51 protein-coding genes (2 of these 51 only partly in view) are annotated in these 57671 nt (G+C 43.6%); 22 read left to right on the top strand and 29 right to left on the bottom strand.

The window, feature by feature from the left end; translation table 11 throughout:
* On the bottom strand, positions 1-2510 hold the 5' portion of the coding sequence (locus MKY19_RS08950; RefSeq protein ID WP_339804241.1) for a DNA polymerase III subunit alpha. 1129 nt of this gene lie to the left of the window's left edge; the window shows 2510 of its 3639 coding nt (coding positions 1-2510); its start codon is at positions 2508-2510; its stop codon lies off the left edge, out of view.
* 323 nt (positions 2511-2833) lie between these two features.
* On the opposite strand from MKY19_RS08950, the gene MKY19_RS08945 reads away from it, so the two are divergent.
* From MKY19_RS08945 to MKY19_RS08935, 3 genes are all read left to right on the top strand, one after another.
* Positions 2834-3157 (top strand): YtrH family sporulation protein, encoded by a 324-nt coding sequence (locus MKY19_RS08945; RefSeq protein ID WP_042186502.1) that lies wholly within the window; start codon positions 2834-2836, stop codon positions 3155-3157.
* Positions 3158-3162: 5 nt separating this feature from the next.
* A complete protein-coding gene (locus tag MKY19_RS08940; RefSeq protein ID WP_283911060.1) occupies positions 3163-3669 on the top strand; it encodes a hypothetical protein in 507 nt (168 codons plus the stop codon).
* An 87-nt stretch (positions 3670-3756) separates the two neighbouring features.
* A complete protein-coding gene (locus MKY19_RS08935) occupies positions 3757-4077 on the top strand; it encodes a YtpI family protein (protein WP_339802075.1) in 321 nt (106 codons plus the stop codon).
* A 95-nt stretch (positions 4078-4172) separates the two neighbouring features.
* Here the strand turns inward: MKY19_RS08935 and MKY19_RS08930 are convergent, their stop codons facing one another.
* Positions 4173-5507, bottom strand: a complete 1335-nt coding sequence (locus tag MKY19_RS08930) for a DRTGG domain-containing protein (protein WP_076283325.1) — start codon at positions 5505-5507, stop codon at positions 4173-4175.
* A gap of 177 nt (positions 5508-5684) precedes the next feature.
* Between MKY19_RS08930 and MKY19_RS08925 the strand changes: the two genes are divergently transcribed.
* Entirely contained in the window at positions 5685-6518 is an 834-nt protein-coding gene (locus tag MKY19_RS08925; RefSeq protein WP_339802071.1) for a hypothetical protein, read from the top strand.
* Between the two features lie 104 nt (positions 6519-6622).
* Positions 6623-6763, top strand: a complete 141-nt coding sequence (locus MKY19_RS08920; RefSeq protein ID WP_179085720.1) for a hypothetical protein — start codon at positions 6623-6625, stop codon at positions 6761-6763.
* Positions 6764-7327: 564 nt separating this feature from the next.
* Here MKY19_RS08920 and MKY19_RS08915 read toward each other — a convergent pair.
* Positions 7328-7612, bottom strand: a complete 285-nt coding sequence (locus MKY19_RS08915; RefSeq protein WP_042186490.1) for a hypothetical protein — start codon at positions 7610-7612, stop codon at positions 7328-7330.
* A 192-nt stretch (positions 7613-7804) separates the two neighbouring features.
* Between MKY19_RS08915 and MKY19_RS08910 the strand changes: the two genes are divergently transcribed.
* A complete protein-coding gene (locus MKY19_RS08910; protein ID WP_042186488.1) occupies positions 7805-8380 on the top strand; it encodes a hypothetical protein in 576 nt (191 codons plus the stop codon).
* A 126-nt stretch (positions 8381-8506) separates the two neighbouring features.
* Here the strand turns inward: MKY19_RS08910 and MKY19_RS08905 are convergent, their stop codons facing one another.
* Positions 8507-8845, bottom strand: a complete 339-nt coding sequence (locus tag MKY19_RS08905) for a YlbF family regulator (RefSeq protein WP_042186485.1) — start codon at positions 8843-8845, stop codon at positions 8507-8509.
* 330 nt (positions 8846-9175) lie between these two features.
* Here MKY19_RS08905 and MKY19_RS08900 point away from each other — a divergent pair, with 330 nt between their 5' ends.
* The 6 genes from MKY19_RS08900 to MKY19_RS08875 are packed head-to-tail and all read left to right on the top strand — an operon-like array spanning position 9176 to position 15871.
* Positions 9176-10543 carry a YheC/YheD family protein gene (locus tag MKY19_RS08900; RefSeq protein ID WP_339802068.1) on the top strand — a complete coding sequence of 456 codons (1368 nt, stop codon included), beginning with the start codon at positions 9176-9178 and terminating at the stop codon, positions 10541-10543.
* 10 nt (positions 10544-10553) lie between these two features.
* Complete coding sequence (locus tag MKY19_RS08895) at positions 10554-11732, top strand: YheC/YheD family protein (RefSeq protein ID WP_052404216.1); 1179 nt, start codon at positions 10554-10556, stop codon at positions 11730-11732.
* Complete coding sequence (locus MKY19_RS08890) at positions 11733-13106, top strand: YheC/YheD family protein (RefSeq protein WP_042186478.1); 1374 nt, start codon at positions 11733-11735, stop codon at positions 13104-13106.
* On the top strand, positions 13103-14215 hold the full coding sequence (locus MKY19_RS08885) for a YheC/YheD family protein (protein ID WP_339269949.1): 1113 nt from the start codon (positions 13103-13105) through the stop codon (positions 14213-14215). The genes MKY19_RS08890 and MKY19_RS08885 overlap by 4 nt, the downstream gene beginning before the upstream one ends.
* A gap of 25 nt (positions 14216-14240) precedes the next feature.
* The gene (locus tag MKY19_RS08880) at positions 14241-14759 is read left to right on the top strand and encodes an N-acetyltransferase (protein WP_339802062.1); all 519 of its coding nucleotides are present in this window, start codon (positions 14241-14243) and stop codon (positions 14757-14759) included.
* A complete protein-coding gene (locus tag MKY19_RS08875) occupies positions 14741-15871 on the top strand; it encodes a YheC/YheD family protein (protein ID WP_339802060.1) in 1131 nt (376 codons plus the stop codon). Before MKY19_RS08880 ends, MKY19_RS08875 begins: the two co-directional genes overlap by 19 nt.
* A gap of 120 nt (positions 15872-15991) precedes the next feature.
* On the opposite strand, the gene MKY19_RS08870 is transcribed toward MKY19_RS08875, so the two are convergent.
* Both MKY19_RS08870 and MKY19_RS08865 read right to left on the bottom strand, forming a co-directional pair.
* The gene (locus tag MKY19_RS08870; protein WP_042186467.1) at positions 15992-16267 is read right to left on the bottom strand and encodes a hypothetical protein; all 276 of its coding nucleotides are present in this window, start codon (positions 16265-16267) and stop codon (positions 15992-15994) included.
* A 217-nt stretch (positions 16268-16484) separates the two neighbouring features.
* Positions 16485-17210 (bottom strand): HAD family hydrolase, encoded by a 726-nt coding sequence (locus MKY19_RS08865; RefSeq protein ID WP_339802058.1) that lies wholly within the window; start codon positions 17208-17210, stop codon positions 16485-16487.
* A 194-nt stretch (positions 17211-17404) separates the two neighbouring features.
* On the opposite strand from MKY19_RS08865, the gene MKY19_RS08860 reads away from it, so the two are divergent.
* Both MKY19_RS08860 and MKY19_RS08855 read left to right on the top strand, forming a co-directional pair.
* A complete protein-coding gene (locus MKY19_RS08860; protein WP_339802055.1) occupies positions 17405-18568 on the top strand; it encodes an ABC transporter permease in 1164 nt (387 codons plus the stop codon).
* A 96-nt stretch (positions 18569-18664) separates the two neighbouring features.
* Positions 18665-19174 (top strand): PadR family transcriptional regulator, encoded by a 510-nt coding sequence (locus MKY19_RS08855; RefSeq protein ID WP_339802053.1) that lies wholly within the window; start codon positions 18665-18667, stop codon positions 19172-19174.
* A 143-nt stretch (positions 19175-19317) separates the two neighbouring features.
* Here MKY19_RS08855 and MKY19_RS08850 read toward each other — a convergent pair whose 3' ends face one another.
* From MKY19_RS08850 to MKY19_RS08825, 6 genes are all read right to left on the bottom strand, one after another.
* On the bottom strand, positions 19318-19575 hold the full coding sequence (locus tag MKY19_RS08850) for an AbrB/MazE/SpoVT family DNA-binding domain-containing protein (RefSeq protein WP_042125931.1): 258 nt from the start codon (positions 19573-19575) through the stop codon (positions 19318-19320).
* A gap of 540 nt (positions 19576-20115) precedes the next feature.
* Positions 20116-21168 (bottom strand): CapA family protein, encoded by a 1053-nt coding sequence (locus MKY19_RS08845; RefSeq protein ID WP_339802050.1) that lies wholly within the window; start codon positions 21166-21168, stop codon positions 20116-20118.
* Between the two features lie 94 nt (positions 21169-21262).
* Entirely contained in the window at positions 21263-21922 is a 660-nt protein-coding gene (locus tag MKY19_RS08840; RefSeq protein ID WP_339802047.1) for a class I SAM-dependent methyltransferase, read from the bottom strand.
* Between the two features lie 153 nt (positions 21923-22075).
* Positions 22076-23098, bottom strand: a complete 1023-nt coding sequence (locus tag MKY19_RS08835; RefSeq protein ID WP_339802044.1) for an SDR family oxidoreductase — start codon at positions 23096-23098, stop codon at positions 22076-22078.
* An 82-nt stretch (positions 23099-23180) separates the two neighbouring features.
* Entirely contained in the window at positions 23181-24029 is an 849-nt protein-coding gene (locus MKY19_RS08830) for an NAD(P)-dependent oxidoreductase (RefSeq protein WP_339802040.1), read from the bottom strand.
* A 30-nt stretch (positions 24030-24059) separates the two neighbouring features.
* Positions 24060-24992: an aldo/keto reductase family protein gene (locus MKY19_RS08825; RefSeq protein WP_339802038.1), complete on the bottom strand. Its 933-nt coding sequence runs from the start codon at positions 24990-24992 to the stop codon at positions 24060-24062.
* A gap of 174 nt (positions 24993-25166) precedes the next feature.
* Here MKY19_RS08825 and MKY19_RS08820 point away from each other — a divergent pair, with 174 nt between their 5' ends.
* Entirely contained in the window at positions 25167-25511 is a 345-nt protein-coding gene (locus MKY19_RS08820) for a helix-turn-helix domain-containing protein (RefSeq protein ID WP_042186450.1), read from the top strand.
* Positions 25512-25668: 157 nt separating this feature from the next.
* Here MKY19_RS08820 and MKY19_RS08815 read toward each other — a convergent pair whose 3' ends face one another.
* The 6 genes from MKY19_RS08815 to MKY19_RS08790 form a co-directional block, all read right to left on the bottom strand.
* The gene (locus MKY19_RS08815) at positions 25669-26670 is read right to left on the bottom strand and encodes an anti-sigma factor (RefSeq protein ID WP_339802034.1); all 1002 of its coding nucleotides are present in this window, start codon (positions 26668-26670) and stop codon (positions 25669-25671) included.
* Positions 26667-27158, bottom strand: coding sequence for an RNA polymerase sigma factor (locus MKY19_RS08810; RefSeq protein ID WP_339802031.1), 492 nt, complete (start codon positions 27156-27158; stop codon positions 26667-26669). Before MKY19_RS08810 ends, MKY19_RS08815 begins: the two co-directional genes overlap by 4 nt.
* A gap of 179 nt (positions 27159-27337) precedes the next feature.
* Positions 27338-35065 carry an Ig-like domain-containing protein gene (locus MKY19_RS08805; protein WP_339802028.1) on the bottom strand — a complete coding sequence of 2576 codons (7728 nt, stop codon included), beginning with the start codon at positions 35063-35065 and terminating at the stop codon, positions 27338-27340.
* Between the two features lie 157 nt (positions 35066-35222).
* Positions 35223-36335: a response regulator gene (locus MKY19_RS08800; RefSeq protein WP_339802025.1), complete on the bottom strand. Its 1113-nt coding sequence runs from the start codon at positions 36333-36335 to the stop codon at positions 35223-35225.
* Positions 36332-39418, bottom strand: a complete 3087-nt coding sequence (locus MKY19_RS08795; RefSeq protein ID WP_339804238.1) for an ATP-binding protein — start codon at positions 39416-39418, stop codon at positions 36332-36334. Before MKY19_RS08795 ends, MKY19_RS08800 begins: the two co-directional genes overlap by 4 nt.
* A 110-nt stretch (positions 39419-39528) precedes the next feature.
* Entirely contained in the window at positions 39529-40386 is an 858-nt protein-coding gene (locus MKY19_RS08790; protein ID WP_339802022.1) for a LysR family transcriptional regulator, read from the bottom strand.
* A gap of 124 nt (positions 40387-40510) precedes the next feature.
* Here MKY19_RS08790 and MKY19_RS08785 point away from each other — a divergent pair, with 124 nt between their 5' ends.
* The 4 genes from MKY19_RS08785 to MKY19_RS08770 all read left to right on the top strand — a co-directional run bounded on the left by MKY19_RS08785 (position 40511) and on the right by MKY19_RS08770 (position 44298).
* Positions 40511-41020: a GNAT family N-acetyltransferase gene (locus MKY19_RS08785; RefSeq protein WP_339802020.1), complete on the top strand. Its 510-nt coding sequence runs from the start codon at positions 40511-40513 to the stop codon at positions 41018-41020.
* A 363-nt stretch (positions 41021-41383) separates the two neighbouring features.
* A complete protein-coding gene (locus tag MKY19_RS08780) occupies positions 41384-42340 on the top strand; it encodes an ROK family protein (protein WP_339804235.1) in 957 nt (318 codons plus the stop codon).
* A 74-nt stretch (positions 42341-42414) separates the two neighbouring features.
* Positions 42415-43032, top strand: coding sequence for a sugar O-acetyltransferase (locus MKY19_RS08775; RefSeq protein WP_339802017.1), 618 nt, complete (start codon positions 42415-42417; stop codon positions 43030-43032).
* 66 nt (positions 43033-43098) lie between these two features.
* Positions 43099-44298: an MFS transporter gene (locus tag MKY19_RS08770; RefSeq protein WP_339804232.1), complete on the top strand. Its 1200-nt coding sequence runs from the start codon at positions 43099-43101 to the stop codon at positions 44296-44298.
* A 156-nt stretch (positions 44299-44454) separates the two neighbouring features.
* On the opposite strand, the gene MKY19_RS08765 is transcribed toward MKY19_RS08770, so the two are convergent.
* The gene (locus MKY19_RS08765) at positions 44455-45207 is read right to left on the bottom strand and encodes an HAD family hydrolase (RefSeq protein ID WP_339802014.1); all 753 of its coding nucleotides are present in this window, start codon (positions 45205-45207) and stop codon (positions 44455-44457) included.
* A gap of 80 nt (positions 45208-45287) precedes the next feature.
* On the opposite strand from MKY19_RS08765, the gene MKY19_RS08760 reads away from it, so the two are divergent.
* Positions 45288-45977: a Crp/Fnr family transcriptional regulator gene (locus MKY19_RS08760; RefSeq protein ID WP_339802011.1), complete on the top strand. Its 690-nt coding sequence runs from the start codon at positions 45288-45290 to the stop codon at positions 45975-45977.
* 16 nt (positions 45978-45993) lie between these two features.
* Here MKY19_RS08760 and MKY19_RS08755 read toward each other — a convergent pair whose 3' ends face one another.
* The 3 genes from MKY19_RS08755 to MKY19_RS08745 all read right to left on the bottom strand — a co-directional run bounded on the left by MKY19_RS08755 (position 45994) and on the right by MKY19_RS08745 (position 47625).
* A complete protein-coding gene (locus tag MKY19_RS08755; protein WP_339802008.1) occupies positions 45994-46332 on the bottom strand; it encodes a hypothetical protein in 339 nt (112 codons plus the stop codon).
* Entirely contained in the window at positions 46333-46716 is a 384-nt protein-coding gene (locus MKY19_RS08750) for a cupin domain-containing protein (protein ID WP_339269910.1), read from the bottom strand. It lies immediately after the preceding gene.
* Positions 46717-46875: 159 nt separating this feature from the next.
* Positions 46876-47625, bottom strand: coding sequence for an AraC family transcriptional regulator (locus tag MKY19_RS08745; protein WP_076301038.1), 750 nt, complete (start codon positions 47623-47625; stop codon positions 46876-46878).
* 110 nt (positions 47626-47735) lie between these two features.
* On the opposite strand from MKY19_RS08745, the gene MKY19_RS08740 reads away from it, so the two are divergent.
* Positions 47736-50024, top strand: coding sequence for a glycosyl hydrolase family 65 protein (locus tag MKY19_RS08740; RefSeq protein WP_339802005.1), 2289 nt, complete (start codon positions 47736-47738; stop codon positions 50022-50024).
* Positions 50025-50043: 19 nt separating this feature from the next.
* Entirely contained in the window at positions 50044-50736 is a 693-nt protein-coding gene (gene pgmB, locus MKY19_RS08735) for a beta-phosphoglucomutase (RefSeq protein ID WP_339269906.1), read from the top strand.
* 122 nt (positions 50737-50858) lie between these two features.
* On the opposite strand, the gene MKY19_RS08730 is transcribed toward pgmB, so the two are convergent.
* The 7 genes from MKY19_RS08730 to MKY19_RS08700 form a co-directional block, all read right to left on the bottom strand.
* On the bottom strand, positions 50859-52643 hold the full coding sequence (locus tag MKY19_RS08730) for an ABC transporter ATP-binding protein (protein WP_339802002.1): 1785 nt from the start codon (positions 52641-52643) through the stop codon (positions 50859-50861).
* Between the two features lie 3 nt (positions 52644-52646).
* Positions 52647-54449 carry an ABC transporter ATP-binding protein gene (locus tag MKY19_RS08725; protein ID WP_339801999.1) on the bottom strand — a complete coding sequence of 601 codons (1803 nt, stop codon included), beginning with the start codon at positions 54447-54449 and terminating at the stop codon, positions 52647-52649.
* A gap of 229 nt (positions 54450-54678) precedes the next feature.
* Positions 54679-56058 carry an MATE family efflux transporter gene (locus MKY19_RS08720; protein ID WP_339269901.1) on the bottom strand — a complete coding sequence of 460 codons (1380 nt, stop codon included), beginning with the start codon at positions 56056-56058 and terminating at the stop codon, positions 54679-54681.
* Positions 56055-56417, bottom strand: a complete 363-nt coding sequence (locus MKY19_RS08715; RefSeq protein WP_339801995.1) for an MmcQ/YjbR family DNA-binding protein — start codon at positions 56415-56417, stop codon at positions 56055-56057. The genes MKY19_RS08720 and MKY19_RS08715 overlap by 4 nt, the downstream gene beginning before the upstream one ends.
* A gap of 183 nt (positions 56418-56600) precedes the next feature.
* Positions 56601-57170, bottom strand: coding sequence for a manganese catalase family protein (locus tag MKY19_RS08710; RefSeq protein WP_149645896.1), 570 nt, complete (start codon positions 57168-57170; stop codon positions 56601-56603).
* A gap of 50 nt (positions 57171-57220) precedes the next feature.
* On the bottom strand, positions 57221-57487 hold the full coding sequence (locus tag MKY19_RS08705; protein WP_042186389.1) for a spore coat protein CotJB: 267 nt from the start codon (positions 57485-57487) through the stop codon (positions 57221-57223).
* 3 nt (positions 57488-57490) lie between these two features.
* Positions 57491-57671: the 3' portion of a spore coat associated protein CotJA gene (locus tag MKY19_RS08700; protein WP_042186387.1), read on the bottom strand. It continues 38 nt past the right edge of the window; the window shows 181 of its 219 coding nt (coding positions 39-219); its start codon lies off the right edge, out of view; the stop codon is at positions 57491-57493.

Genomic DNA, 57671 nt, shown 5'->3' with positions numbered 1-57671 from the left:
TTCTTAATCGCTGCGAGCCCAAAGCGGATATGCCCTGTTCCCGTTTTCTCTCCTGGAACAGGGGTAAACAGTACGCCGCTCTCATTCACATCCGGCGGTAATACGCCGATGCCCGTCCGGCGGCAGTCCAGTACATATTCCGCCACCTTACGGTGGGTTCCCATCACAGCGGTCAGCATAGATGCCATAAACTGTACCGGATAATGCGCCTTAAGATAAGCCGTCTGAAAAGCCAGCACACCATAAGCCGCCGCATGCGCACGCGGGAAGCCGTAATCGGCAAACCGTACGATCATATCATAAACAGCATTCGCATCCGTTTCGTTATATCCTTGCTGCAAGCTCCCCTGTACAAAATGGCTGCGTTCCTTATCCAACGTCTCGCGCTTCTTCTTAGAAACCGCTCGACGGAGCAGATCCGCTTCACCAAGCGAGAATCCAGCCATAAGCGAAGCAATCTGCATGATCTGTTCCTGATACACAATTATCCCATAGGTATCCGCTAATATAGATTTCAAATCAGGATGCGGATACTCTACTTCGATCTGACCGTGCTTACCTGCTATATATTTCGGGATAAACTCCATCGGACCCGGACGATATAGCGCTAGAACGGATACGATATCTTCAAAGCCATTTGGCTTCAAATCCTTAAGCACACGTCTTACACCCGCCGACTCCAACTGAAAGACCCCAGTCGTCTCACCAGCACCTAGCATTTCATAGGTGAGCGGATCATGATCTGGTATGATTTTAAAATCTGGAACATTGCCACTCATTTCTTTAATCGAATTCATACAGCGTTCGATAATCGACAAAGTACGCAGGCCCAGAAAATCCATCTTCAGCAGCCCAACACTTTCCAAATGCTCCATAGAGTACTGAGTTAACGCTGTACTTTCGTTGCCCTCTTGAAGGGGTACAGCATCAGTTAACGGACCTTTGGAAATAACAACCCCGGCAGCATGTGTCGAAGCATGACGAGGCATACCTTCCACTTTCATTGCCATATCCAGCAAACCTTTGATCTTCGGATTACTATCATACAGCGCTTTAAGGTCTGGAGTAGTCTCTAGTGCTCTAGCAAGGCTGATACCTAGTTGTCCTGGGATGAGCTTGGCAGCCTTATCTACCTCGTTATAAGGTAAATTCAGTACCCTGCCCACATCACGAACTGCAGCCCGTGCAGCCATGGTTCCGAACGTAATGATCTGTGCCACATGTTCTTTGCCGTATTTCTCCACCACATAAGCAATAACCTCATCACGACGCTCATCACTAAAATCGATATCAATATCCGGCATCGTGATCCGTTCTGGATTTAAGAAACGTTCAAAGAGCAAGTTATACTTAAGCGGATCTACATCCGTGATTCGTAGGGAATAAGCGGTAAGACTCCCCGCGGAAGAACCCCGGCCCGGACCAGTAGCAATCCCCTGACGATGACAATAAGCGATAAAATCCCACACAATTAGAAAATAATCACTAAAACCCATATTCTCGATGACGCCAAGCTCATAGGCAAGACGCTTCTCAGCGGTTTCTCTTTGCTCAGTTGATGCCCAAAGCGGTGTGTCTATATACCGTTCTTCAAGCCCTTTAAAGCACAACTCTCGCAAATATGCAGCGGAGTCCTTACCTTCTGGAATTGGTGAATAGGCAGGCAGAATATGTTGACCGAAGGTAAGCTCCAAATTACATTTTTCTGCGATCAATAGCGTGTTACTGATAGCTTCAGGCACATGCGGGAACAACGCCGCCATCTGATCACTGCTTTTGAGAAACAGCTGATCTGTTCCGATCTTGAGCCGTTCCTCATCATCCACAGTTTTACCTGTTCCAATACAGATCAGAACATCCTGTACCTCTGCATCTTCCTTGGCCAAATAATGGACGTCATTCGTAGCTACAAGTGGGATCTCACAGGCCTTGGCAAGTGCGATCAGCTTCGGATTTACTCGCTTTTGCTCGGAAATTCCGTGATCTTGAAGCTCCAGGTAGAAGTCTTCGCCAAAAATCTCCTTATATCGCAGCGCAGCTTTTCGAGCCTCGTCATCTCTTCCATGCAACAAATGCTGCGGCACTTCGCCGCCAAGACAGGCACTGAGGCATATGATCCCCTCCGAATGAGCGGCCAAAACCTCCATATCAATACGAGGTTTATAGTGATGACCTTCCAGATGACCGATAGAGATCAGCTTCATCAGGTTCTTGTAGCCGGTTTCATTCTTGACGAGCAGAATCAGGTGATAAATCGGTTGATCTTTACGACTGCCTCGCTCACGGCGAGAGCCCGCGGTTAAATAAGCTTCACAGCCGATAATCGGCTTGATTCCATTCTCTTTACACGCTTTATAAAAGGGGATCGCCCCATACATCACTCCATGATCCGTAAGCGCCAGCGACTTCATGCCGTATTCGCCGGCCCGGCGCACGAGATCGGTAATGCGCGCCGCCCCGTCCAGTAAACTGTATTCGCTGTGCACATGCAAATGCACGAAAGGGCTCATCATCCCACTTCCTTCCTACTACATAAATCAAACATAAATAGTTGTTCAACAAGTCCGCTTTTGATCACGAAGTAACCCAAGAAGCTTACTCGACATCGAAGATTGAATTCAGGCGAAACTTCCGGTGCTCACGTAGCTTCCACTACGCTCCACTCCTCATTTTCTACCTTCTTTCAATCTTCTCGGTGCTGAAAACCGTACTTTTTGAACTCGCACTATAAGATGAAACTATTTTATCATATTAAAGGGGGACCCGCCCATAGAATGGATTAAGAGCACATGGACAGGCAACGTTTTGATGCCTCGTCCGGGAAGGGGCCTTTATGAGCATATTTATGAGCAAAGCCATCCTCGATTTCTTTATCGCCTTCGGCATCGTACTTGGCGGAGCTATGGTGGGCGGAATCGGCGCCGTAGTATCCCTGCAACCACCGACGCAAACGATGCTAGATGTAGCAGACCGGATTAAAATATGGGCACTTGCCGCCGCTGTAGGGGGTACTATGGACCCTTTACGGGTCATTGAAAGCAATGTGATTGGAGGTAACCTCTCCCCCGCCATCAAGCAAATCATGTATATTGCCTTCGCTTTTCTCGGAGCTCATATGGGCAGCGAGCTAGTAAAATGGGTGTGCGGCAGGGGGTAACGCCAGTGAGAGTTCCACCATTCAGTCGTTTTCGTAGATTCACCCAAATTTCCGCTATATTCATGCTGGGGATCGTCGTAGGAGCTGTCATATACAATGCTATATACCATGTTGGATTTAACGTGTTATGGCTGAATAATGCAGACCTGCGTGCACAGATCGAGCAATATCAAGAGGATATTAAAACACTCAAAAAATACAATAATACCTCTACGGTAATCAGAGAAATCAAAATTCGATCAGAGGAAAGCAAAGCCCAAGCAGAAGGCTCACCCTCAGTTGACCCCGTAACTTTAAAATTAATACTTAGTGAAATACGATCAGATCTGGAGCCGATGCGTGGCCGCAGCATGTTCGATATTGACACAGACAGTAAACTGGTTAGACTGCTGCTGGATGGAAAACTTTACATTGTGCGGGATAAAGAATACTCTGTCAAAATCCGGACGATGCTCGTCATGGAAGGTGTTCTGCAAATCTGGGTGGAAATCAGTCCTTTTAAGCGCAACTAACAACAATCGTGTGATACAATAATGGACAGACCAAAGTGGAAATTACTTCAAGGCTTTTGCATGACATGATAAAGGAGCTGGCTGTCCATGGTTTTATTTATCAAATACTTATTGTTTGTCCTGCTGGTGATCTTTGTAATCGGTGCCGCAGTGTTCAGCTTATCCTCCCGCCGTGCCTTAAACCCTCAAGATAAGGGGCTAAAACGCTCCGTCATGAATGTGATGCTGGGCGCAATGCTCGTAACGCTCTCTCTGATTTCCATGTTTCTGTTTCGCGGCTCCACCGTTAATATCATTGTTGAAGCTGCCTTTCTTCTGATAGGTGTGTTTAACATCTTCTCAGGACTACGCAGCTATAGTTATTACAGCCGTAGTCGCAACCAAGAACAACATCAGTCGAAAGCCTAGACTATCCCTCTGATAGGATTACAAGAATAAAATAGACTACCCTCACTATCATCGTTGAGGGCAGTCTATTTAGCATGTTTATGATTCATTATCTATTAGCCGTGATCAATGGATTGCAGCATCAGGACAGCTTTCGCTACCAGGGTATCCGAATAGCTGATCTCTATTTCAAGCTTACATGTACGGCGACTAATTTCGAGCAGTCTCGGCATTACAATAATCGCGTGTTCGATCTGTACCGGCCGGATAAAATAGGTGGACATATTATCTAATACATAGTCATTTCCTGTAATATCCTTAGCTGCCTTAAACGCAGAGAGCGTCATTAGCGTAGACAATACACCTTCAGAAATGGTACCAAGGTCTGTGGCCATCTGAGGCGTAATAAAGCCGTGAAAAAACAATCGTCCCTCTTCATCCCGCTCATCCGCAAAACCGTTCCAGATGAGATGATCGAAGGTCTCCCCAAGCTGTGGAGTGTTACGGACATCTCGCAGACTTTGCAGCACTTCTTTACGGGTTAGGGAGCCCACCAATTTGCGGTTACGGTCTACAATGGGGAGAAAATCGACACCTTCCCACATCATGATCTGCGCAGCTGAAGCTAGTGAGGTATGCAGCGCAGCGGTAACCGGACTCCGAACCATAGCCTTTTCAATACTTTGCCCTTCTGCCAGGTCCTCTACTTCGCGTCGGCCGATAATCCCAATCACTCGGTTCCATTCATCTGTAACGGGAAAACGTTGCTCTCCAGTTTCCTCAGAAATCTGTCGTAGCTCACCTACAGTGCTTGAAATTTTTAACGTAATCATACGCGGTTTGCTGTCGACAATATCTTCTACCAGCATAATTTTTTTCTTAATCAATCTATCAAAAATCGCTCGGTTAATCATTGATGCCACGGTAAACGTGTCATGTCTTGATGAAATGATGGGGAGATCCAGTTCGTCGGCTAATGCCTTCACTTCACGACTCGTCCCGAAACCACCTGTAACCAGAACTCCGGCACCCTGCTCTAGCGCCAAGGAGTGAACATCATCGCGGTTACCCACAATAAGCAGACTGTCTGCGTCTATATAACGAATCATCGCGTCGACCTTCATCGCACCGATTACATATTTATGTAGATGTTTACTCAGTCCGCTAGCCCCACCGAGAACATGACCTTCCACAATATCAACCACGTCACCAAACGTCAGCTGTTCAGAAATGTTACGAGGCTTCTTTTCTACACGTACTGTACCAATCCGTTCCTTCGTAATGACAATTCCAAGATTCTCAGCTTCCTTAACGGCACGATAAGCCGTTCCCTCACTGACCAACATTTCTTTTGCAAGCTTACGAACAGATATTTTGGAGCCTACCTTAAGACTTTCAATATGCTGCAGCAGTTGCTCGTGTTTAGTAATTGCATCGCCTTGACCTTCCAACTGTTACACCCCCGTACTCCGATCTGTACTATACTGTACTCATTATACACGGAGAGAATGGCACAGTACAACCGATTCATAAGCATCGAATTCGAATTTAATTGCCCGTTATTTAGCAACCTTTTCCTCTTTTTTATAGTCTGAGAGTTAAAGAAAGAGGAAAGGAGCATTGTGGATATGAACAAGACCACGTTAATAATATTTACCATTACTTTGCTTTTCATAGGACTGATCGGCTGTGGAAATACGAGAACCGAAGTAAAACAATCAAGCCAAATAGAGCTGGATGCACAAAATATAGTTTCTATTAACTTAATAGAAGAAGACCAACCGGTGACGACTATTTCTGAAGCATCATCCTTGGAACATTTCGTTCAAGCCATAACTGCTGCTGAATATGATAAAGCACAACTAGATATTGCTCCAAGCGATTACAGAACCACCGTAAACATGAAGGACGGTATAAGTTATGAGTTCTCTTTTTGGATCGTCGGAAGCAACAGTGGGTTACTCATTAAATCGGGCCAAATGGGTCACTATCGCCTGTCAGATATCAGCAAAAAAGATCTGTTGGACTTGTTTCAAGCGGCTTTTGAAAAAGATAAGAATTCTCCAGAAGACACTGCTAAAGCACAGCCCCCTAGCGTCCAAGTTACTGTTGGCGGTGAACAGTTTGATCTCATTCAAGGCTCTTATTGCTGGAACGACAATGGCAAAGGCGTCTGTGTAGATATGGCTTCTTACGATCAATTGGTTTCCAAACAGAAGGTACATCCCAAAGCCACCAGCCGAGATCAGGTAGAACTCAAATTCTCATCTGCACCCACGGAGTTAGAGGTTGTGGCTTCATTTCCTGGTGAGGAACGTCCGGACGAAGCTCTTTCCGTAGAAAATAACAGTTTTCAACTCGCAGCAGGTAGCGGAAAACATCTGTATATAATCCAAGCAAGATGGCCTCAGGGGAGCGCCAGTTATGTATTTGAAGTAGAATGCTCTGTCAGTAAAGAGTAACCCGTTTTTTAGACAAACGGGGTAGTGGGTAGGCGAATAGAGAATAGTCCCTTAAGAAAAAAGGAAAAATATGTTATGATGGATAGGTGAAAGGGGATGACTTTATGCAATTTCTTTTTATACTCGCGATTCTCGTTCCTGCGGTGTGGTACTACGCGGCTCTAGGTAAACGGATATCTGCAGAAGAAAAGAAAGCTGGAAAAGATCTCTCGGATGAGATCAATCCTTTTACAGGTGCAAGATAACTTTAATCCCCCTGCTTTGCGGGGCAATTTTAAAGCCCACTGGCTTAAGCTAGTGGGCTTTTCTGTGAATCTAGGGGATTTATACCCCTCTTTCAGCTAATTCTGCGCTTCTCACGGGAATTTAGGGGATTTATACCCCTCTTTCAGCTAATTCGGCGCTTTTCACGATAATCTAGGGGATTTATACCCTTCTTTTCGCCAATTCGGTGCTTTTCACGGCAATCTAGGGGATTTATACCCTTCTTTTCGCCATTTCAGCGCTTTTGTCGGGAATCTAGGGGATTTATACCCCTCTTTTTGCTAATTCTGCGCTTCTCACGGGAATCTAGGGGATTTATACCCCTCTTTCAGCTAATTCGGCGCTTTTCACGATAATCTAGGGGATTTATACCCCTCTTTTCGCCAATTCGGTGCTTTTCACGGGAATCTAGGGGATTTATACCCCTCTTTCTGCTAATTCGGCGCTTTTCACGGGAATTTAGGGGATTTATACCCCCCTTTTAGCTAATTCAGCACTTTTCACGGGAATATCAAATCAAGTTACTTAAGGAAGCTACCCCAATTCTATGATCTTTGTGTAACTCTAGTTTCTTCTTTCCATTTGGACTGCCATTGCTCCAATTTTGCTTTTCGCACAGCTTCCAAACGCTTGGTCTTCTCCTCATCAACACCGATAATAAAATGCAGATGTGCCGCAATGACCATAAAGGCAAAAAGTGACCAGACCACCCCAAAACCAAATACCCAGCTAGGCCCATTCGCAAGCGATAACTTCGGCAGAGCATACAAAAGCATGGCCAACGCCAGCAACAGATAGACACCATGTTTAAACTTGTTTCTTTTTCTCATTACTAACAGCTCCTCGTAGACAAGATATTCGATTGAATCTATATCTCTACTCTATGAACATGAAGCCCGTAATATGAGACAAGTCCATAAAAATATACTTCTACTCAAAAAATTATATAAAATAGTATGCATTTATGTAGCTAGCAAAGCTTATATATGAGATGATTATTTCATTTAGGGGGCGATTTAGAATTGAATGCAACTTATACTCATACCGAATACATAATTCGAAAAAAGGTATTTTCGATCATGGGTGCGAAACTTCATATTTATGATAACGCCGAGCAGCTTGTACTCTATTCACAAATGAAAGCATTCAAGTTGAAAGAGGATATTGCACTGTACACGGATGAGTCTATGCAAAAGGAGCTTCTGCGTATAAAAGCCCGCAATGCCATCGACTTTAGTGCTGTTTATGATGTACATGATTCGGAGACTGGCGAACACGTTGGTGCTCTTCGGCGTAAGGGACTCAAATCGATTTTGAAAGATGAATGGACGATTCTCGATCATCATGATCAGGAAATCGGAAAAATCAAGGAAGATAGCACCGCGATGGCTATACTCCGCCGCTTCATCTCTATTATCCCTCAAAAATATAATATCGAGATGAATGATACAACGATCCCGACTTTCAAACAAAATTTTAATCCATTCGTTACTAAAATCATCGCTGACTTCTCTGAGGATCCCAAGGGAATGCTTGATCGCCGCCTAGGTTTGGCTGCTGGTATTCTTCTCTGCGCAATCGAAGGAAAACAAGATTAGCGAGTTTACTCATGTGCTAGTCACAAGAATAAATAGGGTGTTCCCAATGCCAACCGGCTTCGGGAACACCCTATTTAGATTGCACTGATCAAACTTTTCAGGTGAATACCCGCTTACTAAAAGCGTTTATTCGCCATACAATTGCGACAAGCTCTCGGTAATGATCTTGTTTACATCCTCAATTACAACACTCAGACGGCGTTCTGCATCGAACAGACGGCGAATCCCAAGATTCATGTTAAGCACCTCGAATAATTTCTCCATCTTCTCCATTTCTTCCTGTGGAGGCATATCTCCGCTCATCATCCGTTGTTGAAGCTCCAATTGACCATTGCGGAAGTTGTCGAGCATTGCCTTGGCTTCAGGATCTGTTTCTACCAGTTTCATCGCGTTGGTGATATCCGCTACCTCAGTGCTTTCTTTAATGGCTTTCGCCAGTTCATGTGCTTTGTCGTGAATACTCATTATGATTCCTCCTAAAAGTTTTGTAAGTCACTACTTCTCGATTCGTCTTCGTACAAAACTCACTTCGAAAGCGTTACTTAAGTTTTGTTAGCGTTCGCTTCCTAGAGTTACTTCGTACAAAACTCACTTCGGAAGCACTGCTTAAGTTTCCAAATATTGATTCATCCCATGCTTGTTTCGCTTCTTGGGTCAGACTTATGAAATGATGCGGCAAGGTTTTTAAAGAGTAGGTCAATCACCAAGGGTCATATGTCTCCATATGATGAATGATATGTAACCCTTAGCTACCAAATTGCCGGCATCATGCTGCCTACCGGAAGGAGATCCACGATGTCCCAATTCAAGATCCCGGTCCATACGGTCCACACGGGCATCCTGCAGGAAAACGCTATAATGCTTGGCGAACGATCCATGAAAAGACTCAAAATCCCGGCTCACGGAACGCTCCAGCTGGCTTTCGGCTCTTTCCGGCAGGAGGTTACCATTATCCCGGCTCCCAAATCCGAAAGCCTGCGTGTAAGCGAAGGACTGGCGCGGCGGACCGGATGGAAACATCGGCAAACCCTCAACGCCTCATACAGCTCCGTAAGTCGTACCTTGCGACTTGGACCGTTGATCGGTGTACTCGTCAGCCGTGACCATCCAGATAATCTCGACAGGCTGTTTGGACCCATTACCATGTTCTGTCGAGAATTAACAAATGCCTGCCACTCACAAGGCGCCTATGTATATTTCTTTACCCCGGAAGCGCTGGAAACAAGCAGCTCTTCCATCCAGGGCTGGGTATACAACGAGGGTTGGAGGAAAATGAGTCTGCCCATAGCCGATGTAATCAACAATCGGCTAACGACGCGAAAGGTGGAGAATAAACCTAGCGTACAGCATTTTTTGGCGGATGTAAAATCACGGTATGGAACGCATTTCTTCAACGAAAAATTTCTTGACAAGACAGAAGTATTTGAAGCTTTAGCGCAAGACCCTTCATTGAAGCGGTATTTACCGGAATCGCATGCTTTAAACGGTTTTGCCATTGTAAAGAAGATGTGCAGCCAATATCCAAGTGTGTTTCTAAAGCCTGTACGAGGCAGTCTCGGCAAAGGCATTCTCCGAATCTCCAAAGATGAAGGCGGAGGATACCGTTTGTTATCTACTACCTCAATAGGTACACGCAAGCAAAGCTACCCGACTTTAGCTAAACTGTACCAGTCCATTGCTCCCAAGATGAAGACAACGCGCTACCAGATTCAACAAGGATTACCTTTGATGGAGCTCGGTAAGCGTCCTGTAGATTTCCGAGCACTTGTACAGAAGAATGGTACCGGAAAATGGGGCGTTACCTCCATTGTCGCTCGCACCGCTGGTAGCAATCATTTCGTCTCCAATCTAGCAAGAGGTGGCAGTCTCAGTACTGTCCGTGAAGCCGTTAGCAAGAGCAGCCTTCCTCCAGGTACCAAGGATAGCGTACAGCTTCAGCTTCCAAGAGCAGCACTTGCCATTGCAAGAGGAGTAGAAACCTTTATCCCTGCTCATTTCGGAGAGCTCGGAATCGATCTGGCACTGGATCAATCCGGACGAATATGGCTCTTGGAGGTTAATTCCAAACCTTCCAAGAACGATAATACACCGCTAAACGATCAAAAAATCAGACCGTCCGTCAAGCAAATGATTCTGTATTGCCGCTATTTGGCCGGTTTATAAGGAGGACACAATGACTGAAACAGCTATGGGGTTCCTCGGCATTATGACGGGCCGTCGCCATGGGAATCCTCCGATTGCCGAGCCAGAATTTTGCAGTCATTTATGCCGTGCAGCTCCGCGATACAACCTTAAAGTCCTCGTTTTTCATCCGGACGGAGTAGCGGCAGACGGGTCATCTATAACCGGTTATACATGGAAAGACGGAAGCTGGCACAATACGACCTCTACACCACCAGATATCATTTATAATCGTTGTTTTTACAATAGTCCGAAAGAAAGAAAAGAAGCCTCGTCTGCACTCTCTTTCCTTCACCGCTCACTACCTTGGTCAAGAGGTTTACCTGATAAATGGGGCGTATACGAGATCTTGAAGCGCAACCGAAGAGCCGCTATTTTACTGCCGGAAACTGTTCTCTATACCGGTACACGCAAGTTAAGCAATATGCTCGCTGAAAGAGAATACGGGGTCTTCCTAAAACCCAAAGCAGGCTCTCATGGCAAACGTACATTGCATGCCATACTGCAGAACAGACGCTCTGGAGGAGGCATAAGAGTACGAGGGCGTGATGGGACAAATACACCCTTTCAATATGTATTCAGCTCGCAGGATGAAGGACTGAACTGGATTCATGAATTTATCGGCACACGCCGCTATATTATACAGCCTTATCTGCACCTAACTAATCGTAAGGGGCAACCGTTCGATGTGCGTGTATTGATGCAAAAGAATGGCCTCGGTCGCTGGGATCTTACTGGCATGGCCGTTCGGCTGGGTAATCATGGTTCACTGACTTCGAACCTGCATGGCGGTGGAACTGCGGTTCCTCCTTTGCCCTTTTTGCTTGCAGAATATGGTCAGGACGGAAAAGACATCATGCAGGAGCTTGCTGCAGAAGCTGCATACTTGCCTCCTCTTCTGGAGGCCGCATGCGGTAGGCTTGGAGAACTCGGCCTAGATTTCGGTATTGATTCGAGCGGTCGGATTCATTTACTTGAAGCAAATTCCAAGCCAGGGCGCACGGTATTCCGGCTGACGGGCGACCGCCGGGCTGCTAAGCTCGCCGCCGAGAATCCACTGTCTTATGCGCGCCATCTGCTACTCACACAGCGACGGATACCATCCCTATCTACGGACAGCTCCGTTATAAACGGGAGAATGATAACAATGGTTCCTAAGGAGGATTCATAAATGAGTCTCACTTTTTGCAATGTGCATTTTACTAAGCAGCCCCAAAGAGTTGTATATGTATCAGGTGCACTGATGAAAAGCTTGAAATTAACCGGGAAGAAGAACATTCGCCTTAGACTCGGTAAAGATGCCATCCCGACCATGATCAAGCCCATCAAGCGCGCCGGAAATCATCTATTCCTCGCCACTGGTGTAAAGAGTGCTATCAAGGTTCCGAAATCTGGTGGTATCTATTTACGCAATCTGCAAAACGACGAGGTACAGCTTGGACCTTTGGTCGGTGTTTTGACCGATGGACCAGCATCTTCAAATCAACCCTTCGGTTCTCGCACTGGCTTTATAAAGCAATTACTGCGGGAAGGCAGTAACAAATGTTATATATTTGCCTTTATGCCGCGTGATATCAACTGGCAACAGGAGCAGGTCTATGGTTATTTCTTAACCGCAGGCGGCAAATTCGAACGTAAAATGGTTCCTCTGCCTGATGTCGTCTACAATCGGCTCCCCAGTCGGAGAGCGGAGACTTCACCTTATATCAACCAGCTTCGCGAACGCTTTATGCGCAAGAAAATCCCTTACTTCAACTGGAGCTTTTTCAATAAGTCCGATATTTATCGGTTGCTAGAGAATGACGGAGCTGCAAACCGTTACGTACCTGAGACACACAGCAATCCCTCCTCCGAAAAAATGAGAGAAATGCTGGATCACCACCATTTTGTATATTACAAACCTTCCGCAGGCAGCCTGGGTCACGGGATTTACCGACTTACCTATCTGCCGAAAAAAGGATATTTTGCCCGCTACCGCAAAGGTGGAAAAAACGTACTTCTGCGCTTCACTACCTTTGAAAGCCTCATGCGTATGCTTCGGTCACGACACGGTCAAGGCCTGCAAAATTATATCGTCCAACAAGGAATACGTTTGATTGAAATTGATGGCTGCCCCATTGACTTCCGATTCCATATGCATAAAAACGGCAGTAATCAATGGATCGTAGTCGGTATAGGCGCTAAGAAAGCCGGCCGGGGCAGTGTCACCACTCACCTCAAAAACGGGGGGGCATTGCTTACACCTGGGCAGGCGCTCGGGCGTGTATTCGGCAGCCGAGCAGATGAAGTATTACAGCGTGCGAAGAGTACAGCCATTAAGCTGGCAGAATCCTTAGAAATCCAGCATCGTCATTTGCTCGGTGAAATTGGCTTTGATCTCGGCATTGATCAGGATGAAGACATCTGGATGTTCGAGGCCAACGCCAAACCAGGACGTTCCATCTTCCGTCATCCTTCCCTGCGCGCTGAGGGCAAAGCTTCCATCGAGCACATTCTGGAGCATTGTCTATACCTCAGCAAATTCCGCAGGAGGGATGAGATGTGAACACCCATATTCCGGATGAAACAAAACCCGTTATTGCCATACTGACAACCAGCGATAAAGTAAGGCACTTTAATGGCAACCGTAATAATTTCCGGGACATCATTCGCACAGGCAAGGAACTGGGATTTCTTGTCTACGTCGTCACTGTCCGTGACTTGAAGCTCGAGGAACGGATGGTGAACGGTTATGTCCCATCATCCAGCGGAAGAATATGGTACAGCATTCCGGTACCTCTTCCACAAATCATATATAACCGAATTCCTACCCGTGAGGATGAGGAAAAACCTGCTGTCGTACGCAAAATAGCTCAATGCCTGGAACATCCAGGCATTAAGCTATATAATCCATATTTTTTCAATAAATGGAGTCTATTTGAATGGTTGAAAGGCTCGTATGCTACCTCGAAGCATGTTCCAAAAACCAGACGTTTACGCAGTGCAAACACGCTTATTGCCATGCTAAATAATCATACCAGTCTCTACCTAAAACCTGAGAATGGCAAAGCAGGTAAAGGAATTATGCGTTTAAAATACCGTGCAGATACCACATTACCCTATCGGCTGCAAATTCAAAGCGGCAAAAAAAATGTGACCTACAAAGCTGCCTCAGTAGAACGCCTCTGGGCACGGATAGGCAAAGAAAAGGGGAACTCGCGCTACATCGTACAGCAAGCTATTGAACTAGCGACTCACCGAGGACGACCATTTGATCTACGTGTACTTCTGCAGAAAAACGGCAGAGGCGGCTGGGCAATGACTGGCATAGGTGCGCGTCTAGCTGGTGCCCGCAGCATCACTACGCATGTACCTCGTGGCGGAAGTATCGAGGAGCCCTCCACCATGCTGGAAAGCACATTTGGAACCGAAAGAGCAGCCTCAATCTTAAAAAGTGTACCTACAACTGCTCTGTTAATTGCCAGACAAATTGAAAGAGCCTCTGATTCTATGCTCGGGGAGATGTCGATGGATCTCGGTGTCGATGAGAACGGTGGACTCTGGTTCTTTGAAGCAAACTCTCGGCCGATGAAATTTGATGAGCCTGCGATTCGCAAGCTTTCTTTGGAGCGAATCTTTCAATATGGCCAGCACTTAGCACGCCATATCAAGTAGAATTCATTAAAGGATGTGACACAGCATGCAGATATCCTCTATCTACGACACTGATGCTAAAAAGTGGAAATCGCGGCTAACCGGACTGCTTGAGTTTATAAGAGAGTATGGGGAGCGTCGGATTACAAACCAAGCTTGCAAGGTAATGGCCCGATTAACTCCAGAACAGTTGTCAGAGCCGGGTGTCTCGCTGCTTGTCGCCACCGTACGCGGTCAGAATGGGCGCCAGCTAGCAGGAGTAAGCTTCGTATCCGGTTTCGGTGAAGAGGCTTGTCTCGTTGCCGTGCATCCCTTATACCGAAATAGGCATACCGGCACCGCCCTTATGGCCGCCCAGTTAAAGCGTTTAGGCCGTCTGGAATGCAGTGTTGCCAGCGATAATACGGCCAGTCTGAAAATGTGTTTCAATGTTGGTCTTGCCGCAGTAGCGCTTACTAGTGGCCCTACTGGCAAGCCAACTTTATTGATCCGGTCACTACAGAATACCGTCAGTACTACAAACTCTCCACAAGAAGGTGAACTCCTGTGCCAGAGCCCGTCTTAGGCATTCTTACTTTGTATATAAATGAAGCCAAGCAGCTTGAAGAAAAGGCCGTGTACCGGAGAATGATCATTGAGGGCAATCGAATGGGCTTGGATGTTTTTGTGTTTACCCCCATGGATGTCCATCCCAGCAAGGAGCAGATCCACGCCCTTGTCTTTGATCCAAAGAGCGGGAAATGGTCACGCAAATGGCGTTCCTTCCCGAACATGATTTATGACCGTTGCCGTATCCAGCGCAGCACGCGCTTTCAACAATTGCTTCGTTTCCGTGAACGCTATAAACATCTGCTGTTTCTGAATCGTCCACTGCGCAACAAATGGACCATACACCAAACATTCTCACAAAAGAGTCGCTTCCGGCAGCATATGCCAGAAACATTACTGTATCATTCCTCTGCCGATCTGCACCGAATGTTGAAGCAGAGCCCGGTACTCTATATCAAGCCAGCAAACGGCACAGGTGGACGCGGTATCCTTAGAATTGAGCGGGTAAAGGGCAGTAAAGGGGGATTTGATATTCAAGGCCGTCGCCAAGATCGCCGGATTATTCCACCCCGAAAGGTCTCTGCCTCCCGATTGGATTCCATCGTTCGACAATGGTGTATTGGTGGACGTTTCCTCGTCCAACAGGGGATTCCACTACGCCTGCCTGGTGGACGTTTCCATGATTATCGCATGCTCGTTCAAAAGAATGGGCAAGGCGTCTGGGAACTGACAGGTATGGCAGCAAGGGTCGGTGCGGCGCGAAGCGTAACCTCCAATCTTCATGGCGGTGGGCACGCCGTTCGAGCTGAAACGCTCCTGAAGGAATGGCTGGGTAGTCAAGATAAAACCGATAAGGTTATGAAAACTGCCGAAAGGTTAGGTCTTGATGCCGCTGCCTTCTTGGAAGAAAGTTTCGGGGCCTTATGTGAACTTGCACTGGATCTTGCCATTGATCGAGAAGGAAAAATCTATGTGCTGGAGGTTAATCCAAAGCCTGCACGTGAAGTGTTTGCCCGATCAGGGGACGGCAACACCTATCGCAAAGCACTAGTGCGACCTTTAGAATATGCGTTATGGCTATATAATAACAAAGGTGCCCCAACCACAGCTAAGACTACTGAGGAATAAATTGATACTCAACAACAAAACGACCGCCTCTCTGCAATATGCAGAAAGTGCGGTTGTTGTATGACTTCTGATGTTCTGAGGAACTTATATTAGAAAAAATCGTTGTATTGAAGATTTTAATTAGCTGAGCCAAGGCGTTAGAAAAAAGAAGAGCATAGTTGTACCCACACAAATATGGAGCAAGAGCTGTAAGTCCTTCTCTAATAGATGTTTTATAAACAAAAGATAGCTCACGATACACAACAAAAAAACAGCAATATAAAAAAATAAGGAATCATAATGAGTAACTATAAATAAGTCTCCGCCACCAATAGAAAAGACTATACCTATTACTAAAAACCACATGCCCACTCCAAGTGCAGCGCTTAAAGCAATAAAAAGGAAGCTCATTATCATTTTTTATACTCCTTTAACATGCTTCTCTATTCCTTATCATCACATAGGAATAACCCCTTTCCATGATCTATCGGATCATCCCCTTTGTTTATGTATATCTTTTTAGCTTTGAGCTATTCCTGCATCTGCATTTAGAACCTTAACATTAAAAAAGGCAACCCTCTGCTTAGATGAGGTTTGCCTTTTATTCGTTTACCAAATACAAATCGCGATATTCCTATTCGCTAACCAATGAGTTGTCGTACAAGTCTATCAACTCATCGAAGGAAGTGATAATTACATCGGAGCCCTTCAGCTCATCCTGACGTCCAAAACCTGCATACGCACAGCCGATGACGGTTTGAGCATTTCCCTTACCTGCCTCCACATCGGACGAGCGATCGCCTACCATCCAGGCACTCTTGATTCCATGATTGTCCAGCAAAATGCGTAGCAATTCTGTCTTCGTCGCAGTGCCTTGACCACCGGCACTATACAATCCTTCAAATAACTCTTTAAGCTCATGCACCACAACTATACTGTGAATGTATTCCTCCAGCCCATTACTAGCCACAAACAACCGTACTCCACGCTCTTTTAGGGCAGTCAGTGTTTCGACCACCTGAGGATACAGTAACGTCCCACCTGCTTCAAGTCCTTCGACCTCAAGCTGCAATAGCAGCTCATCTGCACGGCGGTGCACCGCCTCATCGGCGTCAGGCATAACCTTCTTCCAAATATCTGCCAGCAGCATCCCTAAGCCGCTTAGAATAAGCTCTTCCGGCGGTGTTGGTCCTGAGTATAATCCCTCTTCCCGCAAAATATCGAACATTTTATGATATGCAGGTAATAAAAGACTTTCAGTCTGGAACAATGTTCCATCCATATCAAAAACAATCGCTTCCGGCTTGTTCAACTCCGAGTGAACCGCGTTCAGTTCTGTTCCTTGTACCTCTTTACTCATCTGTTGTTCCTCCCCATTCTCTTTTGCTTCAGGTAAGCACATTCATCTGCACGAAATTTCCAGTACAAGCCCTATGATATATGATATCACTTCGGAATGTCCATGCTCTCCACTTTTCTTGTTGCAGTTTATATTTCAACATGTTATATTACAACCTGTAATATAACATGTTGAAATATAAAGGAGAGATAACCATGTCACGTCCATTAATCATGCGCTTCCTCAAGCAGCCTGCTACCATCGTCGGGATTATAACTGCACTGTTGTTCCAAGTCTTTTTCAGCTTAATCTGGATTACAGGGTATGACCATGTAACTGATCGGGTAGATCGGTTGCCCATTGCTATTGTGAATGAGGATGGTGCGAATGCTCAGCCTGTAGTCGATGGCATTACCCAGTCCCTTCAGTTCGTTACCAGACAGGACCTTCCACTAAAAGCTGCCAAGGAAGCCCTTGAGCATAGAGAAATCCGCATGATTATCAATATTCCACAAGGGTTCACCGGAGCGATTAGTAATCCATCCGGAAAGACTGAACTCCGTTACCTCATAAATGAATCTAATCCGCAAATGGTTAGCAATGTTATGCAGACTGTAGCCCTTAAAGTCACGGCTGCCATGAACACACAAAGCAGTAATACAGCACTAAACCAAACCCTCGAAGCTATGAAGCTGCCACAAGCACAAGCAGAGATCATCAAAAGTGCGGCAAGCAGCCGAATCTCCGCAAACGTTGAAGTCATCCATCCCACAACTAATTTTGCACAAACTATGGTTCCGTTAATGATTGTTACTGCCTCCTTTACCGGAGCTATGCTACTCGCCATGAATCTGCAAAAAGCTTCTTCCAACTTATCGGGTCAATTTGGTAAATGGGATCGCTTTGGAGCCCGGTTTGCCATTATGGGTGCAACGGCTGTACTAACCTCTCTAGTGGGGACTATCATGGTTAACTCACTCGGGATCCACTCCAGCCATGGCTTTCTGCTCATGTGGCTGTTCGAATTCACTGTGATTCTCTCCTGCATGATTCTTGCACAGTTCAGTCTGCTGTTACTCGGCGACGCTGGCGCCTGGCTAAATATCGCGCTTCTTTCCATACAAATGTTAGCTTCCGGAGCAACAATTCCTCGCGATGTGCTTTCTCCTTTTTATAGCTGGATCGGTCCCATCTCACCTGCTTACTACGCGGTAAATGGCATGCTCGACCTGGTTATCGGAGGCAATGGTATATGGAAAGATATGTTCTATCTACTCTGCATTGGTGCAGCAATAGCTGGATTAAGCATTATCCTAACCTTCATTCGTAAGGAAACTCAGTTATCACAAGAACAAGAGCCCGTACCAGCAAATGCATAATTATTTAGTTTGCCTCCTTGGTTATGCCCTTTCAAATTGAGAGCGAAATGCAGTTGTGATATGGTAGGAGGTGAAAGAGAGGAGCGACAACGATTCATGAATATACAAGATGTCATTCTAGGGATATTAAGTGAAAAACCTCATTCGGGTTATGAGATAAAACGGCATTTCGAGGAATACTTTTCTTTTTTCTTTGATGCCAGCTACGGCACCATCTACCCCACCCTGAGCAAGATGGAGAAGCTGGACCTAATCACCAAAGAATCCATACGGCAGGAAGGCAAACCTGACAAAAATGTATTTACCATTACCCGTGCCGGCTTGGATCAGTTCCATGCTTACTTGCGAACACCGGCTGAAAAGGAAGTTCTGCGATCAGACTTTTTTATGCATCTTTATTTCGGAGATAAGACCGATAAAGAGAACATAGATAATCTACTTCGGCAAGCATTGATAGAAAAGCAGGCAATGTACGACGATCTTGATCAGAAATTAAAGCAACTAGATTGCAAACTGTCCCCTTACCAGAAGCTGTGTATGGAATTGGGCCTAGTGCAATATGAAGCCTTTATCAAAAAGATTCAAAGTGTGCTGGAGTCTGAATAAGGATCGTGTGGGCAGTAGATTTCCTATTATTCTAGGGGATTTGCTGCTTTTTTTGTTGTGCTATCATAAAAAAGAACCGGCAGCATGCACAAATTGTGCTTGCTGTACCGGTTCTTTTTTAGCAAAAATGTGTAATCTATCGACTACACTCTGTCAAAGCTGGAAATCAGCTCATCGAGAACATCTTTGCTTACCATTTTACCTTTGAAATTGATGAGGTTCTCTGCGCTTCCGGAGAAGATACAAGTTGGCTCGTATTTTCTAAGAATGATTTTCTCTCCATCTACAAAAATCTCGAGCGGGTCTTTTATGTCAATTCCCATCGTTCTACGTAGTTCAATAGGAATTACGATACGTCCCAATTCATCTACTTTTCTTACTATGCCTGTCGCTTTCATCATCGTACATCCTCCCTTGAATTCACATTAATAATCATTTTTGCTAAAAGCTATGTAGGCTTCTAAGTGATAGTAATGATTACGCTATACTCTAATATTAAAGTGCTATTCATTCCCTGTCAATTTTATTTCTACAAAATATGATATTTATCGACAATTATTCGACAAAAATATGTACACTTTCGACAAAATGCTGTAAAGCGATCCAAATTATTTCTCTTGAAATTAATAAATATCCAACATTGCGATTACAAATCAGCTTGCAGAGTATCCCAATTGATACCCTCATTTACCCAATACATCAAGTCTGGAAACACTCCGACGTATATCAGAGCAAAGAAACGTTTAGTAGAGTTAATACAGACTATTTATGCTTTATGCATCTACTTTTTTCGACAATCCAGCTTTCTACTATGTACTGATTTAATATAAGTATTACATATTATTAATAGAAAGATCAAATATTGGATAAATTTAGTATAATTAATTGAATTTAATTACAAAAAAAACCGACCAGTGATCTCTGGTCGATCTATTCTATCGTTATAATGGCTTCTCCGTAACCCTGCCATTCGCATCAATAATTGCATTATAAGATAGGCTATTCATTAGCTTGATCGTCTTCTTATTATAAGAATCGTCCATGAAGTTCGGCTGTCCACCAATAATTTTGACTGGCGTAATCTTACTAGTCACCTTGGCCTCATTAATCTCAAAATTCACCAGCATCGAGTGAAGCGTCTTTTCTCCACCACGTGTTGAACGATTAAACACAAAGTTTCCAAGTGAATAATAGATCGGTTTATTTTTGTAGTATTCGATGCCCATCAGGCAATGGCTGTGTGCGCCGAGTATGATATCTGCACCACTATCAATCATCTGTTTGGCTAGCGTGCGGGCGTATTGTTCAGGATAATCCTTAAACTCTTCATTCCAGTGAATGTACACAATCGTGTAATCATTCTCCTTAGACATCTTCTGAATAGCCGTAAGCATAGGCTGCGAGGTGTACGCTGAGGCAGCTCCCGGTTTATTGTTGCCGGCATACCAAGAAGGGCCTGAAAGCACTCGACTTACACCTAAGATAGCGATCTTCTTCCCCTTTACCGTCCTTGTATACGGTTTGAACGCTTCCTCTACATTTTTGCCAGCTCCTGTATGGCCAATCTTGTTTCGATCCAGATGCACCAATGTATCGAGCATAGCGTCTGTTCCGAAATCTAAAATGTGATTATTAGCCAAAGAAACGCCGTCAATCCCAGCATAGGTTAAGCCACTAAGCACTGCTGGTTTGGACCTAAAGGCAAAGGTTTTCTCTGCTGCCTTCCCTCGAATAGACACTGGCGTTTCCAGATTCGCGAAGGCGATATCTGCCTTTTGCAAGGTAGGTGCGACTTTCACAAACGGAAAGTTCACTCCGTATTTCGCGATCTGATCACCCACAAAACCGTCCAAGAGAATATCACCAGCAAAAGCAAGTCTGATAGGTTCTGAAGATGGCGAAGCTGCACTAGATGCAATCGTCGAAGGGAGAATCAGTGATAATAGAAGTGTAGTAAGTAGCATGTTGCGAAGTACATTCGACCCTAATCTCAAAAAATACAGCCTCCTATCCTCATTATGGAATCTATAATAGCTATTATTCTAGCTTACTGGAAATAGATTACTAATTTAAGGGTAAGAAGACCTGTTATCCCTTTGATTTTTTCAAAACAGCCCGGAAGCATTGTAACCCACCCCACAAATCTGTGGACACAGCATCTGCAGGCAACTCAAAATCCGTCTCCCCCCAATATTGAAATCCAGCTTGCAGCAGCAAATCATTCATGAGATTTAAGTTTACCGTTGGGTAATCAAACGTTAGCACGAGCAGCCCTTCTTCGTTCAACGTTCGGTGAAATTCCCGTAAAGTGCCGACCGTATCCTCTAAGGTCAAATGCTCCAGCACTGATATGCAAAAAATAGTGTCAAAGCTCTCATCCTCATATGGAAGAGCCGCAAGATTGGCCTGAGCAAGATGCAAGTTGTTCGTTCTTCTAGCTATAACCTGCTTTGCCGCTTTTTCCCCGATCTCATCAGTAATCGCATCTAGGATGTCCTCCCGGTAAATAACCCTGCTGTCCATATCGCAAGCATGAACCTCTGCACATACCCCAGCTAAATAAAATTTCAAGGGATGAGGAATTCCACAAGCAGCATCCAGCACCACACCATGTGGAGAAATAAAGTTAATACACCACTCGTATTCAAAGGGACGGCTCCACCAGGATTCTGGCAAATCATAAATTAACTTCTCACGGCTTGCATCTGAGTTTACAAAAAAACGCGAGACAAAGGGATGTGTTGGCATGGCCAGGACTCCTTTTTAACGGAATTTAAGGTAGTGAGAGTATATTCATGATTTGCTGATTCATTCCATAACCTTACATTGAGCTAGACAAACCCAAAAAAAACGGCTGCTCCCTTAGGAACAGACCGTCTTTAAATATTAACCGTACAAATCTTATGAGTAAAAGGATAGAGGCTTGGCCTCAACTCCATGTTTCTCGATCAAATGATCTAGTAAAGCAGACCATTCCGCATCAACCGTGCATTGATCTGGATGAGCCTCGAACCAAGCAATTGACTGCTTTATCCCTTCAGAGAAAGGAACGGCAGCCTGGAAGTCAGGCACGAGACGTTTGATTTTACGATTGTCAAAAACACTGCTGACCGCTTGATCGCCGATCAAGCCATCCGCCGTCCCTGGAGGGGAGAAGGCTGTGATAAAGTCTGTAGCGATATGAACCACTTTCGGCTCCACACCTGCCGCTTGCCCAATGGCCGCATAGATCTGATTCCAGTTCAACACCTCATCAGAAGTAATATGAATGGCCTCCCCAATCGCTTCCGGATGCCCAAGCAATCCGACGAACCCTTTGGCAAAATCTGAGTTATGCGTCAGTGTCCACAAAGATGTTCCATCTCCATGGATGACTAAAGGCAAGCCACGACGGATACGATCAATCAAGGACCAAGGATGCTGTCCGCTCGTGAGTGCCGCAGGGATAGCAGTATTTCCGTAAGTATGGGAAGGACGAACAATTGTAACCGGGAATCCGATGCTCTTGTGTGCCTCCATCAATAATTGCTCGCAGGCAATTTTATTTCTCGAGTACTCCCAATAAGGATTCTCCAGAGGTGTCTCTTCTGTGATTATATAATTACGCTGTGGCTTCTGATAAGCCGAGGCCGAGCTGATAAAAATGTACTGCTTCGTTTTACCTGTAAACAGGTCAATATCTCTCTGCACATGTTCTGGTGTAAAAGCAATCCAGTCTACCACTACGTCAAATTCATAATCTCGCAATACTTCGGCAGCCTCCGCCGGATTACGAATGTCACCTTGAATCACCTTCGCCCCATCCGGAACGAATTCGCCTCTTTGTCCTCTGTTGAACAAATACAGCTCTATTCCTTGTTCTACGGCAATCGGGGATACAGCCTGACTAATCAGTCCCGTACCTCCGATAAATAATACCTTCATTTCACACGCTCCTTATAGAGGTTGTTCAAAAACCGTACTTTTTGAACTCTCATTTATAGTAAAAGTAAACCTGGATCGTCATTTATTCTTTAACGTAATCACGCCATAAGTGCTTTGGCTGCCAATTCAGCAGCTTCTTCGCCTTCGCATTGCTGAGTAACGACTCATGGCCTTCCAGCGGCTGGCGGAAATCCGTCACCTCTGGATAACGTGCTGCCATTAACTCTCTGCTAGGAACAGCCATACTGGTCTCATCTGCGCATATATTAAGAGCAACTGCGCCCAATCCGTCCGTTTCAATCGCCAATTGGCAAGCTGTCGCTACATCCCGTGTATCAATATAACTCCACAGAATCCGATCACGCTGCGCGGGATCATGAATGAAGGAAGGGAAACGTTCATACGTCGATGGGTCAATGACATTTCCGATTCTTAGGGAAACGACTTGTATGCCCGTTCTGCGCTGGAACATCTCTGCTGTCTTTTCATTCACAACTTTAGATAGACCGTAACTGTCCTCAGGTAATTGTGGATGCTCTTCATCCATAGGCACGTACTGCGGACCCAATGGGTTAACCGCAAAACAGATGCCATAAGAGGATTCACTGGAAGCAATAACTGCTTTGCGAATGCCTAGTCCAGCAGCAGCCTCCAGAATGTTATAGGTGGATACTACATTATTTTGAAAGGTGACTTCACTCGTCTTTATATTTGCAGCTGGGATCGCAGCCAGATGCACAACTGCATCAGCGCCTGCAAGTACGCCGTACACTTCACCTAAATTATTCAAATCAGCAATGATCGTTTGGCACAAGGAATCTGGAGATTTTTGCGTATCCACATTCACAACCTCATACCCTTGCTCAACAAAATGCCGGACCACCCATCTGCCGAGCATCCCGCTTCCGCCAGTAACAACTACTTTCGCCATGATTATATCTCCTTTTTTATGAATCTATCTCTAGTTAAGAATCTCTTCAATTTCCTTCAAAATATCCTCGGAAAGCTCTATTCCTGAAGCCTTAACATTCTCTTCAACTTGCTGTGGATTGCTGGCGCCTACTAGCGCACTAGACACATTAGGCTGACGCAAAATCCAAGCCAAAGCCAGATTTCCCACAGTAATATTTAGCTCCGCAGCTACCCCGCTTAGTTGGCGAACCTTTTCAATCTTCACTTCTGTAATCGCCTTTTTCAATCGATCCAGCTTAGCCGCACGGCTATCTTCAGGGATGTCCGCGTTATACTTCCCTGTTAAAAGCCCTTGAGCCAGTGGAGAGAAAACAACCTGTCCAATGCCACGTCGCTCGCCGAGCGGAATAATTTCTTTCTCAATATAACGTTCAAACATATTATAAATCGGTTGGTTAACCACGATATGATCCAGTAAATAACGGTCTGCTACAGCTAGCGCATCTGTCATTTGCGCCGCTGTCCACTCACTTACACCGACATAATATACCTTACCTTGACGAACCAGATCATCCAGCGCACGTAAGGTCTCTTCAATTGGAGTTTCCGTATCGAAACGATGGCAATACATAATATCCACGTATTCTACGCCGAGACGCTGCAAGCTTGCGTGACATTGTTCCGTAATATGCTTGCGGGATAGACCACGATCGTTCGGCCCCGTCCCCATTTCGCCAAATACTTTAGTGGCCAGCACATAGGATTCTCTCGGATAGTTCCGCAAGGTCTCGCCTAGCACCTTCTCAGCAGCACCCTTTTCGTAAACATTTGCCGTATCAAAAAAATTCACGCCTAGGTCGTAAGCGGTTTCAATGGCTTTAACAGCATTATCTCTTTCTACATATCCTCCGTATGTCAGCCAGCTTCCCAGACTAATCTCGCTAACTTTTAGGCCTGTTCCACCTAATCTACGATATTTCATAATAACTGCTCCTTTCCATAGTTCCGTGTTATGATTTCGGCAGGTTGCCTAACGCACATATTCATTCTAGAATAGTTTGTATATAATAGGAAGAAGTGAAATTTAGTTTACTATATGATCTCTAGAGTAGTTACTATACAAGAGTATAGTGGCACCAAAACAGGAGGAGATTCCTTGACAACAGCTAAATCTAGCAATAATTATATCCCTAAAACCCCACTTACTATTGAATGTAATGTAGAAAAAACACTTGAGGTATTGGGCGGAAAATGGGCTTTTCTCGTACTAAGAGAGTTATTCGACGGTACCCAACGCTTTGGAGCGCTTCAACGAAAAATCACTAATGTCAGCCCTCGTGCTTTGACCAGTACTCTGCGCCATTTAGAGGAACACGGTGTACTAGAACGTCATGTTTTTCCTACCGTACCGGTAACAGTGGAATATTCTTTAACTCCAAAAGGTGAGGATTTGCATCAAATTTTGAAGGAAATGAAGCTGTGGTCAGCCAAATGGACGTAGGTTTGGTAGGGTAGGTTGCGTTGTGCGCTAGAGAGTAATTAGTTATGATGGACTCAGAATGCTTGGGCAACGCAGAGCAGCGATCCTCCAATAACAGGAGAATCGCTGCTCTGTTGAACACTTATGGGACAACCTCTTCAGTATTTTTTCTATAAGCTTAATATTTATCCACAACCGCGCCGAGTACTGCCGTATTTACATAAGGTTTTCCTCTAAGGCTTTGCAGCTCCTTAGCAGTGCCTGTAACAACAACTCCCAATAGCTGTACGTCACTGGCATCCGGTGCCGCTTTATCCTTTTTCAAATAGTTCGAGATTCGCTCAAATTCTCCATAATACTTGCCCTCTTTCTGAAGCCCATATGCTAGTGATTGTAAAAAATCCTCTGGTTTCGGTTTAAATAACCCTTCCCAATTGACACCGTAACCGTATACTTGTCTCGCTGATTCCGGTAATGCATATTTATTCGGGCTGCTATCATTCGTAATAAACTCAAGCTTCTTTTTATTGTCATACGTATCTACCCAATACCACTTCTGTGTCAGCTCTGTTGGCAGCATCTTCTCTACTTCTGCTTGTGTATAGCTTTTATCAAACGAAACTGCCATTTCTACCAGCTTACCAGGTTCCATTTGTTCAAGTGCAGGTAGGTCATTCAACACCTTACCGTTATAATTCACCCCAGGTACATAGAACATCATTTCCCGCTGTCCATTTTGACTGTTATATCCTCGGTAATATTCATAATTTTGGCTGGTCATTACTGGATCAGGAACATTTATACTAGAGTAACCCCTATTAAGCAGAGAAAAGCGGCTGCTCATACTGAATTCCAGCTTTTTAGTATCCCACACGACAGGTACACCCTCAACAACCTTGTACGTACTCAATTCAACTTCGCCCGATAAAAAGCCTAAATCCAGCTCAGTTCTCAGCTCATGAAGATTAGGACTGCTAATTTCCATCATAATCCTCTCCTCATCCAGACCACGCATCGCTAACCAGCTTGTCAGTTGAGTGATACCGAGCATGCCGCTAAGCAATACAATAATGGTCACGATCAGAGAAATGACCGTATTACGGATCATTGTTTTTCGTTTTGCTTTCTTAATTATTTTTGAAAGGTTTTGATCATCCTTTTGTTCCCATGGAGCCGTCATTCCGCTTCACCTCTGTATTTTTTTTGAAATTGCTTGCGGGCACGAAACAATGCCGATTTGACCGTATCCGTTGTGATCCCAAGGAGCTCAGCTATCTCCTGATAGGACAGCTCCAGCTCGTACTTCATAATAATGAGCTGTTTTTGGAGAGGAAGAAGCTCATCTAGTACACGTTCGATGTCCTCTCGTTTCTCTTTTAACAGCACATGATCCTCCGGCAGTTCCATGTCTGGAACATCCACATAATCAATAGGAATGACTATCCGTTTGCTGCGGCGGCACAGATCATAATAACGATTAATCGCTACTTTATATAGCCATGCACTGAATTTGTTCTCATCAATAGAATCGATATACAAAAGTGCCTTATATACCGTATCTTGTACGATATCCTCCGCGTCGGCTGCAGGTGCCCCGAGACGAATCAAGTATTTTTGGATTTCTAACATTTTCGGTTGAAGTATCTGATGTAGCTGCCCGGGCTTCATCCTGCACCTCCCTTCGTATGTATAACGGTTAAGTTCTCGAAATGTTAGCTGATAGTAGAAAAAACTTATAAAAGAAAAGTTTCGCAAAAAAATCCCCTTACCGCTAACAGTATATAGATACCGTATAGCGTAAGGGGTTCTCTTTAAAAAAAATATTTATTCACTTATAAAAGATTCATTTATTTTACCTCAGGAATGTATTGCTCTCCACCAATTTGCTGTCTCTCAAAGGAATGGTTCATACTAGCTTCCTGAATGTGTCCGTACGCCCAGTGTTTATCGCTGACGTCTTTCCACTTCTGCTGTGCTCCATGCAATGGTCCTCTGCCCAAAAGTCTGTTAATCATCACAACGGCTTCTGCACGAGTTAATGTCTGATTCGGACGGAATGTTCCATCCAAATATCCGTTGATAATACCAGCTACTTTGGCCCCATCAATCGCATTTTTTGCCCAATGTCCACTATTAATGTCTTTAAAGCTGCTGGTCCCACTTTGTGCATTATCCAGCAAGCGCTCTACAATGATAGCCATTTCTGCACGAGTAATTAGCTGATTCGGCTTAAAGCTGCCATCTTCATACCCCTTCATTAATCCTTGTGCTGTAACTATACTAATAGACTGCAAAGCCCAATAAGTTGTATCTACATCTTTATAAGATGAGGAAACTTGTGCTTCATTCTTACCCCATAACCGTGCCAAAATCGTTGCCATTTCTGCACGGGTAATCATTCGTTCCGGGTTGAAGCTGCCATCCGCATAGCCTAAAATATATCCTTTATGCGATTCATGGACTACATTTGGATTGTTAGGTTGTTCCTTGTCCGTGCCACTATTTTTAGTAGGATTAGTGATTGTAGTGCCACCGGAAGTGTTCGTTCCTTCCGAATTATTCTCTTTATTCGGCTGAGCGGAGAAACTCACGATTTGAAAACGACTGAACTTCGAAATCTCAAATTGGATCCCTTTTGCTACGCCGTTCTCATATTGAATAGTTCCTGATACCAACTCTGTCGTGCCATCCGTATGTTCGATGAACACCTTTAAAGCGTCTAGGAAAGCTTGTCTATTCTCAGTTGGAATAGTAATTCCACTTAATGGGAGAACAACCTTTGTGGTAAATCCACCAAAGTTTGTTTCAATCTTTCTTGGCAGACCCAGTAAGTTAATCTGATTCCCAGCAGCGGCTAAAGTAACCTTAGAGTCAGTATTCACTGCTTTTTTAGCCTCACTATCCTCTTGTGCGTTCTTAATCGGTACAATTCGGAAATAAAGATCTGTCCCCTTAGCTGCTGCGTCTTTTAAAGCTTCCTGACTCAACTTTACAGAACCTTCATCGGTAAAGATATTCATACCCGCATTTCTGTCAGCCAGTGCCGAAACCGCTGCAGCCGGAATCTCTACGGCAATCTCATCTGCCTTATCATCTGCTTGCTGCTTAATCTCAACAGTTAGCGTCCGGTTATTAATATCTTCATCCTGAGGATTAAAAGAATTCGTCAGACTTTCCACTTTTGACGGATCAACGATAACAGTATCAATCTTAACCTGATTGCTGAGCGTTGTTCTGAGTATGTTCAGACTCTCCGTGTGAATCGTGTCATTTGCGTTTGCCTTTACATCAGCCGTTCTTCCGCTCTCTTGGCGTGTATTTTCTTTTTCCTTCACTATGCTCTTGTTAGTAACAACCAGAAGGAAACTCTTTGTGATGTTGGCGGTACCCTTAGAGATCGTAGCGGTAACAATTACATTCTTATCACCAACTTCAGGTCTGTTCACGGTACCCTGTTCCTCACCATCTTTGCTGGATAGCTTAAGAACATCGATATTGGTCGAGGTCCATGTAATCTTCGTTCCGTGTTTTCCTGTACCAAGCAACAAGAATTCATTTGTAACTGACTCCCAAGTATCTCCATCTGAGAATTTAAAAGCCTTATCTACCCCTAATGCTTTAGCAGCATCTCTAACAGCATCCTCATCTGACATTCTGACAATGGTCACTTTAAATGTCTTTGTACGCTTTTCACCAGTCTCTTTGTCAAGAATCGTTGCAGTTAAAGTGACTTCGATATCCCTTTCATCAGGTCCAGGCTGAACTACTTTACCCGTTGCACTAACGACATCCGGTTTACTTGATTCCCAAGTGATTGATGTTTTTCCTGAAGAACCTTTTTCAGTCAAATATAACGTTTTGGTCACATGCTTCGCATGATCCCCTGCACCATAGATAATATCCAACTTATTGTAATCATTTATTAAATGACTTAAGGATGGCTTCGTCGCATCCGTTGGGAACGGATCATCCTTATCATTGATTCCATCGTGATCTGTATCGGGATGCTTCGGATTGGTGCCGTTAATGAGTTCTTCTGTATCCGGAATACCATCGTTATCATCATCTGGATCTAGACTGTCCGGAATTCCGTCGCCATCCGTATCCAACTCACCATTTACTGTCCCTGGTTTCGCTGCATCCGTTGGGAATGGATCTTCCTTATCATTGATTCCGTCATGATCTGTATCTGGATGCTTCGGATTAGTTCCGTTAATGAGTTCCTGTTCATCGCTCAGGCCATCATTATCATCATCTGGATCTAAAATGTCTGGAATGCCGTCTCCGTCTGTATCCAGCTCAACACCGACTTTTCCCGGTTTCGTTGCATCCGTTGGGAATGGATCATCCTTATCGTTGATTCCGTCTCCATCCGTATCCGCCTTCTTAGGATCTGTGCCGAGCACGATTTCCTGCTCATCGGTCAGACCATCGTTATCATCATCTGGATCTAGGCTATCTGGAATACCATCTCCGTCTGTATCCAGTTCGCCACCGTTACCTGGCTTCGTCGGGTCGGTTGGGAATGGATCATCCTTATCATTGATTCCGTCATGATCTGTATCTGGATGCTTCGGATTAGTTCCGTTAATGAGTTCCTGTTCATCGCTCAGGCCATCATTATCATCATCTGGATCTAGACTGTCCGGAATACCATCTCCGTCTGTATCCAGCTCATCACCGACTTTTCCCGGTTTCGTTGCATCCGTCGGGAATGGATCATCCTTATCGTTGATTCCATCGCCATCCGTATCTGCCTTCTTAGGATCTGTGCCGAGCACGATTTCCTGCTCATCGGTCAGACCATCGTTATCATCATCTGGATCTAGGCTGTCCGGAATACCATCGCCGTCTGTATCCAGCTCACCACCACCGTTACCTGGCTTTGTCGGATCCGTTGGGAATGGATCATCCTTATCATTGATTCCGTCATGATCTGTATCTGGATGCTTCGGATTAGTTCCGTTAATGAGTTCCTGTTCATCGCTCAGGCCATCATTATCATCATCTGGATCTAGACTGTCCGGAATACCATCTCCGTCTGTATCCAGCTCATCACCGACTTTTCCCGGTTTCGTTGCATCCGTCGGGAATGGATCATCCTTATCGTTGATTCCGTCTCCATCCGTATCCGCCTTCTTAGGATCTGTGCCGAGCACGATTTCCTGTTCATCCGTCAGGCCATCGTTATCATCATCTGGATCTAGGCTATCTGGAATACCATCTCCGTCGGTATCCAGCTCACCACCACCGTTACCTGGCTTTGTCGGATCCGTTGGGAACGGATCTTCCTTATCATTGATTCCGTCATGATCTGTATCTGGATGCTTCGGATTAGTTCCGTTAATGAGTTCCTGTTCATCGCTCAGGCCATCATTATCATCATCTGGATCTAAAATGTCTGGAATGCCGTCTCCGTCTGTATCCAGCTCAACACCGACTTTTCCCGGTTTCGTTGCATCCGTTGGGAATGGATCATCCTTATCGTTGATTCCGTCTCCATCCGTATCCGCCTTCTTAGGATCTGTGCCGAGCACGATTTCCTGCTCATCGGTCAGACCATCGTTATCATCATCTGGATCTAGGCTATCTGGAATACCATCTCCGTCGGTATCCAGTTCACCACCACCGTTACCTGGCTTTGTCGGATCCGTTGGGAACGGATCATCCTTATCATTGATTCCGTCATGATCTGTATCTGGATGCTTCGGATTAGTTCCGTTAATGAGTTCCTGTTCATCGCTCAGGCCATCATTATCATCATCTGGATCTAAAATGTCTGGAATGCCGTCTCCGTCTGTATCCAGCTCATCACCGACTTTTCCCGGTTTCGTTGCATCCGTCGGGAATGGATCATCCTTATCGTTGATTCCATCGCCATCCGTATCTGCCTTCTTCGGATCTGTTCCGAGCACGATTTCCTGCTCATCTGTCAGACCGTCGTTATCATCATCTGGATCTAGTCTATCTGGAATACCATCTCCGTCTGTATCCAGTTCACCACCGTTACCTGGCTTTGTCGGGTCGGTTGGGAATGGATCTAAGCTATCTGGAATACCGTCCCCATCCGTATCTGGTTCAGTCGTAAACGTCCAAGTTGCTTTATCCGTAATTCCAGCGTACTTGTTACCCGCAGCATCCTTAAACGCTCCAGCCGCAACAAGGACATAATATTCTGTACTTGGTTGTAAATAACCCACTTTCACACCGTTACCAGGGGTTACAAGCATTGGATTAAAGGTTACGCTGTTACCCGATAAGTTGACGCCCATAGCACCTGTTTCGAAGCTGTAGACAACACTATCGTCAGATTTCTTGCGAATTTCAATTTTTTTACCCCACACATCTTGAACAGCTGAGCTGAATGTCAGCTTCAAATTTGTATCCGCTGCTACATTCGTAGCCCCTTTTACTGGCGAATAAGCTGTAGCTGTAAGATCCGTCTTTACTGGAGCTAATCCTGTCGTGAAGTTCCAAGTGGTCTTATCCGTAATTCCTGCAAAAGCGTTACCTTTCGCATCCTTTATTGCTCCGGCATCAACCTGTACATAATATTTCGTATTATAGTCCATATATTTTCCGTCATGATCTGACAGCATCAAATAAGGATTGATCGTCACTGTTTTGCCCGATACGCTAACACGGGTTATATCGCCCATATCGAATGTATAAATCACGCTGTTATCTAGCTCTTTTTTGAGTACTACCTTTTTGCCCGCTACTCCTTGTACATCTTTACTAAATGTAAGCTTCAAACTGGAGTCCACCCCAACATTTGTTGCCTCATCAGCAGGCGATAGTGTCGTTACAGTTGGTAGTGCGGTATCCGGTTTGGCTACCATTTCAAAGACCCATGTATTTTCTGCTACTTCCTTACCTACCGCAGGTGACCCTGAGAAATATCTATATTCCACAAAACCGTATAGTCCTTCGTAGCTGTTTCCTGCTAAATCTACCAAAGCACCTTGATCAATGGTTACATAGTATTCTCGACCATAATCCAATTTGGTCTGTTTGATCGTTACTACGTTGCCTGTGATTGTTACTTTATTAGTATCATCAATAGCAATCAATTCTACCTCTTCAGGGGGTTGAGATTCATAAAAATTCTCAGAATAAGAAGCACTACCCGGCGACATGATTCTGATATATTTTTCTTCTCCCGCTACTGCCTTCACTTTCTCGCTGAACGTGACAGTGAGTTCCGTGTTCAGAGGTACTTTTGTTGCATTAATAGCGGGTGCCAGTGAGGTCACTATTGGAGCAGTTTCATCTGGCGCAACGGTTGTGAAGTTCCATTTCGTCTTGTCACTAATACCCGCATAGCTATTACCTGCGATATCTTGAACGGCTCCAGCTTCAATCTGCACGTAGTACCCAGTACCATACGCCAAATCTGTAGCAGGCTTAATCGTTATTTTGCTTCCAGATACCGTAACTTTCGTAGCATCACTCGCTGTTATCGTCTCTATAACACTGTCGTCTGCCTTGTTAAGAATCTTGATCGTTTTACCAGTCACCTTGACATTTTCACTGAACGCCAATACGAGGTTGGTATTCACCGGAACATCCTTGGCATCATTCGCAGGAGTCAATCCCAATACCGTTGGCGCGACTAGATCAGCTGGGGCTCCGGTTTTGAAATACCACGGAGCTGTGCCCATCTCCATTAGTACATTATTAATATACTGTACCGAAGTGGCAATCCCAACATAATCATTATTGAAGGTATCTTGGAAAGCTCCACTATCCATGGTTACATAATAATATTTATTATTTGCCATGTTTTTTGCTGGATTGATCGTAACTTTATTGCCTGAAATCGTCACTTTTGTAGTATCACTCGTGGAAATCCGTTCGAACTCGACTGCCTCAGTATAATTGTTAGATGATCCATCCGAGAACATTGTTCCCGGTACCATAATCCTTATAAATTTCCCCCTGCCCGCTCGTACGTTTTCACTAAAAGTTAGAGTCAAATTAGCATCTGTTGCTACATTCAATTCTTTCTTCGCAGGAGAGAACTCTGTTGCTATAGGTACAGTGGTATCATTACCGGCGCCTGTTTTGAAATCCCATACCTCAGCACCCGTGAAGCCATCCGGCACATGGACTTGGCCATCAAGAATCTCTATCTCTCCATTCAATCCATCATAGAGATTACCTGCTGAATCCTTAAACGCTGCCGGGTCGATCTTCACGAAATAATTCGTTTTATAATCTAGGTCAGCAGCTGGGTTGATCTTTACAACATTGTTCGAAATCGTCACTTTACTTGTATCATCAGCGGCGATCGTCTCTATTTTGGTTGAGTTTGCAAGCACCTCCGGATATTCGGAACCACTGGCGTTAGAAGTAACTTGTGGTTTCCAAATCGATATATTTTTACCCGAAACGGCCTTTACACCTTCATTAAAGGTCAACGTAAGGTCTGAGTCGACCTTTACATTCTGCGCATTTTTCTCAGGGGTATATGTCGATACTATCGGCGCATCTTTATCCTCTGGACCACCACTATTCCCGGGGTCTGTATTAACAGCTACAGCTACAGGAACCATGAAGGTACCTACCATAAAAGGTCCTGGGCTGAGTGGTATCGTCTTAATAACTGAGTTCGTAGTTGTATCAATTACGCTCATATTATCCGAAGTATAATTAACTGTGTACGCTTGAAGACCATCTTTGGAAATACCAATAACGTATGGATTACCACCAACAGAAATTGTGGATTCCACTTCAAGAGTGGCCGTATTGATCACCGACAACGTATTGTCATATGTATTTACGGCATACACTTTACTGCCATCTGGACTCACTTCTGTTGCAGAGGTTTCCTTACCAAGCGTTACATCGGCTTCTTTAACCCCGGTTGCCGTATCGATAATAGACACTGATCCAGGTTGTTGTTCAGGTCCCATATTAGCTACATAAATCTTGGTGCCTGCGGCATTTACTGAAAGTCCAAATGGACGCTGCCCTACAGGAATCTCCGAAATTACTGAATCGCTTAGCATATCTACTACAGAAACCATACCCGCTTTATGCCTTGTTACATAAAGCATATCTCCAATTATAACCATTGCAATTGGCTCACCTGGCGCTGTTATTACATTAACGACCTCAAGTGTTCTCGTATTAATAACCGAAAGTGTACCATCAAATTTATTTGCCACATAGGCTTTGCTCCCATCCCGATTAAAGGCAACCCCATTTGGATCCTTCCCAACTGCAAGTGTTTTGCTAACGCTATCCGTTGTCGGGTCAATAACTGAAACGGTATTATCTAACCGGTTCGTTACAAATACCTGTGTTTTATCCGGATTTATAGCAGCACTATTGGGTGTCCTTCCCACTTTAATCTTCGCCTTTTCCACCGTCAAATCTAACAGATTTACAACATCAACGGTGCCATTAGAAAAGCTAGTAATGTACGCTTTATTGAATACCTGAACTGAGCTATTTTCAGCCGCATATACACGCCCTCCTTCCCTAATAAATAGGGACGAGCTTATGTTGACCAGTAATACAACTAACAGAATGCTGATTGCCTTCTTGGACCTGACTAATCGAAGCACACTCTCAACTTCTTTCCTATGTATTTTGTTACTCCCATGTTTAGGAAAATCATATCAACCACAACTCACCAAATTCTCACAAATTGTCGGTTAATGCCGAACAAAAGAAAAAAACAGAGAGATTTCTCTCTCTGCTGTAACTTTTTTCATATAAATACTAGGCCAGATATGCAGCTACACGTTCTTTAAACTCTGATGAAGGAAACATGCCCAGCTCCGAACGATAAACAATCTCGAATTTCTCATAGAGCCGTGCAATCTTTTCTTTATTTCCAAGTTTGGCATAAATATCAATCATTTGCTGGTTCATTTCTTCATGCAGCGGATATAAGCTTATGAACTTTTCTAATCGTTGCTCCGCTTTATGCCAGTCCTGAGTAGCACAATCACTGTCCACTAGCAATCGAGTCCAGGTTGTAAAATACTTGCAGTAAGCTTCCTCCAGCGAAATCTTCCATAGATAAGGCTTCCCATCCAGCAGGGGCCCCTGATATAAGAAACAAAGCCGCTCCATTTGAGTAGTGTTTTGTTTCCCTTCAGCCATTTCTAAATGAAACCTTTGATAATCAAGAGCATCATAACTTTCATTTCCGGTCTCCAGCATATAACCATCATTCATTTTACGGATTTCCATGCCGAAGCCCTTTTCTTTTAGCATTTTTTTCAAAAGGTAAATCGTATTATACAGGTTAGATGCCCCTCTCTCATCCTGCATATCTGGCCATAACAAATCAATTATTCTCCATTTACTGATATAACGACCTGCATTACATAGGAAATACGCGAATAATTCCTCTGCTCTGCGCGTTCGAAAATGAATGGGCTTGCCTTCTGAATCACAAACTTCAAATCCGCCAAAACAACGGATCATAGGCCTCGTTTTCTTTGGCTCTAGGATCACCGCAGGTCTCATTCGTTTAATAAGTCGTTCAGTGACCCTGTTGATCGCTTCGGGTGTTATTGGCTTAAGTATATAATCTAGTGCACTAACCTCGAATGCTTCCAGTGCATAATTCTTGTAGGCCGTTGTAAATACAATTTCCGGTTGATGCATCAGCTTCTGAATTCTGCTTGCCAGCTCAATACCATTCATCTTTGGCATTTCAACATCTATAAACACGACATCCGGTTGTAAATCAGGTATGCATTCCAGTGCCTCTAATGGATTTGAGAAGGCCCCGCTAATGGTATAATCTGGATTACGACCGATCAGTACCTTCATCAAATTCAAAATTGGCTTCTCATCTTCAACAATCACTACACGAATCATCGTGTTTCTCCCTCCATGCCCCCAAGGCTTGCTGGTAAATACATTGTTACTTTGGTCCCAAACCCAAGGTCGGAATGAATGGTTAGGGTAGCTCCGGGTATAGCGCCTAGACGCTTTCGAATATTATGGATTCCAATACTGCCATCCAGCTGCTCGTCTCCAGTTAATTGATATAGCAAGTCATCTGGCATACCCACACCATCATCTTCGATGATAACTTTCATATAGTTACTACCTGCTTGAACCGTGAGCGAAACTCTGCCCTGACCCTCTTTTTCAAACAATCCATGTCTGATCGCATTTTCAACAAATGGCTGAATACATAAGGAAGGGATTTCAACAGAACGCAGACCCTCATCCATAAAAAAAATAAAATCAAACCGTTCTCCAAAACGCGCTTTTTCGATCTCCACGTAGGCTTGAATCAGCTCTAACTCCCGGTGCAAAGGAACAACTAAAGTGGAACGGTCCATATCGAGAATATAACGGATGTATTGACTTAACATGGATAACAAATAGGCGGCTTTCTCTCCATCTGTATAACAGAAAGAGATCACACTGCTCAGTGCGTTATACAGAAAATGCGGTTTGATTTGCGCTTGATGAAAGGCATACTCATTTCGTATCGCTTCTTGTATCGATGTCTTCATTGCAATCAGCGTTTGAATTCTCGCAATCAGCGTTTCTCCATCAAATGGCTTAGTTATATAATCATTCGCCCCAGCCCTGAAGCCAAGCGCAATATCTGTTGGCGCGTCTTTTACTGTAGCAAACAAAATAGGTAAATCCAGAATGGAGTAACGCACCCGCAACGTTCGGCACAACTCAATTCCTGATATCCCCGGCATCATGACATCTAATATAACTAGGTCCATATTAGGGTACTGCTCCATTTTGTCCATTGCTTCATTCGCTGAAAACGCCGTAATTACATTGTAATGATGCCGTCTTAAAATATTCAACAGAATATGAATGTTAGAGGCCTCATCATCCACAATTAGGATCGTATATCCACTCTGATCCACTATATCAAGCGATGTCTGCTCAAAATGCGCGTGCTGCCCCACCCCTGTAGCTGCTACTTCGCGGTAGCCTGGGATCCGCTCGATTTTGGGCAAGGTGAAAATCATTCGAGTGCCTTGACCAACCTCAGACCAATCCACCCGAATCTCACCGCCCATCCGCTCAATTAGCTTTCTGCTAATATACAGACCCACACCCATTCCTGTGTAACCATCTTGCGGAAGTGGTTTATCGACTTGTTCAAAATATTCAAATATGGCGGTATGCATATCAGGGGATATCCCAGTTCCTGAATCTTCCACCGTAACAGATACTGTATTCCCCTCTACATAAGATTTTATGGTAATAAATCCTTTATCTGTATGTTTGATCGCATTATGAACTAAATTGTACATGACTTGTCTTAATCGACTATCATCCGCAAGCACCCACACATCGGGTTCCACCTGATTATCTAATCGCACAGATTTCCCTGCGAGCTCAAACTGCAACACATCAAATACAATTTGTGAAGCTACCCTTAGATCAACCACTGTCTGCTGTAGTCGTAATTCTCCATGCTTCAAAAGACTAACATCAATCAAATCCTGAATGAGCATAGACAGTTTTGTAGAAGTGTCCTTAATTAACCAAAGATTCTGTTTCTGTAATGGATACAGATTATCTTCGCCATCTTCTAATAAAAAGGATGTCATATTCATAATGCCATGCAGCGGAGTTTTGATCTCATGAGAAGTGTTCATCAGAAATTCATCTTTAAGCTGGTTCGAGATTAGCAACTGACGGGACAGCATTTCCGTCTTATCATAAGTATTTGAGAATCGTACAGCTAACATAATATTGAAGAAAACAATAAAACCAATGACTCCGCATTTACCCACCAAATCGGTCTGCAGAACATTTTCAGAGTAAAGACTTACATCAAAGAAAAATATCAGGAGCGAAATCGCACCGCCAATGAACAAAAACAGTTCTTTTCGATCCGTCGTCTGGCTCTGGCTGCGAACATATAAATAGATCATTCTGACTATGATTACCACCATAACGATTCCAAGATAGGTTACAAATAGATACTTCATACGAATGTGTACACCATACGGGAGCACCAAAACCGATACAAGATATAGGACAAATGGAGACAACACAATCTTCATCCTCTTACTTGACATCAACCGGGACTCGACCGAGCAGTAAAACATAATAATGATAATCGAACCGACAAACTGGCTTATTTCCAATAGCTTGTAAGTTGATTCAAAAGGGAAATGGGGTAATAACTGTTGAAATATCTTCTCTCCATATAGAGAATTGTTCAAAGAAAGAATAAGCAAATATAAACCGCTGAGCAAATAGGCCTTTTCTCTACGCCCAACGAAATAGAAGCTGAGATGATATGCTCCAAACATCCCCAGGATCAATATAATTCCAATGTCAGTACCCATCTGAATACTGTTCAGTTTTGTAATATCCGTGTGCACGCCCAGTGGGATTGAATTCACGATCCCCCCAGTAATAAAGTTGAAGTTAGACACTTGAATTATAATTTCTATCTCTTGGGTATTAGACTGAAAAAATACCGTATACGGAGTATTCCCTGGCTTAAATGACTCACTTTCTGTTGAAGGAACCCCGTCCTCTCCTTCCTGCTTCCCATTGATAAACAACTTTTGAGACATACGGATACTTCTTATTTTCAAACCAAGAATCTCATCCGAATCTTTGACCAACACTTTAAGTCGATAGGTGCCAGCCCCTTTACGGTCCATCCCATCTTCTATGATCTTGCCTTTCCATGTGCCTGGGACAGATAGATATGTAGATTTCTTATCTATACTTTGCTGAATCTCAGATGGATTCAGTAATTTATTTTCATAAAACTCCCATTCTCCGTCTAGATCAACTAATCCCTGTTTCTCAAAGTCCCAGCTCGACAAATCCAGTACGCCCTGCTTGGCCACCGGGGTATCTTGGTCCTGAATCGTTGGGGAAATAATACTTACTAATAGGGAAAAGGCAAGGATAAAAAACAACCCCATCCCAACTATTCCACGATATTTCATCGTCCTCAACCTTCAGGCTCCTCTCACCAGCGAGTAATTCTACCATTCTACTCCACTGCTCTCACAAAAATCTCTCAAAGTCCCGCCTGTAAGTCACTTCCAGACACTGTTTACCTATCCACCCCAAGCATCTCCAGCCCAAGCCGTACACGAATATCTTCTGCATTCTCAGTTAAATAAAGAGCGTAAGCTTTTATAATCGGCGTGTCTAACTCACATTGAAGTTGAAATAGCTTCTGTTGATCGAGATAAGGTTGTGCTATAGATCGTGGTAGAAATCCAAAGCCTGCTCCTAGTAGCAGCATGTCCAGCATAATCATCGAGTGATCGGTCTGAAGTGTCGGCACATAGCCCGCACCAACGATACTAGTAAACCATTCCGGAAACGGACCTCCCCACTCTAAATGACAATACTCCCGCTGAAAAAAATCCTCCCTGCTTACAGGTGTTTCTCTTAATTGTGTGGAGACCAGAATAATCTCATCTTCAAACAGGAGATGTCTGGTCACCTTAGGATGTTCCGGCGGGTCATATTTAATCGCAACCTGGACTATTCCATCCAGCAAAAGATCACGGATCATATAGCTAGAATCAATATAACTTAGGAATTTAATAGCTACCTTGGGATGATCACGTCTAAATGAAAGAATATGCTGCAGGTAATAATAATGCCATACGGACCCGGGTCCACTCAAAATGATATAGTTCTCCAGTTCTTCGGATAGAGTCACCTTACTCTCTTCAAACAAACGAAGCATCCGCTCAGCATATGGAACAAAAGATATCCCTGCCTGCGTTAAGCTAACATTCCGGTTATCACGTGTAAGGAGCACCTTGCCCACGGAGTTTTCTAAAGCTTTTATTCTTGCGGTAACGGCGGACTGGGAGATATGTAGATGTTCCGAGGCTTTGGTGAAATTTCGAATTCTGCATACCGCCAAAAAAGCTTCTAATTGAGATAAGTCCATGGATAACATCCTCTATGATTCAAAATATTAATGATTACGATCTATAAAATTCGTTATACAAATTATACGTATTCAGTTATGATTTCGCTATATTTTTAAACTTATAAGTGCTGGAGGAATTTATATGGTTAGCAATGTCAGAATCGAACAATTATTTACGATTAAGGAGTCTATTAATGAGCTTTCAAAGCTTCTAATACAGGTGGTGGAGGAAGGAGCCTCAATTGGTTTTTTACCACCCTTAGATCCGTCAGACTCTACATCATATTGGCACAATGTTTTGGCGCCCGATGTGATCCTTTTTGTCGCAACAATGAATGATATTATCGTGGGAAGTGTACAACTACATTTATGTACAAAAGCAAACGGAACGCATCGAGCCGAAATCGCAAAGCTAATGACACACCCTAATTATCGTCGTAATGGTATTGCTCGTTCTCTTATGGAAAAGGCTGAAGAAAGAGCTAAGCAGGAAGACCGGTCTTTAATAGTGCTTGATACAAGAGAAGGTGACCCTTCCAACCTCCTCTATACTTCAATGGGCTACATACAAGCTGGACGTATTCCGAGCTATGCGTTATCAGCAAATGGTGAATTACATGCGACGATTTTTTATTATAAGGTTATTGGCTAGACATTTTGAACTTAAAAACATTCTAAAAGGAAGAGTGGCGAAGGGGAATCTTGAAACTGTAGGAGCGATAGCGCCCGCCTTTGCCTCCGGATTTCAACCGTGAAACACGGTATATAATCAAGAAATCTGGGGACAACAGCGGCCGGAAGTCCAAGCATTCACCGCAGTCACACAATTACCTTAATAGAAAAATCTTAAGTTCAACTAATATAGACATTTATAAAACACCAAGTTATAGTATTAACAGCACTTTTAATAACCATTTTCAAAAGTCTAGAGGTGATTAAAATAAACCAAATCGCAAACAATTCTATTCGTGTTAAAAAGATAAATCAGGAGCTCATCAAGCAAGCCTTGAAATCGATGAAAGAAGGAACCAAATCAACGATTGCAACCGCCACCGGGTTAAGTATTGCCACTTGCGGAAATATTCTGAATGAGCTTATGGAGACAGGTGAAGTCATTGAGACGGAGCTGGAGGCTTCGAATGGAGGTCGGCCGGCCCGAAGATTCATCTATAATGTCGATTTCTCCTACATCGCATGCATCTATGCCAAAATTGAAGATGGCCAACAATCCTTAACCTATGCAGTAACGAATTCCATTGGCGAACGTGTAGATGATGGATATATCAAGGCTGAGAGTATTGACGCTACAACCATTGATCACTTAGTAGGCACACTAATTCAAGCCTATAACAACATCAAAGCCGTTGGCATTGGAATCCCGGGACTGGTTCACCGAGGCGTCATCAATATTTGTGATATCAACACTTTAATTCACGCTCCCTTAGAGTCACTCCTCAGAGAGAAATACGAGGTTGAAGTCACAGTTGAAAATGACATGAATCTAACCGTTTACGGATTCTATAAACAGCAGGATTACGAAGAGGATAAGACCATCGTCGTGTTGACCTTTATCAAAGGTGCCTTTCCAGGTGCAGGGATGATGATCGACGGGCATATCCACAAAGGCAATACTAGATTCGCGGGCGAAGTCTCATTTTTACCGTTTGGAATCTCGCGTGACGAGCAATTCATTCGTTTGGGGCAGACAGAAACGTTTATCCCATTGGCAGCTCATACCATCGCTTCATTGACGGCAGTTATTAACCCTGAGACGATTGCGCTCACAGGTGAACAAGTTAGACAAGAGGATGTGCCACATATCTATCAAAGTTGTCTGGCATTCATTCCAGAAGAGCATATGCCTCATCTAATTGTGCTGGATCACCCTGATGATTATTACATGAACGGATTAATTGCGATCACGCTGGAAAGCTTGACCTATTCGTTGCAGCTGGTTGAGAAGCGCCGGTAAGTATTTTTTATGACCCTAACATTTGCATTATCGATTAGATCTAAAACCAACAAGAACTTCAGGAGGAATTACGAATGGCAACAAACAAAGAGAATATGATTGCAGGAAAGCTTTACATGGCTGGTGGAGAAGAATTAGCTAGAGATAGTAAAAGATCCAGAATGCTCACTCGTTTATTTAACAACACGACGGAAGAACAAGGCGAATATAGAGTAGAATTACTTAAGCAATTATTCGAGTCTACAGGTGAATCGTTGCATATTGAGCCACCTTTCCGCTGCGATTATGGCAGCAATATTACTGTCGGAAATAACTTTTACGCCAATTTCGACTGCATTATCCTGGACGTAGCAAAAGTAACGATAGGTGAGAATGTTCTCTTTGGACCTAGAGTAAGCGTATATACCGCTGGCCATCCCATTGATGCGGACGTTCGTATTAGTATGCTTGAATTCGGTACACCGATTACGATTGGAAACAATGTGTGGGTTGGCGGAAATGCCGTTATCAATCCCGGGGTAAATATCGGCAATAATGTAATCATCGGCGCAGGCTCTGTCGTGACTAAAGATATCCCTGACAATGTAATCGCAGTGGGGAATCCTTGCAGAGTGCTAAGAGAAATTACAGAGGACGATAAACAACACTGGGAGAAGCTTAAAGAAGAGTACTACAGAGACATCGAGCAATAAAGATACCCGATTCTGGAGGTTCTCACGTTGAAAAAGCGTTTTGACGGATTTAATAAGGTTTATGCCATGCAATTGGCTACGATCTTTTTGGGGTTTATTGTGTTTGGGATATCGGAAAATATTAAAGGGCCAGCCATTCCTAGAATTCAGTTTGACTTCAGTCTGGACGAAAAGCAGCTGGGTACCCTTCTATCCCTAAACGCACTAGGTTATTTGATCGCCTGTTCCTTCACAGCTGTATTGGTTCGTAAGTGGGGGATCAAGGCTGTCAGTATTATTGCTTTCGCATCCATGATATTCTCTGGCGTTCTAATTTACATCTCACATAGCTATCCCCTCTTCTCGGCTTCATACTTCCTGATGTATATCGGAAACGGAATGCTTGAGATTGGACTTGCCATTCTGGGAGCACGTATCTTCGTTAAAAATACCGGGACCATGATGAACTTATCCCATTTCTTTTACGGATTTAGTTCCACGTTAGCACCCCTACTGGCAACAGGGCTGATGACGGTAAGTGTATTCGGTCATACTCTGGATTGGCGCGGAATGTATCTAATAATGCTTAGCCTTTCTTTACTGCCTATTTTATTTGCCTTACGGAGTACGTTTCCGGGTGACGATCTTCCACATGAGGACCGTATTCCCTTAAAAACACTTGTCCGTGACCCTGCTTTATGGCTAATGGTTCTTATCCTTTCCTTCGGAGTAGTGTCGGAGCTTGCTGTAGGCGGATGGCTCGTGAATTTCCTTGAAAAAGCATACCTGTGGGATACGGTTACTGCATCTGGGATGCTGTCTACCTTCTTTCTCTGCTTCTCGTTAGCAAGGCTCCTGCTGGGGCCGGTTACTGATAAAATTGGATTTAACCTATCGCTTATCATCTTTTCAGCCTTCTCTGCCCTGTGTACGTTTGCCGCAATTTTGGGTGGAGAAAAGCTCGCATTTCTATTTGCCGCTGCAGGAATCGGGATTGCGATGATTTATCCTACGGTTATGGCTTTTATCGCGAAAAGATATCCACATGGTAGCGACACCGCCATCACATTTACAGTCACATTAATGGGAGTGGGTAGCGTAATCGGCAACTATGCTATAGGTGCTGTGATCGAAGGCGTGAAGCGGCTTTACGGTGCAGAGACGCAAATAGGCTTATTACGCGGACTTCAAGCCGGTTATGGTTTTATCGGATTATGTGCAGCGATATGCGCGATATCCGGTTGTATTCTATATCGTTATTTACATCGCCGCCAAGAACTTATCTAACCTCATCTATATTACTTAAAAAACCTGTCGATTGAATCGGCAGGTTTTTTGGATTTGAACTATAGTTTCCCTGTATGTGCTGCACTGTACGATGAGCTAAGATCATGTATGATACGCGTAACAATGGCATCTGCTCTCGCGATTCCGCCAAGACACCTACTGCAGCCCACTCATCAGCTCCAGTATTTTTCTAACAATTTGCTCCTCTTCGTTGCTCACCTTTTCCGTTGCCAATTCACCAAGCTCTGTGTGTTCTCCAACACAAACCGAATGAGCGGAATGTCTAAACATTTCTATGTCGTTAGCATCGTTACCAAAAGCGATAAATTGCTGCATTTCTACGCCTAATCTCTTTAGTCCTGTCCATTTGTTCACACCTTGTGGACTTATATCAATAATATCTTCTTGTCCATGCTGGTAGATCACAATAGGCAGATTTTGCAGCTTATGTATAAGCTGTTCCCCGTTCAGACTGCTCAAAATAACTACCTTCACAAGCTCATCCAGCTCAGATGGACTTACATTTTTGGCGCGTTGTTCTGGATCTACATTTCTCCGAATGGGATGATCATCAGAACCCGAATATGAATAATCCCAGTGACTGTCAATCAAATAAGCTGCATTAAATTCTTCTATTAATTTCAAGAGGATGTCCGAAGTTTGCGCGTCAAAATGTATCGTCGAAATAACCTCTCCGCCTTTTGCAATAAATGCACCATTCCCGCCAACCATTGAAAAATGGTGCATATGTGCAGGCAACACAGGCAATAAATCACGAATAGGCCGGGCTGACGCAAAAATAACCTCATGACCTTTTTCAATTAGAGTATCCAAGGCTTGTACGATTCGTTCACTCAAAGGTTTGCCGCTAAAACATATGGTTCCATCTAAATCAAAAATAAATTTCATCGTCTATATCCTCCCCTTTTTCTCTATAATAACGAGTTCGTATATAATAGAAAGGACCGATGTCCAAAAAGGAGTACGCAATGAAAACTATTCAGGATCCAAATCTTATAGCACATTACATTACCCAATTTAATCTAAATCAAGTATTCACGACATCAAAACATGCTTTAATTCAGTTACGTGTCTATGAGCAGAATGAAATTATTTTGCATGAGGGCGATGAGCTGGACGGAATTTATTTTCTAGTGGAGGGGCGTACTAAGGTTTCTTCTAGTGTAGGAACGGGAAAATCCTTATTATTACGTTTCTGCTCACCCTTGTCTTTATTCGGAGATATTGAGTTCGTGCAAGAGGTTGTAGTCCAATCACAAGTGGAAGCCGTACAGCAAACCACCCTCTTATTTATCCCGAAACAAAAGGTTGAGTCTGACCTAATGGATAACCATAGCTTTAAAGACTTATTGCTGAAACATCTTTCTTACAAGCTTCTAACCTGCACATCCGCATCAAGAACGAACTTACTAGGCGCTGTCGAGGAAAGGTTTGCAAGTTATCTATTAACGATACAGCTCCAACGGGAGTTTGGAAAAGAAATTCAGACACCCTATATCCCAGATATAGCTTCGTTAATTGGGACTACTCCCCGCCACTTAAACCGTGTCATTCAGCGGCTCACCGACATGGAGATCTTATATAAAGTTAAGCAAGAAATTGTAGTACTCGACTGGGAGCGTTTGGATGAATTATCTAACGGAATAAGATTTGAATAACCTAAAGGCCCATCATTCAATTGAGGATAAAATGATCGATGTCATCATAACGGATATCGATCTTTTCTCCGTTTCTTTTGACAAGATTTATATACAGAGGAGTTGTATCAACACTTCCGCCACCAACTAATACATGGTAGTCATCATTGATTTCATATTTGCGGATGTACAAACCTGAACCGACGTCTTCAAAGGGATAACCTTCAAAATCCTTCCACGACAACCCCTCGCCTTGCTGAGCTAGATCCCGTACTTCATCAATGGACAATATCGCAGCTTTTTTATCATTACAGGCTGAAAGTATAATCGTCAAAGCAAACAATAACAGCATTATCAAGTTACGCTTACTTCTCATTCATAAACCTCCCAACTCTTGAATATCCGGTCTCCAGAACGTGGAATACGGTTCAATTGAGGCAAATAGCTCCTCTAGTGTAAAAGGTGTGTTATTCAGAACCATCACGTCCTGAAAAAAACTAAGGTCAAATTGGAAGACCAGCCGCTCACTTTTAGGTGAAGCCATCACATAATGAATATCTCCACCTTTGATGAAGACGAACTCATTTTCTTTTAGCTGCATCGGCTGGTCATTTACTCCAAGGTTCACTTTCCCTTTAACAATCCAGATAATTTCCATTTCCTTATGCCAATGTGGTGTAGTTAATATACTGCCATCGTTCTCAATACAGCGGTACGGAAAGGCTTTATCCAGTCGTGGGAATTCCAAATAAATGGCCATCTGATCATCTCTCTTACTTATTTAGTGGATTTATAATCTCATTTATAGCGGACAAAGGCGAGTTTGGCTATTGAAGCTGAAACGTAAAAAGAGCTATCCATTACCCAACCAGGGAGCATGGACAGCAAATTTTAGGGATCGTTAATGATTCAATTTCTCTCATTTCGTAATTGCTCCACCATCCCGACGAAACTGCTTGGGGGTCAAGCCAGTGTATTTTTTAAATAACTGTGTATAGTAACTTTGGCTACAAAATTTAAACATCAAAGCGATTTCGGAAATAGACTGATTCGTGTGAATGAGGATCGACTGCGATTCCTCAATTCTACGCCGGTTGACAAATTCCGTGAGCGGCATACCCGTTTCACGCTTGAAGCGGTCGGACAAATAACTGGGATGCACACCAACATGCCGGGAGATCAGGCTAAGGCTCAAATCTTGAAACAGATGCTCGCGTATAAAATATACGGATAAATTGACAATATGTGAATAGTGAAGGTTCTCCTTCTGCTGGCGCATCACTGTAATGAATTGCAGGACCATTTCATATTCGTATCGATGAAGTGCCTCAATCTCCGTCGTAGCTTCCACCGCACGGATGAACGTATCACTCAGCTGAAAAGCGGTCTCAGGGTCAACACCACCCCGGATAATCGCACGTGTAAACAAGGTGCAGGATGCAATCATAGCGTTTTTCTTGGAGCGCAGCGGATATCGGGCTAGCGTAGCAGCTTCCATTGCGTTAATTCTATGCAGTGCTTCCAGTGCCCGGTTCTCGTCACCAAGTCGGATAGCTTCCAAAAGCTCTTGTTCATAATCCAGCGGAGGATGGACAAATCCCTCTGACAGATCCACAGAACGTGTGGACCAATATTCCGGTAGTTTATGTTGTCCTTTAAGTTGATCCATACTTGTTACCTCACCTAAAAATTTTGATAATATCCTAAATAATTTAGTATAATTCTAGCCCTTTCGGACTTAAAATTCAATTCATAACCATCAAGGGAGGAAACATAAGCATGAGCTGGAGCATTGCCAATCAGGGATTGTCGGCAGATACCCTACTGAATTTGGAAAGTATTTTTGCGCTGGGGAATGGATATTTGGGCGTGCGTGGCAATTTTGAAGAAGGGTATTCCGATAAAGAAATCCGCAGTATCCGCGGAACGTATTTAAACGCCTTTCACGATGTAATTGACATTCCCTATGGGGAGAAGCTATTCGCCTTCCCTGGTACACAGCAAAAATTGGTTAATATTATAGATTCCCAAGGGATAAATATTTATATAGGTGAAGATATGGAGCCATTTGCACTTACAGCAGAGAATGTCCTCGCCTATGAGCGTAACCTCCATCTGGACAAGGGATATTCGGAGCGTAAAATCCACTGGAAATCCCCCTCCGGTAAAGAACTCAAGCTGCATTTCCGTAGACTCGTTTCTTTCACTACCCGTGAACTTTTTGCCATTCATCTGACTGTTGAGCCTATCAATTTCACCGGTCCAATCCGGGTTGTCTCTCGTGTAAATGGCGATGTTAGTAACTATACTAACCCGAATGACCCGCGTGTAGCTGCAGGACATTCCAAACGCCTGAGCGTAGTAGCGTGCGAAGCTCGGGGTGAATATGTATGCCTGGAGAACGTGACGATGTCTTCGGCCCTGCGGACCTCCTGTGTTACCCGACATGAATGGGAAGGGGACTGGCAGGTTGAAACTCAGGCTGGAGAAACCGATGCTACAGTGACGGCAACCGCCTCCTTGTCTGGGCCACTATCACTGACCAAATGGAATGTCTATACCGATACACTACGACATGAACAAATGCTTGTAGATACCGGTATTCAGGTACAAGAATCATTGAAGCACCTCTCCTTTGAAGACATGCTGGAACAGCAGGAGCATTATTTGGCTGATTTCTGGAAGCGTTCCGATGTAGTCATTGAGAACGACTTGTCGCTTCAGGAGGGCATACGTTTCAACCTTTATCAGCTGCTGCAATCAGCCGGACGCGACGCGCATAGCAACATCTCCGCTAAAGGCTTATCCGGTGAAGGGTACGAAGGCCATTATTTCTGGGACACGGAGATTTATATGTTCCCTGTGTTCCTAATGACTTCGCCTGACTTGGCCCGGCAGCTCCTATTATACCGGTATTCCAAGCTGGAGGAGGCAAGGGAACGTGCTAAAGAGATGGGTCACGCCCAAGGTGCATTGTTCCCATGGCGGACGATTTCAGGTACGGAATGTTCCTCCTTCTTCCCATCCGGTACAGCTCAATATCATATCAGCGCCGATGTAGCCTACAGCTATATCCAATACCATCTAGCGGAAGAAGATGACGCCTTCTTGCTCCAATACGGTGCCGAGGTGCTATTTGAGACAGCGCGGCTTTGGATGGAGATCGGTCATTACTACGAAGGCAAGTTTCACATCGATGAAGTGACTGGACCGGACGAATACACATGTCTTGTGAACAACAACTATTACACCAATGTAATGGCCAAACATAATTTAAAATGGGCCGCACGCAGTTTTGCGCGACTTCAAGAATATGACGAGGCTGCATTCCAAGCTTTGTGTGTGCGCCTGCATGTAACTGGACCAGAAGCAGACAGCTGGCTGAAGGTGGCGAATGCCATGCTGCTTCCTTACGACGAGAAGCTGGGCATTAATCCGCAGGATGATACTTTTTTACGCAAAGCGGTCTGGGATTTCGAGAATACACCACCGGAGAAACATCCGTTGTTGCTGCATTACCATCCACTCACGCTATACCGTTATCAGGTCTGCAAGCAAGCCGATACTGTACTGGCTCATTACTTGCTGGAAGACGAGCAGTCGCATGAGACCATTCGTAAGTCGTATGATTATTATGAGCAAATCACTACCCATGATTCCTCCTTGTCCTCTTGCATATTCAGCATTATGGCTTCGAAGATCGGGTATAAGGACAAAGCGTATAACTATTTTATAGAGACAGCGCGGCTCGATCTCGACAATACGCACGGAAACACTAAAGACGGATTACATCTCGCCAATATGGGTGGAACGTGGATGGCTATTGTGTACGGTTTTGCCGGAACACGTCTCAAGGAAAATGGCCTGTCGCTCGCTCCGTCCCTACCTGCGGGCTGGCAGAAATATAACTTCCGCCTCACCTTCCGCGGCCGCCTCATTGCTGTAACCATTCGCGAGGAAGGTGTGGAGCTTGAACTGCTAGAGGGTGAAGCACTTGAACTTACGCTCTACGGCCAATCGGTAACTCTGGGCAACGAGAAGCCGGTAACTCAGGCGCTGCAAGCCTAATCATAAGGAGCGAAACACAATGAATGCAACATCTCAAATTCAAGCCGTAATCTTTGATCTAGACGGCGTTATTACCGATACCGCAGAATATCATTATCAGGCTTGGGGCATGATTGCGAAAGAGCTGAGCCTCCCGTTCACCCGAGAGTTCAATGAGAACCTCAAAGGTGTATCGCGCATAGCCTCACTGGAGTTGCTACTTGGACAAGCGGCAACTCCGCACACCTATTCTCCCGAAGAGATGGAGGAGATGGCGACCCGCAAAAATGAGTTTTATCAGCAACTCATTCAGCAGGTAACCCCAGCCGATGTGCTGCCTGGTATTTCTGAATTGCTCGCCGAGCTGAAGGACCACGGAGTGAAGACTGGCATTGCCTCCGCTAGTAAAAATGCCTTTACAGTTATCCGCCTTCTAGGTATGGAGAAAGACTTCGGAGTTATTGTAGATGCAGCCAAGCTTGCTCGCAACAAACCAGACCCGGAAGTGTTCCTGACCGCCGCCGATGCGCTTGGAGTAGATCCGCAATTTTGCGTCGGGGTCGAAGACGCAGTCGCCGGGGTAGAAGCGATCAGAGCGGCAGGTATGTTCGCTGTATATATCTCCTTACAGGAGAGCTTGTCCAACGCTGATATGAACTTGAACAACACTGCTGAACTTAACTACTCCGAGCTAAACCAACAATTCGCTAATAAGAATAGAGTAACTAAATAATCGGGTATTCCAGTCTCAATATATGTAAGTCACGAACTAAGCCGGCAAGCTCCTAAGGGAAGCTTGCCGGCTTTTGTTTGAAATTTCCAGAAAATCCGCTTCTGATTTCGATCATCAATAACCTATTGATAATATTGCGCTTGCGCTTTCCACATAGTGCTGTACTCCTGCTGATCTTTCAACAATTGATCATGTGGACCGTATTCGTGCAATTCACCATTGTTAAAAAGTGCGATTTTATCGCAGAATTTACAAGCAGATAACCGATGTGATATATAAATAACGGTTTTATTTGCTGCCAAAAGATTGAAGTTGTTGTACATCTCAAACTCCGCATAAGGGTCCAACGCAGCTGTAGGCTCATCCAGAATAAGAATAGGTGACTTTTTGAGTAAAGCCCTAGCAATTGCTATCTTCTGACTTTCACCACCCGAAAAGTCTGTGCCTCTATCATCAAAGATTTTAAATACCTGTGTATCTAGTCCTTTGTCCAAACCTTTCATTTTTGCTTCCAATCCTACTTGATTAAGCATTTCTTCCATTTCCTTATCCGATGTTTCGCTATCCTTCGCGCATAAGTTGTCTTTGATAGAAAATGAAAATAATTTATAATCCTGAAACACAACACCTAAGATTTTCATATATTCATCGTATCGATAATCTTGAATAGATCTTCCATTCAGAAGAATCTCTCCTTGATCAGGTTCATACAATCGGCAAAGCAGTTTAATAAAAGTCGTTTTACCTGCGCCATTTTGACCTACTATAGCTATCTTCTCTCCATTTTTTATGGTCATTGATACATTTTTTATTGAATAGCTCTCATTTCCCGCATATTTAAAAGACACATTACAAAATTCAATCTCCACATTCATGAGTTTCTCAAGACTCTCTCTTCCGCTTTTCATTGTTGGTTTTAGACTTTCAAACGCTCTAAACACCTCAATGTATTTACACATTTGTCGAGATTCTACGTAAGCATTCATTGCCAACGAAACTTGTGTTGAAAAGCTATTCGCGGCAGAAATATACATAACAAAACCACCCATTTGAATCTTACCTGTAACTACTTTCACAACCATGTAGGCGTAGATAATGACCATTTGCAATTGAAGGTTAACGCTCGTCAGTCCTTTATATCTCCCTACTTTTTCATATAGACCACCAAAACCACGAACACTTTCATTATGGTAAATATCCACTTTATTCAGCAAATAAGGAGCCATCCCAAACAAACGGATATCTTTAGCCATGGAAAAATCAACTACCAGTTTGGAATAATAACCAAATTTCCGATTCAGAGGAGCTAATAATTTATGAAAATTGAATTGAGCTTGTTGCGACTTTTTAAAGATAAAGGTATTAAGTGCAATCATCCCAATAATCAACATAATGATTCCAATGTTTAGCGTAAAGATTAAGGCCGTTAGCCCCAAAAGGGAGAGCATTGTTTGCAGTAAAGTCTTCATACTATCCAACATTTTACGTATAACATCCTGCTGTCTTATGGGAGCAAGCGCCTGTTCTTTAAGATCTAGCACTTTGGAATTCTCTAAACTCTCATAATCCAGGTCCATAATATGATTTCCAATATGTAGCTCTAAACTATCCATGACCACTAAATTAAACAGTTCAATTTGTTTATTAAGATAACTTTGGAGCAGCCCCAAGACAGCATTACCTGCCACCAAAATTCCTATCCAGAGGATAATATACATTTCGCGGCCGGCTCCCATCATTTCATCAATCAAATATTTGGGAAGAATGATGTTTATAAACGGGAAGATTGCACTGCATAATGAAGAAACCACCATTAGCGGAATGTACGATTTAGACATGGTATGTACTAACTTGCAAAAGTAAAGGGTCACATTCCAATCCTTTTTCAGTGCAGGGAATGGATTCATCAGCTAGGATTCACTCCCTTTATAATATTGTGCTTGAATCTGATACATTTGATTGTATCTTCCATTTTGTTTCATTAATTCACTGTGAGAACCCGCTTCGGCAATTTCTCCTTGCTCCATATACAGTATCTGATCACAGAACCGTGTGCTGGACAAGCGATGGGAAATATATAATGCTGTTCTCTCTCCGATCATTTCATTAAATCTTGTATACAGATTGAATTCTGCAATTGCATCAACTGCTGCAGTCGGCTCATCCAAAATAATCAAATCTCCATTCTTATAAAGCGCCCTTGCCAACATCATTCTTTGATTCTCCCCTCCAGAGAACTCAACGCCTTGATCATCTAAAAACTTTTGCATTGGGGTGAGAATACCTGATTTCAATGAGGCGACTTTTTCGCTTAGTCCCGCTTTTTCAAGACTGTCATGAATTCTTAAAGCGTCAGACTCTCTATGTTCTTTTAGAGAAATATTCTCTGCTAATGAGAAAGCGAGTACGCGAATTTCTTGAAATACCGTAGAAAATAATCTCCAGTAATCCGTTTTAGCAAAATGTTTGATATTGATTCCATTCAGCGTAATCTCTCCACCATCGGGTTCATACAACCTGCATAACAATTTGATAAGCGTTGTCTTGCCAGCACCATTATGACCCACAATAGCAAGTCGTTGATGTGGAGGGATGATGAAGGATATTTTATTAAACACAGGCTGGCTAGTACCAGGATAAGTAAAGGAAACTTCTTTAAATTCTATCGAATAAGGGCCAGTTGGGAGTGTATGCATACCTCCTTCCCCCTGCTTATCTTGCGGTATCTCTAAAAAGTTACGGAGTTCCTCTATGTATAAATTCTGTGTGCGCAGATGGGCTAAATCTTTCATAAATCCCTGAAGAACGCCAGAAAATCCAGCGACAGCAGTTGTGTACATCACAAAATCACCTATAGTTATCCTCTGATGAAGGTAAAGATACGCCAAATAACCATATACAATCCCCTCACGGAATAACCGGATCAAAATATCTAATATTTCACTTTGAAAATAAGAGCTGCTGATTGAGGACTGAATTTTCTGTCTATTTTGAACACTTGAATGGTATAGGGAGACCAATGTATTGTTAAAGGAATTAATCCGAATTTCCTTACCAAAAGTAAAGTCTTGCATAATATCCGAATAATACTTTCTCTTCCTCTCCAATTCCGAAAGTTGTTGTTCATGTTCATACTCATAACGTTTAGCACGTAGGGAAAACACATAAGAACACCCAATACTTACAATTAGAAAAACAATAACAGCAAAATTTAATCCTCCAATTACAGTGATATAGCCCGCAAAAGCAAGAAATCCAGCCAGACATGAAAAAAATGTATGAAAAAATCCCTGAAACCCATTCTGCACACTTTGTAGAGAACGCTTGGCCTGCTCCATCTGATTAAGATAACCGGGATCTTCTGTATTTTTGAAATCAACATTCATATTTTGTGCAGTGTGGGCGTGGATCTGTTTAAATACAACTTTCATTAATTGAGTTAAACCCAAATTTTGTAGATATCCTGTAAAATAGCTAGTGATAGTCAGTATTAAAAACATCAGTGAAATTAGGAAGATAAAATGTTGAGGTCTTTGCTGTCCCGTCAGTTCATCTATAATAAATTTTGGGAATAGGATTAAAAGGAAGGGCTGCACAGCTAAAAGAAGCGTTACAGTAGAGTAATAAATAATGGAACGTCTACTGTTAATCCATGATGTGGAGAGGACATAGCGAATGCTGGTCCAAGTGGAGGTTAATGATTTTGTTCTCATTACATAAAGTTCCCCTTAGTATTTAAAATGTTTCTTGATTACATTTTATCAATACTATTATTTGGAAACAGTATGAATAAATTAGTATAAACAGTATTATTTTAGGTGGATTAACGAGTGAATTCATGCATCACAAATAAAAAGGTTCTTGCTAGCCGAAGCTAGCAAGAACCTTAATCTTTAGTTTCATCCTCAGAACACCGACTTCTATTCGCCATTGCGGGCATCCTCACAGTATTCCGACTTTATCAGACCTATCTTTAAAAAGCTTCTTTATAGTGAGTCCAAATAAAACACAGCAAGTCAGTGCCGCACAAAAATCAGCAATAGGCTCAGCAATAATCACTGCATCTGTTTTCGGGCTAATAAATGTCGGGAGCAAAAGTACTAATGGAATAAGCAAGATAATCTTACGCAAGATCGCGATAAAAATAGAAACTCGTGCTTGTCCCAAAGCAATAAATACTTGTTGAAACGCTAATTGAATACCAAAAATACAAGTGCCAAGGAAAAATATCTTCATTAATCTAGCGGTCAGAGCCACAAGCTCAGGATTATTGGTAAAAATGATAATGGGCAGCTTCGGAACAAAAATGGCCACGCCCCACATCGACAATCCGAAAGCTGCGCAAAAAACACTGCAATATAAAATGGTAGATTTTACACGTGCGAAATCGCGAGCTCCATAATTATAGCTAATAATAGGCTGTGCCCCTTGTGCAAAACCAGATAACAACGTCCCAAATATTTGCATCAGCGTGCCCATAATCCCCATGGCAGCAACGTACATATCGCCTCCAAATTTAGCTAAGGACGTGTTAAATACAATTTGAATTAAACTTTCGGTCGACATCATAATAAACGGAGAAAGCCCCAATGCAAGTACACTTGCCGCTTCTTTAGGTTTAATGCGCATATTCGATAGACGCAAGCGCAGATGAGCTCGTTTAGAGATTAAGAACCCTAATACCCAAATAGCCGAAATAAATTGGGCAATTACAGTTGCCAACGCTGCACCCTTAATGCCCATATTCATCTCAAAAATAAAAATGGCGTCAAGGACGATATTCACAACCGCTCCAATACATACCGTGAGCATGGCTGTTTTGGCGTATCCTTGTGCTGCAATGAACGGATTCAATCCTAAAGAAATGAGCACAGCCACAGTTCCTAGAAGGTAAATGCTTAAAAAATCGTCGGCTAGCGGCAATGTATCGTGACTCGCCCCGAATAACGTTAAGAATGGCGACTTAAAGATAAGAAACAAAGCGGTTAGGATTATGGATGCCATCAGCAGCATAGTAAAACAACTTCCCAGTAATTCTTCTGCTTTTTTATGTTCTCCTTCGCCCATCTTTATGGAAGCTAGGGGTGCCCCACCAGCTCCGATTAGAGCTGCAAATGCTGAAATCAACATAATAATCGGAAAAGATATCCCTATAGCGGATAAGGCAAGCGTTCCCCCCTCCTCCATTCTTCCAAGAAACATCCGGTCAACTACACTGTACATGGCATTGATTAGCTGAGCTATAACGGCAGGAATAGCCAATAAGAAAATAAGCTTGGGTATACTTTGGTTGGCAAAACGATCCTTCATTTGATTATTCATTTATTCATTTCCAATATAGCTTCACGGAGGCTTTTAGGAAGCTTTTTGACAACCATATCGTAGGAATGGTCTATCATGTCAAAGACATCCGACGCTGACAAGGAACCATCGATCATGATTGAATTCCAGTGTTTTTTATTCATATGAAAGCCTGGTCGAACGCAATCATGTTGCTCTCTTAAGTTCTCCGCAATGATCGGGTCACATTTTAGATTTAAGCGAACAACCTTCCCTGTTTCCTCAAAAATAAGTGCGAACATTTTATCAGCCACTTTGATGACCAATGGAGTAGCCCCAAACGGATGCTCCTTAGTCGCCCCTTTCTTTTTCAAACAATATTCGATGATGTTATTCTTCAACTCTCTCTCTCCTTTTCTGATCAAAGATCTGATCATTTCTGCCATTAACCACGTTTCTTAATTATATCATTTTGTTCACCCGAGCAGTTCCCACAATCATTTATAACAGAGAAAAGACCGTCTCCATCAGGAGCGGTCATAAAGTTCATTAATATAAAAATAATAGTAATGCGACAACTTCTCTCAGAACACCCGCTTCTGATCCCGGTCATCAATAATAATCTGGACGGCTTCTTTAAACCGAATCGCATGAATAATTTCCCGCTCCCGCAGGAACTTAAGGCTATCCTGCAGATCCACATCATCCGTCATATCAATCAGCCACTGGTATGTAGCCCGAGCTTTTTCCTCCGCTGCAATGTCCTCATACAAATCTGCCAGCGGGTCACCCTTAGCTTGAATATAAGCAGTTGTAAACGGTACGCCTGAGGCATTATTGTAGAACAAGGCATGATCATGTGCTGCAAAATGTGGTCCTAATCCAGCTTCCTCTAATTCGCATACCGACGCATCCTTTGTCAGCTTGTAGATCATCGTGGCAATCATTTCGAGGTGGGCGAATTCTTCTGTAGAAATATCGTTCAAAACGCCAATAACTTTATCCGGAATCGTGTATCTTTGATTCATATAGCGCAGGGCTGCGGCGAGCTCACCGTCGGCTCCTCCGTATTGCTCACTTAAATAACGCGCCATCCGGATATCACATTTACCGACCCGTACCGGATATTGCAGCTTCTTCTCATATATCCACATTCGGGAACTTCCCCTCCTCTAGAAACTTAGTTCCTTACAGTACACACTTCTTACACCTGCCAAGGCCAAGGAGCCTGATTCCATTCCCACGGACATTTCGAATAAGCGCGACCAAAATTCTGCAGCGGACCATATAATTCCTGAAATTGATTCGCTAGCTTGGTACGTTCCTGAGTCAGCTGATTAAATTGTTCAATACTTCTTAAATCATCTGGATGAGTATTCAGATATAAGTTTAACTCCACCAAGGCAAAATCAAGAGTCTGCAGCTGTTCAAGCATTTCATAATATCGTTGATCGCAAGGGTTTGCCTCCATAGTCTACTTTCCTCCTCCTTTGCACTTAGATTCATACGGGCTGAACAGTGCTGGCCAGAGCGTGCCATACTTCAAAGCTTCCTGTAAACTAAACTGCGGAAGATCGGGTGGCTGAAAGTTAATGAACTGATTCGGTGGAACTACATATGTCTTGAATGGCACCGGTGGGCAAGGATCAAACGGG

It is taken from the genome of Paenibacillus sp. FSL R5-0744 (assembly GCF_037972555.1).
In the GTDB taxonomy this organism is placed as follows: domain Bacteria; phylum Bacillota; class Bacilli; order Paenibacillales; family Paenibacillaceae; genus Paenibacillus_AQ.
The sequence above is the reverse complement of the archived record's forward strand: the minus strand, read 5'-3'. Positions and strand labels throughout refer to the sequence as shown.

Bases quoted from the DNA above. Each gene is read 5' to 3' on its own strand.
- MKY19_RS08945 (WP_042186502.1), top strand. From the start codon at position 2,834: ATGAGCATATTTATGAGCAAAGCCATCCTCGATTTCTTTATCGCCTTC.
- MKY19_RS08935 (WP_339802075.1), top strand. From the start codon at position 3,757: ATGGTTTTATTTATCAAATACTTATTGTTTGTCCTGCTGGTGATCTTT.
- MKY19_RS08925 (WP_339802071.1), top strand. From the start codon at position 5,685: ATGAACAAGACCACGTTAATAATATTTACCATTACTTTGCTTTTCATA.
- MKY19_RS08920 (WP_179085720.1), top strand. From the start codon at position 6,623: ATGCAATTTCTTTTTATACTCGCGATTCTCGTTCCTGCGGTGTGGTAC.
- MKY19_RS08915 (WP_042186490.1), bottom strand. From the start codon at position 7,612: ATGAGAAAAAGAAACAAGTTTAAACATGGTGTCTATCTGTTGCTGGCG.
- MKY19_RS08905 (WP_042186485.1), bottom strand. From the start codon at position 8,845: ATGAGTATTCACGACAAAGCACATGAACTGGCGAAAGCCATTAAAGAA.
- MKY19_RS08900 (WP_339802068.1), top strand. From the start codon at position 9,176: ATGTCCCAATTCAAGATCCCGGTCCATACGGTCCACACGGGCATCCTG.
- MKY19_RS08895 (WP_052404216.1), top strand. From the start codon at position 10,554: ATGACTGAAACAGCTATGGGGTTCCTCGGCATTATGACGGGCCGTCGC.
- MKY19_RS08890 (WP_042186478.1), top strand. From the start codon at position 11,733: ATGAGTCTCACTTTTTGCAATGTGCATTTTACTAAGCAGCCCCAAAGA.
- MKY19_RS08880 (WP_339802062.1), top strand. From the start codon at position 14,241: ATGCAGATATCCTCTATCTACGACACTGATGCTAAAAAGTGGAAATCG.
- MKY19_RS08870 (WP_042186467.1), bottom strand. From the start codon at position 16,267: ATGATAATGAGCTTCCTTTTTATTGCTTTAAGCGCTGCACTTGGAGTG.
- MKY19_RS08865 (WP_339802058.1), bottom strand. From the start codon at position 17,210: ATGAGTAAAGAGGTACAAGGAACAGAACTGAACGCGGTTCACTCGGAG.
- MKY19_RS08860 (WP_339802055.1), top strand. From the start codon at position 17,405: ATGTCACGTCCATTAATCATGCGCTTCCTCAAGCAGCCTGCTACCATC.
- MKY19_RS08855 (WP_339802053.1), top strand. From the start codon at position 18,665: ATGAATATACAAGATGTCATTCTAGGGATATTAAGTGAAAAACCTCAT.
- MKY19_RS08850 (WP_042125931.1), bottom strand. From the start codon at position 19,575: ATGATGAAAGCGACAGGCATAGTAAGAAAAGTAGATGAATTGGGACGT.
- MKY19_RS08840 (WP_339802047.1), bottom strand. From the start codon at position 21,922: ATGCCAACACATCCCTTTGTCTCGCGTTTTTTTGTAAACTCAGATGCA.
- MKY19_RS08835 (WP_339802044.1), bottom strand. From the start codon at position 23,098: ATGAAGGTATTATTTATCGGAGGTACGGGACTGATTAGTCAGGCTGTA.
- MKY19_RS08830 (WP_339802040.1), bottom strand. From the start codon at position 24,029: ATGGCGAAAGTAGTTGTTACTGGCGGAAGCGGGATGCTCGGCAGATGG.
- MKY19_RS08825 (WP_339802038.1), bottom strand. From the start codon at position 24,992: ATGAAATATCGTAGATTAGGTGGAACAGGCCTAAAAGTTAGCGAGATT.
- MKY19_RS08815 (WP_339802034.1), bottom strand. From the start codon at position 26,670: ATGACGGCTCCATGGGAACAAAAGGATGATCAAAACCTTTCAAAAATA.
- MKY19_RS08810 (WP_339802031.1), bottom strand. From the start codon at position 27,158: ATGAAGCCCGGGCAGCTACATCAGATACTTCAACCGAAAATGTTAGAA.
- MKY19_RS08800 (WP_339802025.1), bottom strand. From the start codon at position 36,335: ATGATTCGTGTAGTGATTGTTGAAGATGAGAAGCCAATTTTGAATTTG.
- MKY19_RS08795 (WP_339804238.1), bottom strand. From the start codon at position 39,418: ATGAAATATCGTGGAATAGTTGGGATGGGGTTGTTTTTTATCCTTGCC.
- MKY19_RS08790 (WP_339802022.1), bottom strand. From the start codon at position 40,386: ATGGACTTATCTCAATTAGAAGCTTTTTTGGCGGTATGCAGAATTCGA.
- MKY19_RS08785 (WP_339802020.1), top strand. From the start codon at position 40,511: ATGGTTAGCAATGTCAGAATCGAACAATTATTTACGATTAAGGAGTCT.
- MKY19_RS08780 (WP_339804235.1), top strand. From the start codon at position 41,384: ATGAAAGAAGGAACCAAATCAACGATTGCAACCGCCACCGGGTTAAGT.
- MKY19_RS08775 (WP_339802017.1), top strand. From the start codon at position 42,415: ATGGCAACAAACAAAGAGAATATGATTGCAGGAAAGCTTTACATGGCT.
- MKY19_RS08770 (WP_339804232.1), top strand. From the start codon at position 43,099: ATGCAATTGGCTACGATCTTTTTGGGGTTTATTGTGTTTGGGATATCG.
- MKY19_RS08765 (WP_339802014.1), bottom strand. From the start codon at position 45,207: ATGAAATTTATTTTTGATTTAGATGGAACCATATGTTTTAGCGGCAAA.
- MKY19_RS08760 (WP_339802011.1), top strand. From the start codon at position 45,288: ATGAAAACTATTCAGGATCCAAATCTTATAGCACATTACATTACCCAA.
- MKY19_RS08755 (WP_339802008.1), bottom strand. From the start codon at position 46,332: ATGAGAAGTAAGCGTAACTTGATAATGCTGTTATTGTTTGCTTTGACG.
- MKY19_RS08750 (WP_339269910.1), bottom strand. From the start codon at position 46,716: ATGGCCATTTATTTGGAATTCCCACGACTGGATAAAGCCTTTCCGTAC.
- MKY19_RS08745 (WP_076301038.1), bottom strand. From the start codon at position 47,625: ATGGATCAACTTAAAGGACAACATAAACTACCGGAATATTGGTCCACA.
- MKY19_RS08740 (WP_339802005.1), top strand. From the start codon at position 47,736: ATGAGCTGGAGCATTGCCAATCAGGGATTGTCGGCAGATACCCTACTG.
- pgmB (WP_339269906.1), top strand. From the start codon at position 50,044: ATGAATGCAACATCTCAAATTCAAGCCGTAATCTTTGATCTAGACGGC.
- MKY19_RS08730 (WP_339802002.1), bottom strand. From the start codon at position 52,643: ATGAATCCATTCCCTGCACTGAAAAAGGATTGGAATGTGACCCTTTAC.
- MKY19_RS08725 (WP_339801999.1), bottom strand. From the start codon at position 54,449: ATGAGAACAAAATCATTAACCTCCACTTGGACCAGCATTCGCTATGTC.
- MKY19_RS08720 (WP_339269901.1), bottom strand. From the start codon at position 56,058: ATGAATAATCAAATGAAGGATCGTTTTGCCAACCAAAGTATACCCAAG.
- MKY19_RS08710 (WP_149645896.1), bottom strand. From the start codon at position 57,170: ATGTGGATATATGAGAAGAAGCTGCAATATCCGGTACGGGTCGGTAAA.
- MKY19_RS08705 (WP_042186389.1), bottom strand. From the start codon at position 57,487: ATGGAGGCAAACCCTTGCGATCAACGATATTATGAAATGCTTGAACAG.